Source organism: Caballeronia pedi, assembly GCF_001544915.2.
Lineage (GTDB): Bacteria > Pseudomonadota > Gammaproteobacteria > Burkholderiales > Burkholderiaceae > Caballeronia > Caballeronia pedi.
This window is the reverse complement of record NZ_FCOE02000040.1, coordinates 1-55,945: the sequence shown is the minus strand read 5'-3', so window position 1 is coordinate 55,945 and position 55,945 is coordinate 1. Positions and strand designations below refer to the sequence as shown.

52 protein-coding genes and 1 pseudogene (1 of these 53 cut by a window edge) are annotated in these 55,945 nt (G+C 63.9%); 30 read left to right on the top strand and 23 right to left on the bottom strand.

All coding sequences use genetic code 11. The features are described from left to right. Both serB and AWB80_RS35090 read right to left on the bottom strand, forming a co-directional pair. Nucleotides 1-143, bottom strand: partial view of a phosphoserine phosphatase SerB gene (gene serB, locus AWB80_RS35095; RefSeq protein WP_061179241.1) — the 5' portion only. 697 nt of this gene lie to the left of the window's left edge; 143 of the gene's 840 nt are visible here — the first part of the coding sequence; its start codon is at nt 141-143; its stop codon lies off the left edge, out of view. Nucleotides 144-189: 46 nt separating this feature from the next. Continuing rightward, nucleotides 190-1,146 carry a LysR family transcriptional regulator gene (locus AWB80_RS35090; RefSeq protein WP_061179240.1) on the bottom strand — a complete coding sequence of 319 codons (957 nt, stop codon included), beginning with the start codon at nt 1,144-1,146 and terminating at the stop codon, nt 190-192. 101 nt (nt 1,147-1,247) lie between these two features. Here AWB80_RS35090 and AWB80_RS35085 point away from each other — a divergent pair, with 101 nt between their 5' ends. The 11 genes from AWB80_RS35085 (at nt 1,248) to AWB80_RS35035 (ending at nt 13,919) form a co-directional block, all read left to right on the top strand. After that, nucleotides 1,248-2,264 carry a zinc-binding alcohol dehydrogenase family protein gene (locus AWB80_RS35085; RefSeq protein WP_061179239.1) on the top strand — a complete coding sequence of 339 codons (1,017 nt, stop codon included), beginning with the start codon at nt 1,248-1,250 and terminating at the stop codon, nt 2,262-2,264. Nucleotides 2,265-2,419: 155 nt separating this feature from the next. Beyond that, nucleotides 2,420-2,971 carry a DUF6013 family protein gene (locus AWB80_RS35080; RefSeq protein WP_061179238.1) on the top strand — a complete coding sequence of 184 codons (552 nt, stop codon included), beginning with the start codon at nt 2,420-2,422 and terminating at the stop codon, nt 2,969-2,971. Nucleotides 2,972-3,245: 274 nt separating this feature from the next. Further along, a complete protein-coding gene (gene ku, locus AWB80_RS35075; protein WP_061179261.1) occupies nt 3,246-4,142 on the top strand; it encodes a non-homologous end joining protein Ku in 897 nt (298 codons plus the stop codon). A 26-nt stretch (nt 4,143-4,168) separates the two neighbouring features. Then, the gene (gene ligD / locus AWB80_RS35070) at nt 4,169-6,865 is read left to right on the top strand and encodes a DNA ligase D (RefSeq protein ID WP_061179260.1); all 2,697 of its coding nucleotides are present in this window, start codon (nt 4,169-4,171) and stop codon (nt 6,863-6,865) included. A 40-nt stretch (nt 6,866-6,905) separates the two neighbouring features. Further along, the gene (locus tag AWB80_RS35065; RefSeq protein ID WP_061179237.1) at nt 6,906-7,157 is read left to right on the top strand and encodes a hypothetical protein; all 252 of its coding nucleotides are present in this window, start codon (nt 6,906-6,908) and stop codon (nt 7,155-7,157) included. 193 nt (nt 7,158-7,350) lie between these two features. Continuing rightward, a complete protein-coding gene (locus AWB80_RS35060) occupies nt 7,351-7,980 on the top strand; it encodes a biliverdin-producing heme oxygenase (protein ID WP_061179236.1) in 630 nt (209 codons plus the stop codon). After that, complete coding sequence (locus AWB80_RS35055; protein ID WP_061179235.1) at nt 7,977-10,334, top strand: ATP-binding protein; 2,358 nt, start codon at nt 7,977-7,979, stop codon at nt 10,332-10,334. Before AWB80_RS35060 ends, AWB80_RS35055 begins: the two co-directional genes overlap by 4 nt. After that, entirely contained in the window at nt 10,327-10,791 is a 465-nt protein-coding gene (locus AWB80_RS35050; RefSeq protein WP_061179234.1) for a response regulator, read from the top strand. The genes AWB80_RS35055 and AWB80_RS35050 overlap by 8 nt, the downstream gene beginning before the upstream one ends. Nucleotides 10,792-10,865: 74 nt before the next feature. Continuing rightward, nucleotides 10,866-12,803, top strand: a complete 1,938-nt coding sequence (locus AWB80_RS35045) for a hybrid sensor histidine kinase/response regulator (protein ID WP_061179233.1) — start codon at nt 10,866-10,868, stop codon at nt 12,801-12,803. Nucleotides 12,804-12,934: 131 nt separating this feature from the next. Then, complete coding sequence (locus AWB80_RS35040) at nt 12,935-13,405, top strand: VOC family protein (protein WP_061179232.1); 471 nt, start codon at nt 12,935-12,937, stop codon at nt 13,403-13,405. Between the two features lie 37 nt (nt 13,406-13,442). Beyond that, the gene (locus AWB80_RS35035) at nt 13,443-13,919 is read left to right on the top strand and encodes a VOC family protein (protein WP_061179231.1); all 477 of its coding nucleotides are present in this window, start codon (nt 13,443-13,445) and stop codon (nt 13,917-13,919) included. Nucleotides 13,920-13,929: 10 nt separating this feature from the next. On the opposite strand, the gene AWB80_RS35030 is transcribed toward AWB80_RS35035, so the two are convergent. Then, nucleotides 13,930-14,745, bottom strand: coding sequence for an ABC transporter permease (locus AWB80_RS35030; RefSeq protein ID WP_061179230.1), 816 nt, complete (start codon nt 14,743-14,745; stop codon nt 13,930-13,932). Beyond that, nucleotides 14,742-15,449 (bottom strand): ABC transporter ATP-binding protein, encoded by a 708-nt coding sequence (locus AWB80_RS35025; RefSeq protein ID WP_061179229.1) that lies wholly within the window; start codon nt 15,447-15,449, stop codon nt 14,742-14,744. The genes AWB80_RS35030 and AWB80_RS35025 overlap by 4 nt, the downstream gene beginning before the upstream one ends. A 109-nt stretch (nt 15,450-15,558) precedes the next feature. Here AWB80_RS35025 and AWB80_RS35020 point away from each other — a divergent pair, with 109 nt between their 5' ends. Next, the gene (locus tag AWB80_RS35020) at nt 15,559-17,919 is read left to right on the top strand and encodes an AsmA family protein (RefSeq protein WP_061179228.1); all 2,361 of its coding nucleotides are present in this window, start codon (nt 15,559-15,561) and stop codon (nt 17,917-17,919) included. Nucleotides 17,920-18,275: 356 nt separating this feature from the next. Here the strand turns inward: AWB80_RS35020 and AWB80_RS35015 are convergent, their stop codons facing one another. The 7 genes from AWB80_RS35015 to AWB80_RS34985 all read right to left on the bottom strand — a co-directional run bounded on the left by AWB80_RS35015 (nt 18,276) and on the right by AWB80_RS34985 (nt 24,549). Further along, nucleotides 18,276-18,740, bottom strand: a complete 465-nt coding sequence (locus AWB80_RS35015; RefSeq protein WP_061179227.1) for a hypothetical protein — start codon at nt 18,738-18,740, stop codon at nt 18,276-18,278. A 1-nt stretch (nt 18,741) separates the two neighbouring features. Continuing rightward, the gene (locus AWB80_RS35010; protein ID WP_143328193.1) at nt 18,742-19,818 is read right to left on the bottom strand and encodes a DUF6402 family protein; all 1,077 of its coding nucleotides are present in this window, start codon (nt 19,816-19,818) and stop codon (nt 18,742-18,744) included. A gap of 514 nt (nt 19,819-20,332) precedes the next feature. Then, nucleotides 20,333-20,575: a DUF2795 domain-containing protein gene (locus AWB80_RS35005; protein WP_061179225.1), complete on the bottom strand. Its 243-nt coding sequence runs from the start codon at nt 20,573-20,575 to the stop codon at nt 20,333-20,335. A gap of 31 nt (nt 20,576-20,606) precedes the next feature. Next, nucleotides 20,607-20,873, bottom strand: a complete 267-nt coding sequence (locus tag AWB80_RS35000; protein ID WP_061179224.1) for a hypothetical protein — start codon at nt 20,871-20,873, stop codon at nt 20,607-20,609. Nucleotides 20,874-21,102: 229 nt separating this feature from the next. Next, on the bottom strand, nt 21,103-22,839 hold the full coding sequence (locus AWB80_RS34995; protein ID WP_061179223.1) for a ClcB-like voltage-gated chloride channel protein: 1,737 nt from the start codon (nt 22,837-22,839) through the stop codon (nt 21,103-21,105). Nucleotides 22,840-22,982: 143 nt separating this feature from the next. After that, on the bottom strand, nt 22,983-23,786 hold the full coding sequence (locus tag AWB80_RS34990) for an aldo/keto reductase (RefSeq protein ID WP_061179222.1): 804 nt from the start codon (nt 23,784-23,786) through the stop codon (nt 22,983-22,985). A gap of 28 nt (nt 23,787-23,814) precedes the next feature. Beyond that, complete coding sequence (locus AWB80_RS34985; protein WP_061179259.1) at nt 23,815-24,549, bottom strand: glutathione S-transferase; 735 nt, start codon at nt 24,547-24,549, stop codon at nt 23,815-23,817. A gap of 166 nt (nt 24,550-24,715) precedes the next feature. Here AWB80_RS34985 and AWB80_RS34980 point away from each other — a divergent pair, with 166 nt between their 5' ends. After that, a complete protein-coding gene (locus AWB80_RS34980; RefSeq protein WP_061179221.1) occupies nt 24,716-25,957 on the top strand; it encodes a cystathionine gamma-synthase family protein in 1,242 nt (413 codons plus the stop codon). 3 nt (nt 25,958-25,960) lie between these two features. On the opposite strand, the gene AWB80_RS34975 is transcribed toward AWB80_RS34980, so the two are convergent. The 4 genes from AWB80_RS34975 to AWB80_RS34960 all read right to left on the bottom strand — a co-directional run bounded on the left by AWB80_RS34975 (nt 25,961) and on the right by AWB80_RS34960 (nt 31,725). Then, entirely contained in the window at nt 25,961-26,899 is a 939-nt protein-coding gene (locus tag AWB80_RS34975; RefSeq protein ID WP_061179220.1) for a dimethyl sulfoxide reductase anchor subunit family protein, read from the bottom strand. Nucleotides 26,900-26,918: 19 nt separating this feature from the next. Next, nucleotides 26,919-27,641 (bottom strand): 4Fe-4S dicluster domain-containing protein, encoded by a 723-nt coding sequence (locus AWB80_RS34970; RefSeq protein WP_061179219.1) that lies wholly within the window; start codon nt 27,639-27,641, stop codon nt 26,919-26,921. Nucleotides 27,642-27,653: 12 nt separating this feature from the next. Continuing rightward, complete coding sequence (locus AWB80_RS34965; protein ID WP_061179218.1) at nt 27,654-30,590, bottom strand: molybdopterin oxidoreductase family protein; 2,937 nt, start codon at nt 30,588-30,590, stop codon at nt 27,654-27,656. 70 nt (nt 30,591-30,660) lie between these two features. Beyond that, nucleotides 30,661-31,725 (bottom strand): YeiH family protein, encoded by a 1,065-nt coding sequence (locus AWB80_RS34960; RefSeq protein WP_061179217.1) that lies wholly within the window; start codon nt 31,723-31,725, stop codon nt 30,661-30,663. 116 nt (nt 31,726-31,841) lie between these two features. On the opposite strand from AWB80_RS34960, the gene AWB80_RS34955 reads away from it, so the two are divergent. The 8 genes from AWB80_RS34955 to AWB80_RS34920 all read left to right on the top strand — a co-directional run bounded on the left by AWB80_RS34955 (nt 31,842) and on the right by AWB80_RS34920 (nt 39,504). After that, on the top strand, nt 31,842-32,732 hold the full coding sequence (locus AWB80_RS34955; protein ID WP_061179216.1) for a LysR family transcriptional regulator: 891 nt from the start codon (nt 31,842-31,844) through the stop codon (nt 32,730-32,732). A gap of 132 nt (nt 32,733-32,864) precedes the next feature. After that, complete coding sequence (locus AWB80_RS34950) at nt 32,865-33,680, top strand: sugar phosphate isomerase/epimerase family protein (RefSeq protein ID WP_061179215.1); 816 nt, start codon at nt 32,865-32,867, stop codon at nt 33,678-33,680. Between the two features lie 55 nt (nt 33,681-33,735). After that, nucleotides 33,736-34,737: a sugar kinase gene (locus AWB80_RS34945; RefSeq protein ID WP_061179214.1), complete on the top strand. Its 1,002-nt coding sequence runs from the start codon at nt 33,736-33,738 to the stop codon at nt 34,735-34,737. Nucleotides 34,738-34,782: 45 nt separating this feature from the next. Beyond that, nucleotides 34,783-36,063, top strand: a complete 1,281-nt coding sequence (locus AWB80_RS34940; RefSeq protein WP_061179213.1) for an MFS transporter — start codon at nt 34,783-34,785, stop codon at nt 36,061-36,063. Between the two features lie 103 nt (nt 36,064-36,166). After that, entirely contained in the window at nt 36,167-37,135 is a 969-nt protein-coding gene (locus tag AWB80_RS34935; RefSeq protein WP_061179212.1) for a 2-hydroxyacid dehydrogenase, read from the top strand. Nucleotides 37,136-37,239: 104 nt separating this feature from the next. Next, complete coding sequence (locus AWB80_RS34930; protein WP_061179211.1) at nt 37,240-38,319, top strand: LacI family DNA-binding transcriptional regulator; 1,080 nt, start codon at nt 37,240-37,242, stop codon at nt 38,317-38,319. Further along, nucleotides 38,320-39,111, top strand: coding sequence for a YhfC family intramembrane metalloprotease (locus AWB80_RS34925; RefSeq protein ID WP_061179210.1), 792 nt, complete (start codon nt 38,320-38,322; stop codon nt 39,109-39,111). Between the two features lie 27 nt (nt 39,112-39,138). Continuing rightward, on the top strand, nt 39,139-39,504 hold the full coding sequence (locus AWB80_RS34920) for a DUF3022 domain-containing protein (protein ID WP_061179209.1): 366 nt from the start codon (nt 39,139-39,141) through the stop codon (nt 39,502-39,504). Between the two features lie 7 nt (nt 39,505-39,511). Here the strand turns inward: AWB80_RS34920 and AWB80_RS34915 are convergent, their stop codons facing one another. Together AWB80_RS34915 and AWB80_RS34910 are read right to left on the bottom strand one after the other, a co-directional pair. After that, the gene (locus AWB80_RS34915; protein ID WP_061179208.1) at nt 39,512-39,940 is read right to left on the bottom strand and encodes a PGDYG domain-containing protein; all 429 of its coding nucleotides are present in this window, start codon (nt 39,938-39,940) and stop codon (nt 39,512-39,514) included. Nucleotides 39,941-40,059: 119 nt separating this feature from the next. Continuing rightward, entirely contained in the window at nt 40,060-40,578 is a 519-nt protein-coding gene (locus tag AWB80_RS34910; protein ID WP_061179207.1) for a Spy/CpxP family protein refolding chaperone, read from the bottom strand. Between the two features lie 164 nt (nt 40,579-40,742). Between AWB80_RS34910 and AWB80_RS34905 the strand changes: the two genes are divergently transcribed. From AWB80_RS34905 to AWB80_RS34895, 3 genes are all read left to right on the top strand, one after another. Then, entirely contained in the window at nt 40,743-41,633 is an 891-nt protein-coding gene (locus AWB80_RS34905; RefSeq protein ID WP_061179206.1) for a LysR family transcriptional regulator, read from the top strand. Nucleotides 41,634-41,758: 125 nt separating this feature from the next. Next, nucleotides 41,759-42,214: an Lrp/AsnC family transcriptional regulator gene (locus AWB80_RS34900; RefSeq protein WP_061179205.1), complete on the top strand. Its 456-nt coding sequence runs from the start codon at nt 41,759-41,761 to the stop codon at nt 42,212-42,214. 157 nt (nt 42,215-42,371) lie between these two features. Continuing rightward, nucleotides 42,372-43,481 (top strand): saccharopine dehydrogenase family protein, encoded by a 1,110-nt coding sequence (locus tag AWB80_RS34895; protein ID WP_061179258.1) that lies wholly within the window; start codon nt 42,372-42,374, stop codon nt 43,479-43,481. Here AWB80_RS34895 and AWB80_RS34890 read toward each other — a convergent pair. Continuing rightward, nucleotides 43,478-44,083: a P-loop nucleotide/nucleoside kinase family protein gene (locus AWB80_RS34890; RefSeq protein ID WP_425266914.1), complete on the bottom strand. Its 606-nt coding sequence runs from the start codon at nt 44,081-44,083 to the stop codon at nt 43,478-43,480. The two genes, AWB80_RS34895 and AWB80_RS34890, sit on opposite strands and share 4 nt — an antisense overlap. Beyond that, the gene (locus AWB80_RS34885) at nt 44,080-45,393 is read right to left on the bottom strand and encodes a cation:proton antiporter (RefSeq protein WP_061179257.1); all 1,314 of its coding nucleotides are present in this window, start codon (nt 45,391-45,393) and stop codon (nt 44,080-44,082) included. The genes AWB80_RS34890 and AWB80_RS34885 overlap by 4 nt, the downstream gene beginning before the upstream one ends. A gap of 199 nt (nt 45,394-45,592) precedes the next feature. On the opposite strand from AWB80_RS34885, the gene AWB80_RS34880 reads away from it, so the two are divergent. Continuing rightward, nucleotides 45,593-46,975, top strand: a complete 1,383-nt coding sequence (locus AWB80_RS34880; RefSeq protein ID WP_061179203.1) for an FAD-containing oxidoreductase — start codon at nt 45,593-45,595, stop codon at nt 46,973-46,975. Nucleotides 46,976-47,639: 664 nt separating this feature from the next. Here AWB80_RS34880 and AWB80_RS34875 read toward each other — a convergent pair. The 3 genes from AWB80_RS34875 to AWB80_RS34865 all read right to left on the bottom strand — a co-directional run bounded on the left by AWB80_RS34875 (nt 47,640) and on the right by AWB80_RS34865 (nt 50,729). Continuing rightward, nucleotides 47,640-48,881, bottom strand: a complete 1,242-nt coding sequence (locus AWB80_RS34875) for an MFS transporter (RefSeq protein ID WP_061179202.1) — start codon at nt 48,879-48,881, stop codon at nt 47,640-47,642. Between the two features lie 31 nt (nt 48,882-48,912). Further along, on the bottom strand, nt 48,913-50,046 hold the full coding sequence (locus AWB80_RS34870) for a PRC-barrel domain-containing protein (protein ID WP_087131829.1): 1,134 nt from the start codon (nt 50,044-50,046) through the stop codon (nt 48,913-48,915). A gap of 146 nt (nt 50,047-50,192) precedes the next feature. Next, a complete protein-coding gene (locus AWB80_RS34865) occupies nt 50,193-50,729 on the bottom strand; it encodes an ankyrin repeat domain-containing protein (RefSeq protein ID WP_061179201.1) in 537 nt (178 codons plus the stop codon). Nucleotides 50,730-51,080: 351 nt separating this feature from the next. Here AWB80_RS34865 and AWB80_RS34855 point away from each other — a divergent pair, with 351 nt between their 5' ends. Further along, entirely contained in the window at nt 51,081-51,728 is a 648-nt protein-coding gene (locus AWB80_RS34855) for a DUF938 domain-containing protein (RefSeq protein WP_061179199.1), read from the top strand. Here the strand turns inward: AWB80_RS34855 and AWB80_RS34850 are convergent, their stop codons facing one another. Beyond that, nucleotides 51,729-52,658 carry a DMT family transporter gene (locus AWB80_RS34850; RefSeq protein ID WP_061179198.1) on the bottom strand — a complete coding sequence of 310 codons (930 nt, stop codon included), beginning with the start codon at nt 52,656-52,658 and terminating at the stop codon, nt 51,729-51,731. A gap of 96 nt (nt 52,659-52,754) precedes the next feature. Between AWB80_RS34850 and AWB80_RS34845 the strand changes: the two genes are divergently transcribed. The 4 genes and pseudogenes from AWB80_RS34845 to AWB80_RS45100 all read left to right on the top strand — a co-directional run. Beyond that, a complete protein-coding gene (locus tag AWB80_RS34845; RefSeq protein WP_061179255.1) occupies nt 52,755-53,675 on the top strand; it encodes a LysR family transcriptional regulator in 921 nt (306 codons plus the stop codon). A 112-nt stretch (nt 53,676-53,787) separates the two neighbouring features. Further along, nucleotides 53,788-54,945, top strand: a complete 1,158-nt coding sequence (locus tag AWB80_RS34840) for an aromatic ring-hydroxylating oxygenase subunit alpha (protein ID WP_061179254.1) — start codon at nt 53,788-53,790, stop codon at nt 54,943-54,945. Between the two features lie 98 nt (nt 54,946-55,043). Then, nucleotides 55,044-55,316: a hypothetical protein gene (locus tag AWB80_RS34835; protein WP_061152250.1), complete on the top strand. Its 273-nt coding sequence runs from the start codon at nt 55,044-55,046 to the stop codon at nt 55,314-55,316. A gap of 489 nt (nt 55,317-55,805) precedes the next feature. Beyond that, nucleotides 55,806-55,945 (top strand): annotated as a pseudogene (locus AWB80_RS45100) (porin); the annotation flags it as partial.

The following is a 55,945-nucleotide window of genomic DNA, read 5'->3' as shown; positions in this document are numbered from 1 at the left end:
TCGGGGCGCTGGAGCGGATCGGCGTCGAGCAGGCGCAGCAGCGTGTCGTCGGCGCGCCGGGTCTCGCGCGAGCGGGCGAGCGCAGCCAGCGGCCGCAGATGCGAATCGGAAATCGGGGCGAGACTTTGAATGACGAGGTTCATCGGAGGCGGCAGCGCGTGAAGGCGAAACCGCCATTGTAAAGAACCTTCAGCGCTGCACGCGCGCCGGATCGACGTCCCAGTAGGGCGGCTCGCCGAAGCGCGCGCTCAGAAAGTCGATGAACGCGAGCGTTTTCGGGGGCACGAACGCGCGGCTCGGATACACGGCCCAGATCGCCACGGTCTGCGCGAGCGGATAATCGTCGAGCACGGTGACGAGTTCGCCGCTCGCCAGCAGCGGCGCGACGCTCCAAGTCGATTTCAGCCCGATGCCGATGCCCGCCGCGAGCGCATCGCGGATCACTTCGCCGTTGTCCGTGACGAGCCGCCCCGACACGCGCACGTCGATCACGCCGGTCGGCGTCTCGAAACTCCAGTCGCGCTGATCGGCGAGGATCACGCACTCGTGCTCGACGAGATCGGCGGGATGGCGCGGCGTGCCGTGCGCGGCGAGATATTCGGGCGATGCGCACAGCACACGCCGGTTGCTCGCGAGTTTTCTGGCGATCAGCGTCGAGTCCTTCAGCGCGCCGATGCGGATCGCGAGGTCGATGCCTTCATCGACGAGATCGACGATCTGATCGGTCATGCGCAACTCCACGCTCACGCCGGGATACGCGCGCAAAAACGCGGGAATCAGCGGCGAAATGTGCTGGCGGCCGAGTGACGAGGGCATCGTCACGCGCAGGCGCCCATGCGGATGTTCGCGCGCACGCCCGACCGACGCCCGCGCGGCTTCCGCGGCATCGAGCAGTTCGCGCGCGTGCGCCGCGAAAATCTCGCCTTCCTGCGTGACGGACACGCGCCGCGTCGTGCGATGCAAAAGCCGCGTGCCGAGCATGCGCTCAAGCGCCGCGATGCGCGCGCTCGCCACCGCCGGCGACAACCCGAAATCGCGCGCCGCCGACGACAGATTCGCCAGCGCCGCCGCGCGCATGAAAAGTCCGACATCGAGCAGATCGAGCCGCTCGCGCGGTGCGCCTTCCGCCGAAAGATCGCTCGCCATTCGATGGAATTCCCGAAAAATGTTTCAGCGATTATGACGGTTTTCGAGAGGCCGGACGCGCATTAAGATCGAAGCAAATCCACCTTCGACGGAGCAAAAACATGAAAGCCATCGGTCTGACGCGCTATCTCCCGATTTCCCATCCCGAATCGCTCATCGACATCGAACTCGACAAACCCACGCCCACCGGCCGCGACCTGCTCGTGAAAATCGAGGCGATCGCCGTCAATCCCGTCGATACGAAAGTGCGCGCGCCGAAGGACAAGATCGAGGAAACCCCGCGCGTGCTCGGCTGGGACGCGGCGGGCGTGGTGGCTGCCGTCGGTCCCGAGGCGACGCTCTTCAAGGTCGGCGACCCGGTCTACTACGCGGGCGACATCACGCGGCAAGGCGCGAACAGCGAGTTCCATCTGATCGACGAACGGATCGTCGGCGCGAAGCCAAAAACGCTCGATTTCACCTGCGCGGCGGCGCTGCCGCTCACCACCATCACCGCGTGGGAAGCGTTATTCGACCGGCTGCGCGTGTCGGCGGAAGGCAAGGACGCGGGCAAGTCGGTGCTGATCATCGGCGGGGCGGGCGGGGTAGGTTCGATCGGCATTCAACTCGCCAAGCGCGTCGCGAAGCTCCAGGTGATCGCCACGGCGTCGCGGCCGGAGTCGGCGCAATGGGCCGAGGACCTCGGCGCGGATCACATCGTCAATCACTTCGAAGACATTCCGAAGCAGATGAAGGACATCGGCTTTCCGCAAGTCGATTACGTGCTGATCTTCAACGACACCGACAGGCATTTTCCCGCCGCCGCCGAAGTCGTCAAGCCGCAAGGCGGGATCGCGACGATCGTCGAGAACGCGAAGCCGATCGCGGTCGAATTGCTGAAATCGAAGAGCGCGGCGTTTCACTGGGAGTTCATGTTCACGCGCGCGATGTTCAAGACGCCCGACATGATCGAGCAGCACAAGCTGCTTTCCGAAGTGGCGCGGCTGATCGACGCAGGCACGATCCGCACGACGCTCGGCAAGAATCTCGGCAGGATCGATGCGGCGAATCTGCGCGAGGCGCATCGCCTGCTGGAAGAAGGGCGCACGGTCGGCAAGCTGGTGCTGACCGGTTTCTGAGCGCGCGTTGACGAACGTCATCGGGATCGCGCCGCACGCGGGTTTTCCACTAGGATGGCCCGGCATGCGGAGCGCTAGACTGGATCGGCCCTGCAGTACGCTGGCGCTTCGCCGCGCCGGCCTTTCCTAAAAGCGCTCGATACGGAGGTGGCGGCATGAATCGTCGTTTGATCGTTCGTCGCATCGTTTCCGTCGCCGCGCTCGCGATGTTCGCCGCGACCGCCCAGGCGACGCCAGGCATCAAGGTTCTCTCCGAAGCGCCCAATGACGGCCCCATCAAGTACACGGTCAAGATGGCGTCGAAGAATTTCGGCAACGAGCAGGAAACGCGCACCATACGCTCGGGCCAGACCGATGACTTCACCTGGCAGGGCACCGCCGCGAGCGGTGCGCAGGCGGTGCCGGACGGCTGTCCGCAGGCCGCGTCGGTGCCCAAGAGTGCGGACGGACAGGCGGTTCGGCAGGTGCAGATCCGCTTCGCGCCAATGGTCGGCGACAACGGTTCGGCGAACGTCCAGATCAGCTTTCGCGCCTATGCGCCGAAGGGCACCAGCAAGGTGACCGTGGGCGGAAAGAGCCTTCAGTGTCCAGTCGATAACCGCTTTAGTCAGATCGTCCGTTTCACGATGCCGACTTCGACCGGCTCGAAGAAAACCGTCACGCTCGACGACGGCACGCAACTGACCGTCACGGCGAATCGAAAATAAGCGTCAGAGACGCGCCGGTTTATTCCGGCGCGTTTTTTCGAAGCTTCGTTCGCAACTAACCGTCTTTTTTCGCGAGCGCCTTTAATTCGGCTACCGTGCCACGTCTCGTCAGTAAAGCTTACAGATGTGTGGCCACGTCTTGCCAGACATCCGCGCGTGTCTTCAGACGCGGCGCGCATGGCCACGTCCAATCACGCTTGGCACGCTTCGTGCGATTCCCTCCGATACCGCGCCGCAACCGCATGCGCGCAAACAACGCTTCGAAGGTGCCGCGATGCCGCACATGATCTGGAAAGGCGCGATCAGCTTCGGGCTGGTCCACGTGCCCGTGCAACTCTATCCGGCGACGCAGTCGGAGAAGGTCGGCTTCAATCTGCTCGACAAGCGCTCGATGGACCCGATCGGCTACAAGCAGATCAACAAGAGCACGGGCAAGGAGGTCACGCGCGAGAACATCGTGCGCGGCTTCGAATACGAGAAGGGCAAGTACGTGGTGATGTCCGACGCCGAGATTCGCGCGGCCAATCCCGAATCGACGCAGACGGTCGACATTCTCGCTTTCGTCGACGCGCCCGAAATCTCGTTCCTGTCGCTCGACACGCCTTATTACCTTGCGCCGGATCGCAAGGGCGAGAAGGTCTACGCGTTGTTGCGCGACGCGCTGAAGGATACGGGCAAGGTCGGCATTGCCAGCGTCGTGCTGCACAACAAGCAGCATCTGGCGGCGCTGATTCCCGTCGGTCCCGCGCTCGCGCTCAACACGTTGCGCTGGGGCGACGAAGTACGCGACTTCAGCGAATTCAAGTTTCCCGACGAGGACACCAAGAAGGCCGGCGTCACGCCGAAAGAGCTGGGAATGGCGAAGCGTCTCATCGAAGACATGAGCGACACCTGGGACCCCGCCAAATATCACGACACCTTCCGGGACGACATCATGGCGCTCGTCGAGAAGAAGGTGAAGGATGGCAAGGTCGCCGAAGTGACGAAGATCGAAGAAGGCGGCGAGCGCAAGCCGTCCGCCGAAATTCTCGATCTTTCGGAACTGCTCAAGCGCAGTCTGAAGACGGGCGGCACGGCGAAGCGCGCTGGCAAGGCCGCGCAGTCGAAGGAAGAGGACGAAGCGCCCGCGCGCCCGGCGCGCAAGGCGGCCGCACGCCGCAAGCGCGCATGAGCGTCTGACATCACGGCTATATGGCGATGGCTGAGAAACTCGAAACCTATCAGCGCAAACGCAGCTTCGACAAGACGCCGGAACCGTCCGGCGCTGCCGCGAAGCGCAGCGCGCGCGTGAAGAAGTCCGCGCAGCGCGCGTTGTCGTTCGTGATCCAGGAACACGACGCGCGCCGCCTGCATTACGACTTCCGTCTCGAACTCGATGGCACGCTCAAATCATGGGCGGTGCCGAAAGGCCCGAGCCTCGATCCATCGGTGAAGCGGCTTGCGGTTCATGTCGAGGATCATCCGCTGGATTACGGTTCGTTCGAGGGCGAGATTCCCGAAGGCAACTACGGCGCGGGCAGCGTCATCGTGTGGGATCGCGGGACGTGGGCGCCGCAGTCGGGCAGCGTCGACGAGGCCGCGCGCGAGTACGAGAAAGGCAAGCTCAAGTTCACGCTCGACGGCGAAAAGCTGCATGGCGGCTGGACGCTCGTGAAGAGCCACATGCGCGGCAGCGGCGACAAGGAGCAGTGGTTGCTCATCAAGGAACGCGACGACGACGCGCGGCCCGAGACCGAATACGACATCCTCTTGAAGAAACCGGGCAGCGTGCTGTCGACATCGCTCGGCGCGCGCGACAAGAGCGGTGCCGTGCGCGGGCGGACCGAGCGCAAGGCAAGCGCGAAAAAAGCGCCAGCGCGCAAGACGGTCAGCACGACAGGCAATGGACACGCGCATCCGGACATCGTCGCGAATCGGAGCGCCGAGTCGTTGCGCACCTTGTCGCATGAACCGGCGATCGAAGGCGCGCGCAAGGCGAAGCTGCCCGCGACGTTCGAGCCGCAGCTCGCGACGCTCGTCGATACCGCGCCGCCTGGCAACGACTGGGCCTACGAAATCAAGTTCGACGGGTATCGCGTGCTCGTGCGCATCGAAACGATCAAGGGCAAGCGCGCGATTCGCATTCTTACGCGCAACGGCAATGACTGGACCGCGAAGTTTTCGAAGCAGGTGAAGGCGCTGGAGCGGCTCGACATCGAAAGCGGCTGGCTCGACGGCGAAGCCGTGGTGCTCGACCATCGCGGCCTGCCCGATTTTCAGGCGCTGCAGAACGCATTCGACGCGGGACGGCCGCAGGACATCGTCGTGTATTTCTTCGACGTGCCGTATCTGAACGGCTACGACCTGCGCCATGTGCCGCTCGTGCAACGTCGCGCGATCCTGAAGGCGCTCATCGAACCCGTCGACGATCCGGTGCTGCGCTATTCGCAGGACTTCGCCTTTCACGCCGAGGCGTTGCTCAAGAGCGCCTGCGACATGGCGCTGGAAGGGATCATCGGCAAGCGTATCGACAGTACCTATGTGTCGGGGCGCAGCAAGGCGTGGATCAAGCTCAAGTGCAGGCGCCGCCAGGAGTTCGTGATCGGCGGCTATTCGGAGCCGGCGGGCAGCCGCGCGCAATTCGGCGCGCTGCTGCTCGGCGTCTACGACGCGCACGGCAAGCTGCAGTACGCGGGACGCGTGGGCAGTGGTTTCGACCACGCGACGCTCGTCGCGGTGAAGAAGGAACTCGACCGCCGTGAGACGCAACGCATGCCGTTTGCGAGCGAACCGCAGGAACGCAGCCGCACGCCCGTGCATTGGGTCAGGCCCGAACTCGTGGCCGAGTGCAATTTCGCGGAATGGACCAAGGAGCGCATCGTGCGACAAGCCTCGTTCGTCAGTCTGCGCGACGATAAACCCGCGCGTCAGATCGTGAAGGAAGTGCCGGCATCGGCGAAGAAGGTGGCGTCGAAGACCACGGCGAAGAAGGCGGCTGCGAAGAAGGCGGCTTCGGCGGAAGTCGAAGGCGTGAAGATCAGTCATCCTGAGCGTGTGGTCGACAAATCGTCAGGCTGCTCCAAACTCGATGTCGTCGAATATTACGCGTCGGTCGCAGAGTGGATGCTGCCGCATCTGAAAGACCGGCCGGTGTCGCTCGTGCGCGCGCCGGAAGATATCGGCGGCGAGCTGTTCTTTCAGAAGCACAGCGCGAAGCTCGCGATTCCGCACATCAAGCAGCATCCCGATATCGATCCGGGACATCCCGCGCTGCTGACGATCGAATCGGCGCAGGCGCTCGTCGGCACCGCGCAGATGGGCACGATCGAATTGCATACGTGGAACGCGGTGGCGTCGAACATCGAGAAGCCGGATCGCATGGTGTTCGATCTCGATCCGGGCGAGGGCGTCGGCTGGGAACGCATGCTCGAAGCGGCGAAGCTCACGAAGGAACTGCTCGCCGAACTGGGCCTCACGTCGTTCTGCAAGACGAGCGGCGGCAAGGGCTTTCATGTGGTCGTGCCGCTCGCGAAGCAGGCGGGTTGGGACGACATGAAGGACTTCTCGCAGGCGGTCGCGCAGCACATGGCGAGCACGCTGCCCAAGCTCTTCTCCGCAAAGATGGGCATGCAGAACCGCAAGGGCAAGATCTTCGTCGACTATCTGCGCAACAACCGCGGGTCGAGCACGGTTGCGGCGTTTTCGCTGCGTGCGCGTCCGGGGCTCGGCGCATCGATGCCGATCTCGTGGGACGAACTCGACGACGTGAAAAGCGGCGATCAATGGCATATCGGCAACGTGGGCGAGCGGCTCGACGCATTGAAGCGCGATCCGTGGACGGGCTACGACAAGGCGCGTCAACGGCTCACGGCGGCGATGAAGAAGCGGCTCGGCATGAACGGCTCGCGCAAGTGAGCGGTCACACAGGTCACGCAATTCACACAGGGAGACGATCATGAAGCAGGCCAGCACCAGTCCGAAGAGCGCGCCCGAGCGCGCGGGAAAGCAGCACGACGATGCCTCGAACGCGCCGCTGCCGCACGAGGCGGATCAGAACGTCGAATCGCAGCGGGAACATGAAGCGCGCGATGTCGGCAAGCAGGCGCATGAGGATATCGAGCGCGGTCTCGTGGATACCGACAAGCCGTTACGAGGATTTCCTCCGGGGCAAGGCGAAGGCGACGACGCTGAACCGGTGAAGCGGTGAACCGAACGGTGAAAATAGCAGCGCGCGGGCCGCTTGCGTAGAATGAGTCGTTGATTCATGAGCGGTCCGGGGATCAACGTTTGCCGCGTTTTTTCTACCGATGCACGCGCTGCACGACGCACGCGAACCGGTAAGCGCTTCCGATGCCCGCGTCCTTTGCCCGCCTCGCGGCCCGAAGCCAATACAACGGAACATGCCACTCGACCTTCTGTCGCGTTTGAAGAATGAAACCGCCGCGTGTCACGCGCGGCTGGAGAATGCGCTCGACCTGATGCGCGACGATCTGCAGCGCGACGAGTACATCGCGCTGCTCGAACGCTTTCAAGGCTACGTCGCGCCCTGGGAAGACGCGGCGGGCGCGTGCATGCCCGCAGCACTGAAAGGCTTCTTCGATGCGCGCCGCAAGGCGCCGCTCCTCGCCGCCGATCTCGCCGCGCTGACTGGCGAACAGCGGACGGGCGATTGCGTGCAGCAGGCCGATCCGCGCAACGACCTGCCGCGCATGCATAACGTCGCCGAAGCGTTCGGCTCGATGTACGTGATGGAAGGCAGCACGCTCGGCGGACGCTTCATCGCGCCGCACGTGGCGCAGCGTCTCGATCTGACGCCCGGTATCGGCAATGCCTATTTCGATGGTTATGGCCCGCGCACGGGCAGCATGTGGAACGCGTTTCGCGAGACCGCGGCGGCATCGGTGCCGCCGCTTCATCATGACGATGCGGTGAAAGCAGCCATCGCGACGTTCGAAAGCCTGCACGCGTGGCTGTGCCCTGAAGCCGCCGATCTCGCGACATCGCAACCGGTGCAGGGAGCGGCTACATGAGCGAATCCGCGAGCCAGCCACCCATCGGCGCGCGGGCTTTGCACGAAGCATCGCAAGGTCCGCCCGATGCCGAAGCGCGCCGGCGCACGCTCAGCTCGGGCGTCGCGAGCAAGGACTGCGACGCCGAGCCGATCCACGTTCCCGGCGGCATCCAGCCGCATGGCTTTCTCCTCGTGCTCGACGACCATCTTCGCATCGTGCAGGCGAGCGAAAACCTGGCGTCGCTGACCAATTCGAGCGTCGAAGCGTTGCTCGGCGCCTCGCTCGATGCCGTGCTCGGCGAAGCGGGCGCGCAACGCATCGCGCAGGCGGCGGCCACGTCCGCGCTCGAAGACGCGCCGCTCTACATCGGCGCGGTCGAGGTCGCGCCGGCGACGCGCTTCGACGTCACGCTGCATCGTCATGACGGCATGCTGATCGTGGAGATGGAAGGCGCGGCCGCGACGGGCGACGCGTTCGCATCGATGTATCCGCTCGTGCGCACGTTCGCGCGCGGGCTTCAGGACGCGGCGAGCGTGCAGGCGCTCGCGGAACTCGCGGTGCGCGAAGTGCGCGCGATCACGGGCTTCGGCCGCGTGATGCTCTACAGCTTCGACGAAGAAGGGCGCAGTCATGTGCTCGCGGAAGACCGCGATGAAGGTTACGCGTCGTTCCTGCATCAGTTCTTTCCCGCGTCCGACATTCCGCGCCAGGCGCGCGCGCTGTATCTGAAGAACCGTATCCGTCTCGTCGCCGATGTGAACTACCGGCCCGCGCGTCTCGTGCCGAACCTGAACCCCGCGACGAACCGTCCGACCGATCTCACCTACGCGACGCTGCGCAGCTTCTCGCCCGTGCATCTGGAATACATGCGCAACATGGGCACGCATGCGTCGATGTCGGTGTCGATCATCGTACGCGGCAAGCTGTGGGGACTCGTGTCCTGCCACGATCACGACGCGCGCATCGTGCCGTTCAGCACGCGCGTGGCGGTCGAGCATCTCGGACACATGCTGTCCTTGCAGATCGAGGCGAAGGAAGAGCGCGAGGAAGGCGAGTATCTGGCGGCGCTGCGCCGCACGATGGGACGCCTGATCTCGGCGATGGGCGAGCACGACAACTTCGTCGGCGGCTTGCAGTCGGTGCCGAAGGACGTATTGAGCTTCGCGCGTTCGGCGGGCGCGGCGATCGTGTTCGACGACCGGGTCACGCTGCTCGGCTCGACGCCCGACGAGGACACCGTGCGCGCGCTCACGCACTGGCTCGCGGAGCACACCTCCGGCGTGTGGGCCACAGACTCGCTCGCGCGCGACTGGCCGCCCGCGCAGGCGCACCAGGACAAGGCCTGCGGCGTGCTCGCGGTGCCGGTCTCGCAGATCTTTCGCAACTACCTGCTCTGGTTCCGGCCCGAACTGATGCAGACGATCAAATGGGCGGGCGAGCCGGTCAAGATCGAAGACGCCGATGGCGCGAGCGCGCCGCGCACGAACTTTTCGCCGTGGCTCGAAACGGTGCGCGGACATTCCGCGATGTGGCGTCAGGGCGAACTCGAAATCGCCAGCGAATTGCGTGGCGCGTTGCTCAACATCGTGCTGCGCCGTGCCGAAGAACGCGCTGAACTCGCAACCGAACTCACGCGCGCGAACAAGGAACTGGAAGCGTTCTCTTATTCGGTATCGCATGACCTGCGCGCGCCGCTGCGCCATATCGCGGGTTATGGCGATCTGCTGCGCGAGCAGGAAGGCGAGCGCATGTCGGACAAGAGCCGGCGCTTTCTGAACAACATGCTGGATTCGGCGCGCTTCGCGGGCACGCTCGTCGATGATCTGCTGACCTTCTCGCAGATGGGCCGCGCGGCGCTCAGGCCCGCGCCGGTGGATCTCGGCCAGCTCGTGCGCGGCGTCGTGCAGGAGTTCGAGGCGGAAGGCTCGGAGCGGCGCATCGAATGGGTGATCGGCGAGTTGCCGCGCGTGACCGGCGACGCCACGTTCCTGCAACTCGCGCTGCGCAACCTCGTTTCGAATGCGGTGAAATATACGAGAACGCGGGAATCGGCGAAAATCGAGATATTCGCTACCCGAAGCGCCGATGAATACGTGATCGGCGTGCGCGACAACGGCGTCGGCTTCGACATGAAATATGGCGCGAAGCTGTTCGGCGTGTTTCAACGGCTGCATCGTGCGGAAGAGTTCGAAGGCACCGGCATCGGACTCGCCAACGTGCGGCGCATCGTCGAGCGTCACGATGGACGCACGTGGGCGGAAGGGCGGCTGGGAGAGGGCGCGGTATTCTATTTTTCCCTGCCGGTCGTGTTCCGCAGCGCCAGCGTCACGCCGGGGGCGTCAGCCACAAAGCCAAAAAGAGACCATGCTTAAACCGATACTGCTCGTCGAAGACAATCCGAACGACCTCGAACTCACGCTTGTCGCGCTCGGCAAGAGCCAGCTTGCGAACGAAGTGATCGTGGCGCGCGACGGTCAGGAAGCCATCGACTATCTCACTTGCGAAGGCGAATGGAAGGAGCGCGCGCCCGGCAATCCGGCCGTGATCCTGCTCGACCTGAAACTGCCGAAGATCGACGGTCTCGAAGTCCTCGACATGATCCGCTCGAATGCATCGTTGAAGAGTGTTCCGGTGGTCATGCTCACGTCCTCGCGCGAAGAACAGGATCTCGTGCGCAGCTATGAACTCGGCGTCAACGCCTACGTGGTGAAGCCGGTGGAATTCGCGGAGTTCGTCGAGGCGATCAGCGATCTCGGCGTGTTCTGGGCCGTGCTCAACGAACCGCCGCCAGGCTCGACGCGTTTTCGTCGCCCGCCGCCCGCGCAATGACCGCTGCGCCCATGTTCGCGAACTCGCCCAGTCCGATGCCCGCCCAAGCGTCCTTCGAAGAGGACGCCTAGATCATGCAGCCCCTGCATCTGCTTCTCGTCGAAGACAACGCACTCGATGCGGAGCTGACCATCGCCCAACTCGAGCGCGCGGATTACGCGGTCGATGCCGCGATCGTGTACGACGCCGCGACCTTCATCGCCGAGCTGGAGAAAAAGCGTTTCGACGTGATCCTCGCCGACTTCGTGATGCCGACGTTTTCGGGCATCGAGGCGCTCACGATCGCGAGCGAGCGCGCGCCGGACACGCCGTTCATCTTCGTGTCGGGCCTGCTCGGCGAAGAGCACGCCGTCGACATGCTCAAGCGCGGCGCGACCGACTACGTGCTGAAGCAGCGTTTGCAACGCCTGCCCGCCGTCGTGCGCCGCGCGATGCGCGAGAGCGCGGAGCGCGCGCAGCGCATCGCGGTCGAGCGGGCGTTGCGCGAGACGGAGACGCACTTCCGCCTGCTCATCGATGCGCTGAAGGACTACGCCGTCATCACGCTCGACCCGGAAGGGCGCATCCGCACATGGAACGCGGCGTCCGAGCGGATTCTCGGTTTTCCGGCGCAGGACGTGCTGGGCCAGTCCGCCAGCATCTTCTATGCGCAGGAAGACCGCGAAGCGGGCGTGTTCGAGGCCGAACTCGCGACGGCGCGGCGCGAAGGCAGCGCGAGCGACGACCGCTGGCTCTGGCGCAAGGACGGCCATTCGTTTTTCGCCTCGGGCGTGACCACCGCGATCCGCAGCGAGCACGACGAGCTGATCGGCTTTTCGAAGATCGTGCGCGACGCAACCGATGCCCACATGGCCGCCGACGCGCTGCGCCTCGCCAAGGATCAGGCGGAATCGGCGAACCGCGCGAAGGACCATTTTCTGGCGGTGCTGTCGCATGAATTGCGCACGCCGCTCACGCCCATTCTCGCGGCCGTGCGTTTGCTGGAGATGAAGCACTCGCTGCCGCGCGAGGCGCATCCGACGCTCGATCTCATCCGCCGCAACGTCGAGCTCGAAGCGCGGCTGATCGACGATCTGCTCGACCTCACGAGCATCGCGCGCGGCAAGCTGTCGCTCAATTTCGCGAGTGTCGCGCTCGATACCTTGCTGACGAGCGCACTCGACATGTCCGAGGCCGATCTGCGCGCGAAGGGCCTGACGCTCGACACGCGTTTCGACGCGGCGCAATTCGTCGTGCTCGGCGATGCCGCTCGCCTGCAGCAGATCGTCTGGAACCTGATGAAGAACGCGGTGAAGTTCACGCCGGCGGGCGGGCGCATCGACGTGCGGACGTGGAACCCGGACCCGATGACGATCGCCGTGTCGGTGACGGACAGCGGCATCGGCATCAGTGTGGAAGCGCTGCCGCGCATTTTCTCGGCGTTCGAACAGGCCGACGATTCCATCACGCGCTCGTTCGGCGGCCTGGGCCTCGGCCTCGCGATCGCCAGCACGCTGGCGCAGAAACATGGCGGCACGCTCTCGGCCCATAGCGAGGGCCGCGATATGGGCGCGCGTTTTACGCTCACGCTGCCGCTCGCGAGATTGCAGCCCGCGCACGCGGATGAGCCACGCGTCGAGGCCGCGCGCGCGGAGCAGGGATGCGCGCTGAAAGTGCTGCTGGTGGAGGACAACGAGCAGACTTCGTCGGCGATGGCCGAAGTGCTCGAAATGCTCGGCCACGACGTGACGGTTGCCGTAACGGTCGGAGAAGCGCTGGAGCGCGCCAAGGACGGGCCGTTCGATCTGCTCGTGAGCGATATCGGCCTGCCGGACGGCAGTGGGCTGGATATTGCGCGGGCGTGGCAGACCTTGCAGCCCGACAAGCCTTCGGTCGCGATCACGGGTTACGGCATGGACGAGGACATTCGCCGTTGCCGCGAAGCAGGATTTCGCGATCATCTGACCAAGCCGGTGAATTTCTCGCGGCTCGAAGCGCTGATTCAATCGCTCGCGGAACAGCCTTCGAAATAAGCTATCGCACGCGCTCGTCCAAAAAATTTGACAGTTGCGTGCGTAGTCTTGTCGATTGACCGGCTGCCTGTTCGTTGTAGGGTAGAGAGCCGCGCCAGACCGGCGCGCCTCATTTACTACATGGAGCCGATATGTCCACTTCCGCCGTCAAGCCGATTCCCGAAGGCATGCATACGCTGACCCCGCACCTCGTCTGCGCGGGCGCCGCCGATGCGATCGAGTTCTACAAGCGCGCGTTCGGCGCCGTCGAACTGGGCCGCCTGCCCGGACCGGACGGCAAGCTCATGCACGCGATGGTGAAGATCGGCGATTCGACCCTGATGCTCGTCGATGAATTTCCGCAATTTGGCTCGGTCGGTCCGAAGGAACTGAAGGGATCGCCGGTCACGATCCACCTGTATGTCGAAGACGTCGACGCCACCGTGAAGCAGGCCGAAAGCGCCGGTGCGAAAGTGACGATGCCCGTCGCCGACATGTTCTGGGGCGACCGCTACGGGCGCCTGGAAGACCCGTTCGGCCATCAATGGTCGGTCGCGACGCACGTGCGCGACGTTGCGCCGGAAGAAATGAAGCAGGCGATGGGACAACAGCCGTGCGCGTGACGCGCGATTCCACGATTCCACGAACGGAGACCCGCACATGAACAAGATTTCCCCTTGTCTATGGTTCGCCGACGCCAACGCCGAGGAGGCGGTGAACTACTATGTCGGCATATTCAGGAGCGCGCGCATCACGGAGATCATGCGCCATACCGAATCGAGCCCCGGCCCGGTCGGCAGCGTGCTCGCCATTCTGTTCGAACTCGAAGGCGAGGCGTTCCTGGCGCTGAACGGCAACACGGATTTCAAATTCTCGCCGGCATTGTCGATGTTCATCAAGTGCGAAACGCAAGAAGAAATCGACCATTACTGGGACAAGCTGCTGGACGGCGGCCAGTCGCTGGCGTGCGGCTGGCTCACCGATCGCTACGGCGTGACGTGGCAGATCGCGCCGAGGCGTCTGCTCGCGATGCTGCAGGACCCCGATCCGGCAAAGGCCGATCGCACGATGCACGCGATGCGGCAGATGATCAAGCTGGATATCGTGGAGCTGGACCGGGCGTACAACGGCGCGTGATGCGCTTGCGCTAGGCGGCGCGCTTGCGGGGTTTGCGCTCCACCAGCTTCGCCGCCATGAACCGGTGATCGCGCGAGAACAGCCGCCGATACGTCATCAGAACGGCCCCGACCACGCCGAGCCCGGAAGCCGCCGCGATCAGAAACATGATGACGATCTGATAGCGCACCGCCTGCAACGGCGACTGCCCGGCGAGCACCTGGCCGGTCATCATGCCGGGCAGGCTGACGAGGCCGACCACGGTCATCTGATTCAAGGTGGGAATCATGCCCGCGCGCACGGCCTGGCGCGCGGGTCCCTGCGCCGCTTCCCAGCGCGATGCGCCGAGCGCGAGCGACATCTCGACCGCCGCGCGCCCGGCGGTCAGTTCCTCCGTCATGCGCTCGATGCCGAGCGACACCCCCGTCAGCGTGTTGCCGAGGATCATGCCGAGAATCGGAATCGCATATTGCGGTTCGTACCACGGATGAATCCGGATCACGACGAACAGCCCGAACGCGCCGATCAGCCACGAACTGGCCCAGATCGACACGATGCTGTCCGCGCGCTGTCCCGCGTAGGTGCGCCGTCCGCGATCCGAAGCCGCAAAGCCGGCGATGACCGTCATCAACGCCATCAGCGGCAGCACGACATACCAGCGATTGAACGCGAACACCCAGCCGAGCACATAGCCGACCAAAAGCAGCTGCACGATGGTCCTGATCGCGGCGACCAGCAGCTTGCGCTCGAGCCCGAGATTGAGCGCAACCGACAGCGCGCCATTCACGACGATCAGCGCCGCCGCCAGACCGATGTCGACGAGACCGAGGTCCTGATAACCGTTCATCGTGTGCCCTCGCCGAGTACGCCCGCGTTCATCGTCAGATGACGCGTGGCGACGCGTTCCGCCTGCGCCGGATCATGCGATACCCAGATGCAAGCGCGTTCGGGATCTGCGTCGAACCATGCGCAGACGAGCGCTTCGATCGAGCGCGCCGAAGCCGGATCGAGCGATGCGGTCGGTTCGTCGAGCAGCAATACATCGGGTGCGAGTTGCAGCACGCGCACGAGCGCGGCGATCTGCGCCTCGCCGCCGGAAAGATCGCCGGCGAGCTTGTCGAGGAAGTCGGCGCCGCGTCCGGCGGATTGTGCCAGCCGCGTCGCGGTGTCGCGATCGAAGTGTGCATCGCAATACGTCTTGAGCGTGAACGGATAGCGCAGATTGTCCTCGACGGTTCCGTCGAGCATCGCGGGCCGCTGCGCGATATACGCGACGCGCCTTCGATAAGCCGGTATCCGCGCCCGCGCGATGCGCTCGCCGCGCCATGAGACGTATCCGGCGTCGCTCGCATCGAGCAGCGCGAGCGTGCGCAGGAAGACGCTCTTGCCCGAGCCGGACGGCCCGGTGATCGACGCGCGCTGGCCCGCGTAGAGCGCGAAGTCCGTCGGGTGCAGAAGCGTCGTGGCGCGCACGGCGTCACGGCGCACGATGCCGTGCGCCGCGACCAGTTCGATCGAAGGCGTGAAAGCAGGCGATGTCGCGTCGGGCATCGTTCTCGTGGGGCTGGTTTTTATAAGCGGACATCTTACGGACATTCGGCGCTCGGCGGGCACACTATGTGCTGCCGCACCCATAATCAGTAAAACGGATGGAGCCGTCATGGTGCAGGCCCGCACGACCGGAAAAATCGGAAGGATCGTCGCATGGTTTTTTGCCGTTCTGGCGGTTCTGATCGCAATACTGGTGGTCATCTTCCTGACCTTCGACTGGAACCGGCTGAGGCCTTGGGTGGATGACAAAGTGTCGGAGGCGATCGGACGGCGCTTCGAAATTACCGGCGATCTGAAAGTCGGCTGGCATCGTCCGCCGAACGAGACGGGCTGGAAGCGCTGGGTGCCGTGGCCGCGTTTTTCCGCCGAAAAGATCACCATCGCGAATCCGGACTGGACGCGCGAAAAATTCTTCGCGACGCTCGATGAGATCGACTTTCAGGTAGCCGTGCTGCCGCTGCTCGCCCATGACATCGTGATTCCGGCGATCAACCTCGTGAATCCGTCGATCGACATCGAGCGGCTCGAGGACAATCGCAACAACTGGACTTTCAAGTTCAAGCAGTCGACCGAGCCGTCGACGTGGAATCTGAAGCTCGGCGACATCTCGCTCGCGAAGGGCACGATCAGCATTTCCGATCAGGTGACGAAGGCCGAGATGCAGGTCGTCGTCGATACGCTCGGCCAGCCCGTGCCGATCGGCGATGTGATGAAGCAGCAGGAGGCGGCGTCGGCGAAATCGTCGGCGGAGATGGTCGGCAAGAGCGGCGCGGCAAAGCTCAACAAGCAGGCCGACGCGGCCGCGGCCTCCGAAGCGTCGGCGGCATCGGCTGCGTCGGCGGCTGCGGCGGCGAATGCATCGGCGCCGAATCCGGCGAGCGTGTCGGCGAACGCCAGCATCACGACCAAGGAAGGGCCGAAGCCGCCCATTCCTCCTTACGCGTTCGGCTGGACCGTGAAGGGCACCTACAACGGCGGCAAGGTTTCGGGCGACGGCAAGCTCGGCGGCGTGCTCGCCGTGCAGGACGCGCAGCGGCCGTTCCCCGTGCAGGCCGACGTGCGTCTCGGCGATACGCATATCGCGTTCGTCGGCACGGTGACCGATCCCGCGCATCTCGCCGCGCTCGATCTGCGGCTGTGGATTCAGGCTGTGAGCATGGCGCATCTCTATCCGTTCACCGGCGTAACGCTGCCTGAAACGCCGCCGTTCGCGACCGAAGGGCGCCTGACCGGCCAGTTCCGCGAGGACGGCAACGTGTTCCACTACGAGAACTTCACGGGACGCGTGGGCGGCAGTGACATCAATGGTTCGCTCGTCTATGCGGGCAGGAAGCCGCGTCCGCTGCTCAAGGGCGAACTGGTATCGCATCTGTTGCAGTTCAAGGATCTCGCGCCGATCATCGGTGCCGATTCGAACGCGAGCAAAGCCAAGCGCGGTGAGAAGGAAAAGCAACCGTCGTCGAAGGCGCTGCCGACCGAGGAGTTCAAGACCGATCGCTGGAAGTCCATCGACGCCGATGTGAAGTTCACCGGCCAACGCATCATCAAGGACCCGGACCTGCCGATCACCGACCTGTACACGCACGTCCTGATGACCGACGGCGTGCTGTCGTTCGAGCCGCTCAAGTTCGGCGTGGCGGGCGGGTCGATTGCAACCAACATTCATCTCGATGGCAGCGCGGCGCCGCTGAAAGGACGCGTATCGGCGCAGGCACGGCATCTCAAGCTGAAGCAGCTGTTCCCGACCGTGAAGACGATGCAATCGGCGCTCGGCGAGGTCAATGGCGACGCCGCGCTTTCCGCGACCGGCAATTCGCCTGCGGCGCTCGCGGCGTCATCGAATGGCGAGGTGAAGGCGCTGATCACGGAGGGCACGGTAAGCCGGCTCTATATGGAGGCGGCTGGGTTGAACGTGGCGAACGTCGTGTACGAGAAGCTCTTCGGCAAACGCGACGTGAACATCAACTGCGCGGCGGCGGATTTCGTCGTGACCGATGGCGTGCTCGATTCGCGCGTCTTCGCGCTCGATACGGACGATGCGGTCATCAACGTCGACGGCACCATCAACATGAAGACCGAGGATATGGATCTGGGCATTCATCCGCATACGAAGGGCTTCCGCGTGTTTTCACTGCGCTCGCCGCTGTATGTGAAGGGCACGTTGAAGGATCCGAAGGTTGGGGTGAGCGTCGGGGCGCTCGCGGTGCGTGGTGGCGCGATGGTCGGGCTGGGGCTCATCAATCCGTTCGCGGCGCTGATTCCGCTGATCGCGCCGAGCAACAACAAGCCGCTGCCTTGCCAGCAGATGCTCGCCGACATGAGCAAGGCGCCGAGCGCGCCGCCGGCGGGGCAGAAGGAAAAGGCGAAGGCGGCGCCGGCTTATATGTCGTCGGGCGCGGCGGCGGCCAAGGGAGCAACGAAGCCGGTCGCGCCCGCTCCGGCGAGCGCTGCGCAGTATCGGGGCAGTTGAGCTAGTTGTCCCCAGCAATTGGGGAGCACCCTGTTGAAAACGTGCCGGGAAGTGGGCTCAGTGTTTGACGTGGAAGGGATAGTTGCCGGCGCTAGATGATGCGCCACTCCTTGCATGACTTATCCCCAGTGCAAGGGGACAGGGCTGTGGAAAACCGCTTGGCGACTTAATTAGTTTCTTGATTTGACTCGAAAAACCCGGCGTGATGCGGATCGCGCCGGGTTTCTGCTCGCGCGAGGCGGCTGGAGGGACGCGTGATTCCTGGCGGTGGTTCTTCGCCAATGCTGCTCTGAGGGCGGACGAACAACTGGTCCTGGATTGTCTTTCTCGCTGACTGCGTAAATCGATGATAAGTTCTACGGTAATTTGGCGAGTAACCGATCGATGTATGACGGTGGCAGACTGATTGCACCGAAAGCTTCCGAATCACCATCCTGATATAAGAACTTTTGATTTTCCCAAAGAGTCACGGGTAACTCGCCGAAATCAATCACGGTTCGTTCGGCTACCAATTGCTTCGTTACCAAATCATTCAGTCGGATCGTATAGTGTCGGCCAGAAAGACACAGATGTGCGACGTATCGATTGTCAGGTGAATGCTCGGCGGTACAACGCGTTTCATCGATGAGGCTTCTTAGCATGGCTTTATGGCGGTAGTTCCATCCGGCACCAGCGATAACGATGAGAACCATGGCGGCGGCTGAGTGCTTGACTGCTGCGCGCCAGCCCCTGGGTAACGAACAGAGAGCTACGACAAGTACGACAAAAAGGGCCAACAGGATTAGGTAGAACACGCCCAACGTGCGAGTGAAGTCAGCCATATCAGAGCGTTACCTCCAGTGGGGGATCAAAATTTACGACTCTCAAGTCCGAGAAAATGACGAAATCGCCGCCACGGTGGTGTTTATTTTGCCAGTCTCGGAATGAACTATTTCGAATCGGGTAGTAAACGTTTCCTGCCTTCCGCGCGTTGCCTATCGATACAGCCGATTCGAACCAGTCGTCGTCGATAGGCAGGGAAATCGAAGGGATGTTAAGCGCGGTAAGCACATTATCCCGAGGTACTAGAATGACACCTTTCTTGCTCCAATGACCGAGATATTGCGAAACCTCCCCGGTGGCGTCGGTAAAAGTATAGTTATCCTTTACATAGATAAATACGCTGTATATGAACGCTGTTGGTGGGCCGATTTTTCGAATGTGGAATTCCCGTGGTGCGGCATAGAAATTAAATGAACCCAGCGCCCCAGTCAGGTCGTCAGGAAAAGACTCGTCCTTGTGAAAGAGTGCTTTCGCCGATTTGAGCTTGTCGATCCATGTCCCTTCCACTGCGCTGAATTGGAATTGGAACTGTTGGTGCAATTTGAGCATGTCTTCTTTGCATATCTCATTGGTTATAACTGAGAATGAACTTTGAAAAGGAGCTATTTTCTTACGAAAAACACGCATCGCAGCGGGCGAGGTTAGAACTTCCCTTGAACAAAGTATGTTAAATGCTTCCCTTGCACGTGCGAACTTAAGTAACCAATTTAGGGTAATGGTTGTAGTGTCGAACATACTGGCAGGATATGGTTGCCCGTCCTGATTGATAAGGACGCGTTCATCGTCCTGCGTAGGCGAATAATTCAACTGGCCTGCGAACCACCGCTCCATGAGCTTGGCCGATACAGGCATATTGGCTAAACGCATCGCGGCGGGGATTTCCTGGATATCAAAGGGCGGCAACGGTTCTTCCTGAACTTCTTTCCTTTTGGAGGAATCGTCACCGAACTCGCACACTGGCGGCTCTTGATTATGTGAAACGGAAACGTCATAGACTGGATTGCATCCTTCTCGTTGTTTCCAGTCAAGAAAGGAATTCGTTTTCCAATATGAAAGCTCGCATGTACCTATACGCATGTAGATGACTCTGTTACACGGGGAAACGTCACGAAAAAACCCCGCGTGAAGCGGGGCAAATACTTTTATCAACAGTGCAGGCCGTCGCTAGTTCGACGGGCCTACCCGATTAGCTTGAAGGCGCCTTCCAGGAAAAGGAATACGGCTTTTCCTAACTTGTTTGCCCCGACTTCACGAGCTGTCCGCGAGGGTCTTGCCCGCGTCGTCGGCGCTTAGATTTGTTATTTGTAGTTCGATGAGTTGCATGGTCTGTTGTTCGCTGAAAGACCCCTTATGGGGTGATTGCGGGAACAACTATGGGGACATTGCGGGCCGTATACAACCTGTCTGAAACGCCGAAATTTCAACAACTTAGTTGTTCTACTACAAGGTAGGGAGGTGCTGCACAACAACAGAAATCTGTCCACAGTTTCTGTGGACATTCGTGTCGAAAAGCCTCGCGCAATCACGCTAAGTGTTTGGTGAATAACGATTTGTCAGACCTGCGAAAATCCGCGCGACGCAACCGCCACCACTAGATCGAAATCCCCGGTCCACCATTGCTGCCCAGCAACTGCTCGACCGAATCCGCGTCCTCGTAATCCTGTTCCGGCAAGCCATCGAACACGGTAATCACATCGTTCGATACCCCCGCTTCGCGCGCCGCATCGACGATCGCGTCCTTGTTCGCGGGATACTTCACCAGGCGCAGCACCTGCGCAATCTCATCGTCGATCGGCTCGTCGTTCAAGGCGTGTTTTGCGTTCGCGTCGGTCATTGCGAGATCCAAAAATTGAAAGAAGGGCTCGTCAGGTCTGCACCTGGATCGGCTGGCTCGCCATGCCATGACTCGGCGTGCGCGACTTCGGCAGCGGCACGTGACGCCAGCGCGCATGATCGAGATCCTGCGCCGCGACTTCCGGCGCGGGCGGCGAGACAGGCGCGGCATTCACACGCAACGCGGCGCGCGTCGCGGCAGCGGTGGCCGTGGCGTCATCCGTCGAACTCGTGTGCAGCGGCGCGGCATAGCACGAGACCGAAACCAGGGCCATCGACAACAACGTTGAGGTCTTCATCGGGCAACCCCTCCTCACGGAAGCAGCGACAAGCACCAAGCAAAGCCTATGCCGATGCATCGTTACGCTGCTCGCCGTGCGCGCCGGTCCATCCGGACGATACGCGCACGGGCGCGACGAGTGGGCGTCGCGCGGACGTATTTCGAGTGAAATGTGAAGTTGATCCGGCTCGCGCAAGACACGCGCGCACGCGTCGTTGCGCGCCGCGAAATTGCACGGCTGCGCAGTTTCAGCGCGACGTCGGGTTCAAACGGAAGTATGCGTCCAGAAGCGAGGTTTTGTACACGACGCCGAGCAGCAGCGGCTGGGTCTTTTTCTCGATCACCGGCAACCGCTCGCCCTGAAACGCGAGGAAGTGTTGCAGCGCCTCGCCGAGCGACATGTCAGGCGTGAGCACGTCGAATTGCGGCTGAAGGTAGTCCGCGGCGGTCTTGGTTTTGGTGTCGTGCTCGTCGAGCAAGTCGGAGGTGATGTCCTTCAGCGCGACCACGCCGCGAAAGCGCTCGCCTTCATCGACCACGTAGAGATACTTCACAGGATATTCGAGGAACACGCGCGTCATGTCCTTGATGTTCGCGGATAGCGGCACGACGGTATCGGCGGGTTTGACGAGTTCGCGCATCTGCGTCGCGGCGAGACGCACACGCTCTTTCTCCTCACGATTGCGGCGCAGCGTGACTTCGTACATCGAGGTCTGCTCGGACGTGCGCGCGATGAAGTATGCAATCACGCACGAGAGCATCAGCGGCAGCATCACCTGGTACGAGAGCGTCATCTCGAAAATCATCAGGATCGCCATGAGCGGCGCGTGCGTGGCGGCGGCGAGAAACGCGCCCATGCCGACCATCGCGTAGGCGAAGGGCGCGGACGTGTGATCCGGCCAGATCGCGTGAACGCCGATGCCGTAAAGGCAGCCGAGCACCGCGCCGACGAAGAGCGTCGGCGTGAAAATACCGCCCACCGCGCCCGAACCCGCCGTGGCCGCCGTCGCGATGAGCTTGAAGACGAGCACGGTCAAGAGCGCGCCCCATGTCCACGGCTCGTGCAGCAGCGAATTCACGACTTCGTAACCGTTGCCCCAGACCTCAGGCCACCAGATCGAGATCACGCCGACGATCAGTCCGCCCAGCGCGAGGCGCACGGGCAGGGGCAAGGGAAGCGTCGAGAAGCGTTTTTTCGATGCCGAGAGCAACCTCAGGAAGTACGGCGCGAGCACGCCGCACAGCAGCCCGAGCACGACAAACAGCAGCACTTCGACACCCGTGATAGCCGGGAACACCGGCATCTCGTACGGCGGATGATAGCCGGCGAATTCGCGCATCGTGATATTGGCGACGACCGACGAGACGACGATCGGCCCGAAGCTTTCCATGGCCATCGAGCCGAGCACGAGTTCGGTGACGAAGAACGCGCCGGCGATGGGCGCGTTGTACGCCGACGTGATGCCGGCCGCCGCGCCGCACGCGACGAGCAGCCGCAGGCGCGGCGGATCGAAGTGCACCCAGCGGCCGATGAGCGACGAGACGAGCGCGGCGAGCTGGACCATCGAGCCTTCGCGGCCGATGGAGCCGCCGCTCGAAATCGTGATGAGCGAGGACAGGCTGCGCCACAGGCTCTGCCACACGGGCACCACGCCGTCGCCGATCGTGACGGCTTCCATGTAGTCCGTCGTGGCGTTCTTGCTGGCGCGCTTGCGGGCGATCAGCAGACAGAAGCCCGCGATCAGCCCGCCCGCCGCCGGCAGCAGGATGCGTACAGGCCAGGGCAACTCGCGCGCGAGTGCGACGAGCCCTTCGGAATGATTGCCCAGAAGATGCTGCAAGAGCTGAATGCCTTCGCGAAAGACGGAAGTCGCGAAGGCGCCCGCCACGCCGACGACGACCGCCCAGACGAGCATCGTATGCGAGTCCGAGAGACGGAAGAGCCGTTGCGCGCGTGTACGGAGCTTGAGCAGGAATGAGAGCACTTTTGCGAAATCGTGGAAAGCTTAGAAGGAAACGGAATAAGGGAGTCGCAAGGATAGCATTGCGCCGTCGCGCTGCGGCGCGCGTGCGGCGGGCGCAAAAAAGCCCGGCGCGCGCGGCCGGGCTGCATTCGTTGCGCCGGACGTCACCACTTCGGCGCGAACGGCGGATTCGCGTGGCGTTTGCCTTCGTCGAGCGCATCGATTTTCGCGATGTCGTCGGCGTCGAGCTTGAGCGTCTGCGCGTCCCAGTTGGCCTGCTGATGCGCCGGATTCGTCGATGCCGAGAGCACCACGATATTCCGCGACAACAGCCATGCGAACGTGACCTGCGCGGGCGTCGCGCCGTGCTTTTCCGCAATGGCTTTGAGCGTCGCGTCCGTATGCGCGCGGCCTTCGCCGAGCGGCATGTACGCGGTCACCTTCACGCCGAGCTGCTGCGTCGCATCGACGAGCTTGCGGTTCGCGAGAAACGGGCTCACTTCGAACTGGTTCGTGACGATGTCCTTGCCGCCCGGCGCGTTCAGCGCTTCTTCGAGCAGCGGCGCGGTGAAGTTCGACACGCCGTAATGACGGATCAGGCCGAGCTTCTGCGCTTCCTGCATTGCCGCCAGCGTTTCGGCGATCGGCACCGCGCCGTCGGGCGACGGCCAGTGCACGAGCGCGAGATCGATCGTGCCGATATCGAGCTTCGCGTGACTGTCCTTCAGGCTCGCGACGAGCGCATCGCGCGAAAGCCGCTCCCACCAGACTTTCGTCGTGACCCAGATGTCGTCGCGCGGCACGCCCGAGTCGCGCACGCCCTGGCCGACGGCGGCCTCGTTGTTGTAGTACTGCGCGGTGTCGATATGCCGATAGCCGATCTGCAACGCGCTTTTCACGGCGTTCGTGGTCTTCGCGGCATCGACGCGGAACGTGCCGAGACCGAAGGAAGGAATCGTTTCTACCATGCTGGCTCCTGGGTTTGCGTTTGGGGTTTCAAGCGTCCTGATCGAGTTCGGGATAGTGCCTGAAAATGCCCGATTCGTTGAACGGGATGCGCCGTTCCGAATCGACATACGCCGCGATGTTCGGTCTTTGCAGCACCGCGTCGTGAATCGCCGCGACGCGCGGATACTGCGTGCCGAACTTCTTCATCGCACGCGGGAAGGCGTAGTGCAGTCCATCGACGATCTGGAAGATCGAAAGATCGACGTAAGTCGTGGTATCGCCGATCATTTGCGTGTCGCCGTGCGGATTCTGTTTCAGCACGCGCTCGAAGTAGTTCATGAACTTGGGCACGCGCTTGTCGAGAAAGCTCTGCGTGCGGATTTTCGCAGCGTCCTTCTGATCTTCGTAATAGAGATCGGTGGCAAGCGGATGATGCGTGTCGTGCACTTCGGTCACGAAATCGGCGATCGTCAGTTGCAGACCATGCGCGACATAGCGCAGGCCTTCGTCTTTCGGCGCGAGTTCGAGCCTGGGCCCGAGATACAGGAGAATGTTGGCGACGTGCGGCACGATCAGCTCGCCGTCCTTCAGGAACGGCGGCGCGAACGGGATATGCGGCTCGGTCTTGCTGTTCAGGACTTTCATCATCGCGTCGGTGCCGTAGCCGCTCTTTTTCGATGCGCGCGCGACATCGATGTACTGTGCGCCGGCATCTTCCAGCGCGAGCCGCACGAATTCGCCGCGGCCCTGCAAACGGTCCCAGTAATGAAGTTCGTAAGCCATGAGAAAGGGCTCCTGGTTGGGGCATGCCGCGTTCGCGGCGACATGCGAGTGTGCGCTTTTTCGATGAAGCGGCGAGCAACACACGTTCCCGTCGTGCGATAACGCCATGAATCGCCGCAGATCGTGCAAAATCGATGTTTTGCGTTTTCGACGTAGCGGAGAAGGGATGGACAAGCAAGGCTTCACCACAGGCATCGTTCACGGCGACAGAACCGTCGGCGTCGAGCACGGCGGCGTGCGCCAGCCGATCCACACCTCGGTCCAGTACGGATTCGAGCGCGTGGAGGATCTGATCGGCGTGTTCCAGGGCACGAAGAAGGGCGGCTTCAATTACGCGCGTCAGGGCACGCCCACTACCGCCGCGCTCGAACGCAAGATCACGGGTCTCGAAGAAGGCGTCGGGTCGATCTGCTTCAGCACCGGCATGGCGGGGCTGACTGCCGTGTTCCTCACGTTGCTGCGCGCGGGCGATCATCTCGTGTCGAGCCGCTACGTGTTCGGCAACACCAACAGCCTTTTCGGCACGCTGCGAACGCTCGGCATCGAAGTGACGATGGTCGACGCCACCTCCGCCGAAAACGTCGCGAACGCGATCAAGCCGAACACGCGCATGGTGTTCGTCGAAACCATCGCGAATCCGGGCACGCAGATTCCCGATCTGAAGGGCATCGGCGAGCTGTGCGGCGAGCGCGGGCTCGCATATGTCGTCGACAACACGATCACGTCGCCCGCGCTGTTCAGGCCGAAAACGGTCGGCGCGAGTCTCGTCGTCAATTCGCTCACGAAGACCATCGCCGGGCATGGCGCGGCGCTCGGCGGCGCGGTGACGGACACGGGCCTGTTCGACTGGAGCGCGTATCCGAACATCGCCGATGAATATCGCCGCTCGCCGTCGAAGGAGCAAGGGCTTCTGCAGATTCGCAAGAAGGGCCTGCGCGACATGGGCGCGTCGCTGTCGTCGGAGCAGGCGCATTCGATCGCGATGGGCGCGGAAACGCTCGCGCTGCGCGTCGCGAAGTGCAGCGAGAACGCGCTCGCCCTCGCGCAGTTTCTGGAACGGCACGAGGCCATCGGGCGCGTGTTCTATCCGGGGCTGAAGAGTCATCCGCAGTATGAGATCGCGCAGACGCTGTTCAAGGGCGCGTCGTGGCTGCTGTCGTTCGAGCTGCGCAATGCGGAGCGCATGATCGACGTGGTCAATGCGCTGCAACTGCCGGTCAAGGCGACCGGTCTGGGCGATACGCGCACGCTGATCATCCCCGTCGCGCCGACGATCTTCTTCGAGGCCGGCCCGGAAGTGCGCAAGTCGATGGGCATTTCGGACGGCATGCTGCGGCTGTCCGCCGGCATCGAGGATATCGACGACCTCATCGCCGATTTCGATCAGGCGCTGAAGCTCGCGGCGTGAGCCTCACGAAGCGCGCGCGTAGTAGATATTCTGCGGATGCCGCGCTTCGGCGAAGAAGAACCATCGCTCGGCGACGAGCCCGAGATACTGCGTGACCGACGCAAGGCAGAACAGCGCGACGGACTGCGTGCTGATGCCGAGCAGCATCAGCACGAATGGCACGCCGAACGCGCCGACCAGAAACGTCCACTTGATGCGCGCAATCGCTTCGGGCGATCGTCCATGAAAGAACTCGCGCAGATTGAACGCGCCCGCCGTGAAGCCGCGCGATTTCTGCACGACGTTCGACCCCTTGATGCCCGTCGCGCTCTGCACGGTCGACTTCGGCCGCAGACGCGCGTTGCGCTTCAACGCAGCGACGCGCGTCGCGCAGCCCGCGAGCGTCAACGTACATGCGCAAGCCGCAAGCCCCGCTGCGAGCGACGGTGCCAGCCACGCGGCGCATGCCGTCGCGAGCGTGAATCCTGACGCGCAGCCGAGCAGCACGAAGTTGACCATCGTGAGCGGCGTCGCCCATTCCTGCAGGAAGCGCAGGCACGCGTAGATCATCGCGGTGCAGACGAACAGCGCCGCCGACGCAATCACGCCGATCACGCCGATCGCAAGCGACCACGGCGCCCCCAGCCAGTGCGCGATGCCATACAGCGCGGCGCACCCGAGAAACGCGGGCAGACACAGACATTCGCGCGACAGCCACGACGTGCGCCACATCGCGATGGCGCGCCACGCGCGCTCGGGATGCCCGAGGTGAAAGAACGAAGCGATCAGCCCAAGCACGCCGAGCACGACCGACAAGGCCGCGCCGACGACAAAGAACATCTGCGCGGGCGCTCCGGTCAAACCGAGCTTCGCGAACGCTTCGACGCCGACGAGCGCGATCAGCAAGCCCTGCGCGGCGCCACTCAAGGTCGTGAGAAACACGACGGAAAACGCGGGTTTCATGTTTGACTCCGATGAAAGATCAGACGCGCACGGCCATCGACGCGAGATTCAGGTCGCCGTGCGCTTCGAGCGCTTCGGTGTTTTCCTGACTGTGGCAACCGCACGATCCGCCGCTGCCACACGCGTTCACCGGACGTCGCGGCAAATAATGGTTCGCGGGCTTCGTCTCCCATTCGGGCATCAACTGATAGCCGCCGCGTTCCTCGATCGCTTTCGAGACGACCGACTCGGGATCGTGGATATCGCCGAACAGCCGCGCCGATGTGGGACACGCGAGCACGCACGCCGGTTTGCGGTCGCGTTCGGGCAGCGCCTCGTTGTAGATGCGATCCGCGCACAGCGTGCACTTCGTCATCTCCTTGCGCTCTTCGTCGAGTTCGCGCGCGCCGTAGGGACACGCCCACGCGCAGTACTTGCAGCCGATGCACTTGTCGAAGTCCACGAGCACGAGTCCGTCTTCCTTGCGCTTGTAGCTCGCGCCGGTCGGACAGACGGGCACGCACGGCGGGTCCTCGCAGTGCAGGCACGACTTCGGAAAATGAATCGTGTCGGCGAGCGGAAACTCGCCCGCTTCGTAGGTCTGAACGCGATTGAAGAACGTGCCGGAGGGATCGGCGTCGTAAGGGCGCTGATCGGCGAGACTGCCCGCTTCACCGGACGTGTTCCACTCCTTGCAACTCGTCACGCACGCGTGGCATCCGACGCAGACGTTCAAATCGATCACCAGGGCCATTTGAGTCATGATGGTCTCCTTTCAGTTCTGGTTGCTCGTGTTTCGCTTGAGGACGTTGCGCAAGCGCGCCGCGAACTCGCCGCGTCCGGCGAAATAGGTCTGCACGACGCGTTGCACCGCTCCCGTCATGCCGGGCGCTGCCTGCATCGGCGCGAATTGCGGGAGCGTGTGGCGCGCATCGGCCTCGGCGGGATAGACGCGCACGCGCACGTCGTACCACGCCGCCTGTCCCGTGATCGGGTCCGAATTGGAGAAGCGCATGCCTTCGCGCTCCGACGCCGGAAGCTCGTCCGTGATGAGGTGATTGAGCAGGAAGCCACGTTGCGATTCGTTGGCGTCGGGACCGAGGCTCCACGCGCCCGACGCCTTGCCGATCGCGTTCCACGTCCACACCGTGCCCGGCTCGACCGCTTCGCTGTAACGCGCCATGCAGCGCACCTTGCCCCATTGCGATTCGACGTAAATCCAGCCGCCATCCTCGATGCCGTTCGCCTTCGCCATGCGCGGGTTCATGAACAGCATGTTCTCGCCGTGGATCTGCCGCAGCCACGCGTTCTGCGAATCCCACGAGTGATACATCGCCATCGGGCGCTGCGTGACGGCCGCGAGCGGGTATCGATCCAGATTCGTCGTATCGAGTTCGAGCGGCGCGTACCAGAACGGCAGCGGATCGAAATACTGCTCGATGCGCGCGCGCAGATGATCGGGCGGCTGCCTGCCTTGCGTGCGGCCCTGCGCGGCGAGGCGGAACTTCTGCATCACGTCGGAATAGAGCTGGATCAGGATCGGCTCGCCGAACTTGCGAAAACCCTTGTCGACGGCGAATTGCAGATACGGCCCGTTGCAGTTGCGCATGTATTGCAGCGACTCGGGCAGGGTGTAGTGATAAACGCAATCGTGCTTCGCGTACTCTTCCCACTGGTTCGGATTCGGCTCGCCGACGAGCGCGTCCTTGCCGTCCTTGCCGCGCCAGCCGATCAGAAAGCCAACGCCCGACCCCGGCGCGGTCTGATGATTGACGATGAAATCCGGATAGTCGCGATACTTGCGCGCGCCTTCGGGCGTCGTGAAGGCGGGTAGCTTGAGCCGGCTGCCGAGTTCGACCAGCACTTCCTGAAACGGCCGGCATTCGCCCGTGCGCGGCACGACCGGCACGCGCACCGAATCGACGGGACCGTCGAACTCGGAGATCGGGCGATCGAGCATCGACATCGCATCATGGCGTTCGAGGTAGGTCGTGTCGGGCAGGATGAGATCGGCGAACGCGGTCATCTCCGACTGGAACGCATCGCACACGACAATGAACGGAATCCTGTACTCGCCGTTGTCGTTCCTGTCGGCGAGCATCTTGCGCACTTCCATCGTGTTCATCGACGAGTTCCAGGCCATGTTGGCCATGAAGATCATCAATGTGTCGATGGGATAAGGATCGCCGCGCCACGCGTTCGTGATGACGCTGTGCATCACGCCGTGCACCGCGAGCGGATATTCCCACGAGAACGCCTTGTCGATGCGTACGGGCGTGCCGTCGTCGTGAATGAACAGATCCTCGGGCGCGGCGGGCCAGCCGAGCGGGCCGCTCGCGAGCGGCGTATTCGGTTTGACCTGATCGGGATGATTCGGCGGTTTCGCCGATGGCGGCACCGCGCGCGGAAACGGCGACTTGTGCCGGAAGCCGCCCGGGCGGTCGATCGTGCCGAGCAGCGACATCAGCACCGCCAGCGCGCGGATCGACTGGAAGCCGTTCGAGTGCGCGGCAAGCCCGCGCATCGCGTGGAAGGCGATGGGGTTGCCGGTCACGGTGTCGTGCTTCTTGCCCCACGAATCGGTCCATTCGATCGGCAGCGTGATCTTGTGATCGCGGCTCGTCTGGATCATTTCGGCGGCGAGACGCTTGATCGTCGCGGCGGGAATGCCGGTGATGTCAGCGGCCCATTCGGGCGTGCACGATGCCACTTGCTCGCGCAGCAGCGCGAAGGAGGGCGTGACGGGCGTGCCGTCGTCGAGCGTATAGCGGCCGTCGAGCGCGGGTTCGGCGTCTTCGGCGTGATGCGGGACCGCGCGATTCGTCTTCGTGTCCCACCACAGATGATTCTGCGGAAAGAGCGCGTTGGATTCGGGCGCGTCGCCGTTTTTCACGAAGAGGCCGAACTTGTCGCTCGTTTCGTTCGTGTCGAGCAGCTCGGCCGCGTTGGTGTAGCGCGTGACGAACTCGTGATCCCAGGCGTCGGCGGCGATCAGTTCGTGAATCAGCGCCATGAAGAGCGCGCCATCGGTGCCGGGGCGAATCGGCACCCATTCGTCGGCGATGGCCGCGTAGCCCGTGCGCACCGGATTGATCGCGATGAAGCGGCCGCCCGCGCGCTTGAACTTCGACAGGGCGATCTTGAGCGGATTCGAATGATGATCTTCCGCCGTGCCGATCATGAAGAAGAGCTTCGCGCGATCGAGATCGGGGCCGCCGAATTCCCAGAACGAGCCGCCGATCGTGTAGATCATGCCGGCCGCCATGTTGGCCGAGCAGAAGCCGCCGTGCGCCGCGTAATTGGGCGTGCCGAAATTTTTCGCGAAGAGGCCGGTGAGCGCCTGCATCTGGTCGCGGCCCGTGAACAGAGCGAATTTTTTCGGATCGGTGGCGCGCAGATGCGCGAGACGTTTTTCGAGCGTGTCGAGCGCGACCTCCCAGGAGACGGGCTCGAACTGCGCCTCGCCGCGCAGTGCGCCGGGTTTTCGCATCAGCGGCTGCGTGAGGCGCGCGGGCGAGTACTGCTTCATGATGCCCGACGCGCCTTTCGCGCAGATCACGCCTTGATTGAGCGGATGGTTCGGATTGCCGTCGATGTAGCGGACTTCGCCGTCGCGCAGATGCACGCGGATGCCGCAGCGGCATGCGCACATGTAGCACGTCGTGGTCTTGACATCGAGCTTCTCGTTCTGGGTGCGAGCGCCGTGTTCCATGAGTGCTCCTTCAAAAACGATTTCGCGCGAGAGGGGACGTCTCGCGCGATTTGCTACTTCAAGGCATCGGTCAGCCGAACAGCTTTTCGACGCCGAGTGTGATCGCCAGGCCGCCGCCGATCAGCCACACATACAGGATCGCGCCAGTGGCAAGAGCACGCGGGCCGGCTTCGCGAATCTGCGCGATGCGCGTTTCCATGCCGAGCGCGGTCATGGCCATCGTGAGGGCGAAGGTGTCGAGCATGTTGATCGTGCTCGTTGCGGTATCGGGCAGCACGTGCAGCGAATTCACGATGACGAGCGCGAGAAAGCCGAGCGCGAACCAGGGCACCGCGATCTTGCCTTTGCCTTGCGCCGCATCGCCGGCACGCGAACGGTTGATCCAGAAGCCGATCACGAGCAGCACCGGAACCAGCAGCATCACGCGCGTCATCTTGACGATGGTAGCGATGTGCGTCGCCTCCGGGCTCACATTGCTCGCCGCGCCGACGACCTGCGCCACTTCGTGGATGGTGCCGCCGAAAAACAGGCCCGCGCCGAGCGTATCGAGATGCAGCCAGCCGGCGTTGAGCGCGAGCGGGTAGAGGAACATCGAGAGCGTGCCGAACAGCACGACGCTGCCGACGGCCATCGCGCTCTTGTGCGGCTTCGATTGCAAGGTCGATTCGAAGGCGAGCACCGCGGCCGCGCCGCAGATCGCGCTGCCGGCCGCCGTGAGGAGCGCCGTGTCGCGATCGAGCTTCATGAGTTTCATGCCGGCCCACGTGCCGATCACGAGCGTGCTGACAACCACCAGCACCGACACCGTGAAACCCGACACGCCGACTTGCGCAATTTCCTGCAGACTCACCCGCAGTCCGAAGAACGCAACCGCGATGCGCAGGAGTTTGCGCGCGGAGAAGTTGACGCCGGCGGCCCAGCTATCGGGCATGCCGTGGCGCAGCGCGTTACCGTAGATCGCACCCGCGACGATGCCGACGATCAGCGGACTGATCCCCAGTCCGGCGATGGCGGGCAGGGAGGCGAGCCGCGTGACCGCTGCGGCGAACAACGCGACGAAAAGAATGCCGTTGAGCTGTCCTCGCGTGGAGGACGCGGCTGGCGCGAGAGGGCGGGCGGACTGAAGCGTGGACATGAGGGAACCCGTTGGTAAGTTGGATACGTCGATGGGCTAATCCTATTCTCGATATATGAATATGAAAAATCGTGATTTAGAATGTCATGTATCGGCTAAAGTGATACTTACGACAGATGACCCCGGAACAACTGATAACTTTCGCAACAGTCGCGGAGCACGGCAACATCAGCCGGGCTGCGGTGGCGCTGCATCTGTCGCAGCCAGCCGTGTCGGGCCAGTTGCGGCTGCTGCAGGAGGAATTCGGCGAGCCGCTATATCAGCGCGACGGCCGCGGCGTGCGTCTGACCGCCGCCGGTGAACAGTTGCTCGGCCATGCGGAGCGACTGCGCGAAACCTTCCGCGCGGCGCATGCGCTGCGGGATGCATTGCGCGGACTGGAGCGCGGCACGCTGCGGATCGGCGCGAGCACGACGCCCGCGAGCTATCTGCTGCCATATCTGATCGCGGCGTTTCACAAGCGTTTTCCGGAAGTCGTCGTGACGACCATCGACGGCAATACGGCCGATATCGTCGCGGCGCTCGGTTCGCTGGATATCGCGCTGGTCGAAGGCTCGCCCGGCGGCGATCTGCCGCTCGGCACGACGGTTACGTCATGGCGCGAGGACGAGATCGTCGCAATCCTGCCGAACGGCCACCCGCTCGCGGGCAGCGGCGATTCGGTCACGTTGGAAGCGTTGAGCGAGCATCCCCTCGTGCTGCGCGAGCCGGGCTCGGGCGTGCGGCAGATCATCGAGCGCGCGTTCGCCGAGAGCGACGCGCCCATGCGCGTCGCGATCGAAATCGCGGGCGTGGAGGGCGTGAAGGAAGCGGTGCGCGCGGGCATGGGCATCGGCTTCGTTTCGGCGATGTCGATCCGGCACGAGGACAGCGCGTTGCAGCGCATGCGCATCGCGCCGCAGCCCCTCACGCGACGGTTTTCGATCCTGCTGCCGCACGCGGCGACACCTTCGCGCGTTGCGGCGCGTTTCCTCGAATTGTGCGAAGAGCCGGGTTTGCTCGGCTAGGGAATTCCACTATGGCGCGTCGATAGCGGTCTGACGCACCATTCGTTCTCAACACGGGCGCTGCGGCGTCCTTTTTGAAAAACATTTATGGAACCGGTTCCAAGGCGATTTTGGGACCGAAACTGATACCCGATGCAAGCAAACCCGATTTCCGAGATCGATCAGAAGGGCGCCGAAGTCGTGATCGTCGCGAGCGCGTTCGGCGCGGATGCGATCCGGCGCGATGGCCACGCCGTATGGGCTGCCGCTGCGGCGCGCGCGGGCGCGGATGGCTTCGAGGTGCGCCGCGAGTTGTTCGCAAGCGATGCCGATGCAGACCTGGAAGCGTTGGCGCAACTAGGCGAACGTATCCGCGCGCAGGGCTTGTGGGCCGTGTATTCGACGCCCGCCGCGCTGTTCCGCGACGACGGCGCGCTCGATGCCGACGCGCTTCGGCTCGCCATCGACGAAGCAGCGGCGCTCGGCGCGCGCATCGTGAAGCTGCAATTGGGTGGCACTGCGAGCAGCGTCACGACCGATCCGGCCACGCTCGATCGCCTGATGACGGCAATCGCGGCGTCGAAGGCACGCGTCGTCGTGGAAAACGGGCAACCGAAGGCGGGCGGCTCCATCGGCGCGTTCGACGCGCTTTTCGCCGCGCTGCCGGCAGGAAGCGGCCTCGCGATGACGTTCGACACCGGCAACTGGCACTGGGCCGAACAGGACCCGCTCGACGCCGCGAAGCGCCTCGCGCCGCATGTGGCCTATGTGCATTGCAAGGCGGTGATGGGCGAGGGCGCGCGCCGTTTCGCCGCCGCGCCCGCGAACGGCGACGCGCGTTTCGCGACGCTGCTTGCGCATTTGCCGGGCGATGTGCCGCGCGGCATCGAATATCCGTTCATCCCCGCCGCCGATGTCTCGCTCGACGCCGACGCCGCACGCCAGGTCGCGCGCATCTCGGCATTTTGAGCGGCATTTTGAATTAAGCATTTTGCATTCAGCATTCATCTGCAAAGGACCCGACATGCAAGCCAAGCCTGAAGCTCTCGACGTCGTCACCTACGGCGAAGCGATGACGATGTTCGTCGCGGCCGTCACCGGCGATCTCGCGAAGGCCGGTCAATTCACCAAGCGCGTCGCGGGCGCGGACCTGAACGTCGCGATCGGCCTGTCGCGGCTCGGCTTCAAGGTGGGCTGGATGAGCCGCGTCGGCAACGATTCATTCGGGCGTTACGTGCTGGACGTGCTCGCCGCCGAGGGCATCGACGCGCGCCGCGTCACGATCGACGAGCGTTTTCCGACCGGCTTTCAGCTCAAGGGCAAGTGCGAGGACGGCAGCGATCCGGCGGTCGAATACTTCCGCAAGGGTTCGGCCGCGAGCCACCTTTCGCTCGACGATTACGCCGCCGACTACGTGCTCGGCGCGCGTCATCTGCATCTGACGGGCGTCGCGCCCGCGATTTCCGCGACCTCGCGCGAACTCGCGTTTCACATGGCCCGCGAAATGCGTGCCGCAGGTAAGACCATCTCGTTCGATCCGAACCTGCGCCCGACGCTCTGGCCGTCGCGCGAGGCGATGGCCGAAGCGCTCAACGCGCTCGCCGCGCTCGCCGACTGGGTGTTGCCGGGCGTGTCCGAGGGCCTGACGCTCACGGGCTACGCGAAGCCGGAAGATATCGCCGCGTTCTACCTCGACCGGGGCGCGAAGGGCGTCGTCGTGAAGCTGGGCGCGCACGGCGCGTACTTCCGCACGGCGGACGGCGATGCGGGCATCGTGCCGGGCGTGCCGGTCGTCGATGTCGTCGATACGGTCGGCGCGGGTGATGGCTTCGCGGTCGGCGTCGTCAGCGCGCTGCTCGAAGGGCGCGACGTGCGCCATGCGATCGCGCGTGGCAACCGCATCGGCGCGCTGGCGATTCAGGTGATCGGCGACAGCGAAGGACTGCCGACGCGCGCCGCGCTCGACCTGCTCGAAGTACAGGATTCCAACGACAAGACGGCCAAAGCCGCGTTCGATCTGGCCTGAAGCCAGCAACCGAAAGACTCAACCGAATTGCGTTCGGAGACAACCATGCAATCCACGACTCCCAAGCTTGCGGCGCGCCGCTGGTGGGCGATCATGCCGATCGTTTTCATCACGTACAGCCTCGCGTATCTCGACCGCGCCAACTACGGCTTTGCCGCGGCCGCGGGCATCAATCACGATCTCGGCATCGGCAAGGGGCTGTCGTCGCTGATCGGCGCGCTGTTCTTCCTCGGCTACTTCTTCTTCCAGATTCCGGGCGCGATCTATGCCGAGCGCCGCAGCGTGAAGAAGCTCGTGTTCTGGAGCCTGATCCTGTGGGGCGGATGCGCGACGCTCACGGGCATGGTGAGCAACATTCCGTCGCTGATGGCGATCCGCTTCGTGCTCGGCGTCGTCGAGGCCGCGGTGATGCCGGCGATGCTCGTCTTCATCGCGAACTGGTTCACGAAATCCGAGCGATCGCGCGCGAACACGTTCCTGATTCTCGGCAATCCGGTGACGGTGCTGTGGATGTCGGTCGTGTCGGGCTATCTGGTGAATTCGTTCGGCTGGCGCCACATGTTCATTGCGGAAGGGTTGCCGGCGGTCGTGTGGGCGGTGATCTGGTGGTTCATCGTGAAGGACAAGCCGGCGCAGGTGAAGTGGCTGACGGACCAGGAGAAGAACGATCTCGATGCGACCCTGCGCGCCGAACAGGCCGCGATCAAGCCGGTGAAGAACTATCGCGAGGCGTTCAAGTCGCCGGCGGTGATCAAGCTGTGCGCGCAGTATTTCTGCTGGAGCATCGGCGTGTATGGTTTCGTGCTGTGGCTGCCGTCGATTCTGAAGAACGGTTCGACGCTCGGAATGGTCGAGACGGGCTGGCTGTCGGCGGTGCCGTATCTCGCCGCCACCATCGCGATGCTGCTGGCGTCGTGGGCGTCGGACAAGCTGCAGGCGCGCAAGGCATTCGTATGGCCGTTTCTGCTGATCGGCGCGGTGGCGTTCGCGGGATCGTATCTGCTCGGCTCGACCAACTTCTGGGCTTCCTATACGCTGCTCGTCATTGCGGGGGCGGCGATGTATGCGCCGTATGGGCCGTTCTTTGCGATCGTGCCGGAGCTTTTGCCGAAGAACGTCGCGGGTGGAGCGATGGCGCTCATCAACAGCATGGGGGCGTTGGGGTCGTTCGTCGGGTCGTATTTCGTTGGCTATCTGAATGGGGCGACGGGGTCGCCGTCGGCCTCTTACGTGTTCATGAGCGTGGCTTTGTTGCTTGCTGTGTGGCTTACTTTGGCGGTTCGGCCGCAGGCTGCGGTGGGGGCTGGCGTGGTCGTGAGGTCTTGATTTTTTTCGCCGGATCCCGTTAGGGTGTTGGTTTGTTAGCGTTGCCCCTGTGCTGATAGACCAACACGAACTCAGGATTCCACAGAAGCCCAAGCAAACCAAAATGACCCACAAAATCGTAGCCTACAAGATGTTACCCCCCGACGTGGAAGCATACCTGCGCGAGCATGCAGAAGTACTGAACGTCGATCCAAGAGATGAAGCAACCTTCATCGAAGCACTGAAGGAAGCCAACGGAGCCATCGGCGCGAGCATAAGAATCACCCCCGCCATGATCGAAGGCGCAAAAAACCTGAAAGCCCTCTCGACGATCTCAGTCGGCTTCGACCAGTTCGACGTAGAAGACCTCACGCGCCGCGGCATCATCCTGACCCACACTCCCGATGTCCTCACCGAATCCACCGCCGACACTGTCTTCGCACTGATCCTCGCCAGCGCGCGCCGCGTCGTCGAACTTGCCGAATGGGTGAAGCAAGGCAACTGGAACGCGAGCATCGGCGAGGCGCAATTTGGCGTCGACGTGCAAGGCAAGACGCTCGGCATCGTCGGGCTGGGGCGCATCGGCGGGGCGGTCGCGCGCCGTGCGGCGCTCGGCTTTCGCATGAACGTGCTCTACACGAACCGCAGTCCGAACGAGCAGGCGGAAAAAGAATACGGCGCGAAGCGCGTCGAACTGGATGAACTCCTCGCGCAATCCGACTTCGTGTGCCTGCAAGTGCCGCTGACGCCCGAAACGCACGGCCTCATCGGCGCGAATGAGCTGAAGAAGATGAAGCGAAGCGCGATCCTGATCAACGCATCGCGCGGACCGACCGTCGATGAAGCCGCGCTCATCGAAGCGCTGAAGAACGGCACGATTCGCGGCGCCGGCCTCGACGTGTTCGAACAGGAACCGCTGCCCGCCGATTCGCCGCTGCTCGCGATGAACAACGTCGTCGCGCTGCCGCACATCGGCTCGGCCACGCACGAAACGCGTCACGCAATGGCGCGCAACGCCGCGGAAAATCTCGTCGGCGCACTGGACGGCACGCTCACGCAAAACATCGTCAATCGCGAAGTCCTGAAGCGCTGAAAACGCGGGGTCGTGCGGGCATGCGCTAACATGCGCGATGCGAGGAGAACGATAATGACAGCATCGCGCGGCGCTTTTCTGCGCAACGCGAACCCACGACCACTATGTCCGACGATCCCACACTGACGAACCGCCCGGCCACGTTCGGCGCGCGCCGCGCAACCATCACCGATGTCGCGCGCGAAGCCGGCACCGGCAAGACGAGCATCTCGCGCTATCTGAACGGCGAGATGAGCGTGCTCTCGCCCGACCTGCGCGAGCGCATCGAAGCGGCCATCGCCAAGCTCGACTATCGGCCGAATCAGATGGCGCGCGGCCTCAAGCGCGGCCGCAACCGCCTGATCGGCATGCTGCTCGCCGATCTCACGAATCCGTATTCCGTCGAAGTGCTGCAAGGCGTCGAAGCCGCGTGCCACGCGCTCGGCTACATGCCGCTCATCTGCCACGCGGCCAACGAGATCGACATGGAGCGGCGCTACCTGCAACTGCTGACGACGTATCGCGTCGAAGGCGTGATCGTCAACGCGCTCGGTGTGAAGGAAGAACTGCTGCAAGGCTTCGCGCAAGGCGGCATTCCGGTCGTGCTGGTGGATCGTTCGGTCGAAGGCTTCATCACCGATATGGTCGGGCTCGATAACCCCGCCGCCGTACAACTCGCCACGCGTCATCTCGTCGCCGAAGGCTTCGACGAGCTGCTTTTCATCGTTCAGCCCGTCACGCACGTCAGTTCGCGGCGCCTGCGCGAGGCCGCGTTTCGCGAGACCGTCGCGGCGCTCGACGCCAGGGGCTCGACGCTCGTGATCGATCTCGCCGATGCTGCAAGCGCGCTCGCCGAACTCGATACGCGCGTCGCGGCCGCGAAAGCGAAGGGCCGGCGCGTCGCGCTTTTCGCGGCGAACGGGCCGGTCGCGCTGCGCGTCGCGGTGCATCTGAAGGAACGTCATGGCGTGGACTGGCAGGCGAGCGTCGCGCTGATGTCGATCGACGATTCGGAATGGGCGCAACTCGCCGGCATGACGACGGTGCGCCAGCCGACCTACGATATCGGCCGGCGCGCGGTCGAATTTCTCCACGAACGGCTCGGTGGCGCAGCGATGCCCGCGCGCGAATGCCTGCTGCCGGGCGAACTCGTCGTGCGCGCCTCCACGACACGCGCGACTCAACCCGCATCACAAGGAATCTGAATGGTCAGTGTTTCGACGTTGCTGAGCCTCGCGCTCGCGACGCTCATCATCGCAGCGATGCCCATCGTGCTGTACAAGAAGCTGCGCCCGCGTTTTTCCATCGTGCCGCGCGAGGCGATTCTCGGCATCGCGGTATTCGCGCTCTTCGCGATGGTCATCGAACGCGCGCTGCACGGCTTCATGCTGAGCAATCCGCTCACGTCGGCGTGGCTCATGAATCCCGCGGTGTTCGTCATCTATGGCGCGCTCGCGGCCGGTCTGTGCGAAGAGGTCGGTCGTTTTCTGGCGATGAAATGGCTCATCTCGCGTGAGCCGGGCGCGCTCGATCGTCATGGGCCCGCGCTTGGCTACGGCATCGGGCACGGCGGCGCGGAAGCGTGGATCGTCGGCGTGCTCGTGCAGGTGCAATGGATCGTCTATGCGGTGCTCGCCAATCGCGGCACGCTCGACGCGCACTTCGAAAGCGCGCCGCTCGAAGCGCTCGCGCGCATTCATCTGGTGTTGATGAGTCTGTCGCCCGTGTCGGCGGGCATCTTTCTCGTCGAGCGTGCCAGCGCGTTCGTGCTGCAGATCGGCTTTTCCGCGCTGATGTGGCAGATGCTGCGCGAGCGTTCACGGCATGCGCTCGCGTTTCTCGTCGCCGCGCATGCGCTCGTCGGCTTGCCCGCCGCGCTCTTTCAGGCGCGGCTCGTGCCGCTCATCGCCGCGGATGCCGTGTATCTCGTGCTCGGCATGATCGTCGCGGTGGCGCTCGTGCGCTACTATCGGCGTGCTGCCGCACAGGGCGCGTGAAGCGCATCAATCGAATATCGACATCGAATGGACGACTATCAATACGACTGCCCGAGCGCGGACATCGACATGCTCGCGCGCGTGATCAGCGATCTCTTTCCCGAGCAGACGCAGTTCGCCGAGCGACGCGACGACGCGGGCCGCACGTCGCTCGCGATTCACTACGTGGCGATGCGCTTCGGTTCGACCGCGCGGCGCATCACCATCGACGTGCGCTTCGAACCTGCGGCGCTCGCGCGTTATCGGGCGCTGCCGCCGCGCCTGCATGCGCGCAGTTACGCGGTGCTGCGCGCGTATGTGGAAGCGACGCTCGGCTCGCTCGAAGAGGCGTACGCGAACGGCGAGACCGTGCCGCGCGAAGTGGACATCGAAATGGGCGAAGACTTCGCCTGATGCTTCTTCAGGCGTCGCGGTAGACCTTCGCGAAGCGCGCGGCCTTCACGACGCCGTAATCGCCCGGCGCATATTGCATGACCCAGTCGCCCGCGTCGCCGGTGAGGATGTCGCCGGCCGCGGATCGCGCGATGGAGAACGGCGCGTGCATCTCCTTCGCGAGCACGACGCTCGGCCGGTTGCGATACGTGCCTGCTTCGCCGTGCGCGATGCCGCCTTCGGGCACGTACTTCGCATCGAAGCGTTCGCGCGACACGACCCAGCGCTCGCCGCCGCTGCCGGTGACGATCGCATCGCCGCGCGCGTAGCGGTTCGGGCCTTCGAGGCTCATCAACTCGCCCGCAACGGCGGCGAATTCGACGGCGACGGCTTCGTCCTTCACGACGCGGCGCGTGGCGGGATCGGTGGACAGATCGAGCTGGGACAGAGGGAGCATGGTGCGATCCGGTATGGCAGTGACGGTGCGGGATCGTAACGGCATTCGCGCCATTTTGCACCCGGCGGACGAAAAAAAGCCCGCATCGCGCGATGCGGGCTGTTCGGCCCTGCGCTCGTTCAGGGCTTCGTCGTCGAAGCGGCCTCCGCACCTGCCGCATGCGGGCGGCGATGCGCGCGATTCTGGCGCGACTTGCCATGCTCGTCGCGGAAGCTCGTATCGGCCAGCTTCTTCTGCTCGGGCGAAAGGCTCGCGTAAAGCGGTTCGAACGCTTCGACGAGGCGCTTCGTGCCGTCTGCGTTGGCTTGCGTGATCTGCTCGTATTGCTTCATGTCGTCGAGCGCGGACATGGTCTTGCGCTGCGCGATGCGCTGGCGGTACAGATCGGCCATCGTGCGGCCGTTGTCGCGCATCACGTCGGCGAACTTCGACCACTGGTCTTCCTGCTGCGGCGTGATCTTGAGGCTCGAATGCAGTTCCGCGATACGCTCCTCGACGCGCGCCTCGCGCTTGCTGGCGGCCGGTGCGGATGCCGTGGGCTGCACGGCCGGCGCCGATGCCGCCACGGGCGCCGACGATTGCGCGAATACCGGGCTCAATGCGCAGAATGCGGCCAATGCAACGAGTGTTCTTTTCATTCGGGTTACCTTCGATCGATATGGAAAGCGGCGTGCTTCGTAAGCTGCATGAAAAGGCAGCGCGACAGACACGCCATCGGCGGATATTAGTATCACGATTGCATGCGGATTCGGCCGCATTGCCACAACTGCTTACATTCGATACGTCTCTGGAAAATTACGCAGTGGATACCTTGTTGAGCATGCGGGTCTTCGTCGCCATCGTGGAGGCGGGCAGCCTGAGCGCCGCCGCCGAGCGTTTTTCCATCTCCGCGCCGATGGCCGGCAAGCATCTTCAGGCGCTGGAAGCGCGGGTCGACGCGCGGCTCATGGTGCGCACGACGCGCCGTCAAAGCCTGACCGAGATCGGCCGCGAATACTACGCGCGCTGCCGCCGCATTCTCGCGGAGGTCGATGCGGCCGATTCTCTCGCCGAGTCCATGAGCGCGACGCCGCGCGGCGTATTGCGCGTGACCGTGCCGCTCACGTATGGCGTGCAGTTCGTCACACCCGCCGTGACTGAGTTTCTCGCGGCGTTCGCGCAGATCACGGTCGAACTCGATCTTACGAATCGCATGGTCGACATCGTGGAGGAAGGCTTCGATGCGGCCGTGCGTATCGGCACGCTCGCCGATTCGAGCTTCGTCGCGCGCCCGCTCAAGCCGTATGCGATGACCGTCTGTGGATCGCCCGCGTATCTCGCGCGCGTGGGCACGCCCGCGACGCCCGCCGATCTCGCGCGCCACGAGTGCCTCGGCTTCGTGCACCAGGGCCGCGAGGCGGGCTGGCGGCTCGAAGGCGAGGATGAGGCGATGCACGCGCGCCGCACGCAGTCGTCGCGCTTTCGAACGAACAACGGCCAGGCGCTCAGAAAGGCCGCGCTCGCGGGTTTCGGTCTCGTGCTTCAGCCGCATGCGCTGGTCGAGGACGAACTGAAGAGCGGCGCGCTCGTCGCCGTGCTGGAAGACTTCCTGCCGAAGCCTTCGCCCGTGCATCTGGTCTATCCACGCGATACGCGCGCGACGCCCAAGCTCGCGAGCTTCGTCGATTTCATGGTGGTGAAACTCGGCGTGTGATGGCCATCGATCGGCGTTCGATTCGCGCCGTCGTCTCGGCCATAATGCAAAACACAAAGCACCGGATGCCCGATGGCATTCAAAACGCATAACGCAAAACACAAAATGCCAAGGACGACGCACTCATGAGACCGCCGCGCCTCGATCAGCTCGACGACATCGATCGCAATCTGGTCGCGCTCCTGCAGATGGACGCGCGGGAGAGCGTCGCGAATCTTGCGCGGCAACTGGGCGTCGCGCGCACGACGGTGATCGCGCGCATCGCCCGGCTGGAAAAGAACAACGTGATCGCGGGCTACGGCGTGCGGCTCGGGCAGGACGTGCTCGATGCGAGCATTCAGGCGTATGTCGGCATCAAGCTCACGCCGAAGTACGGTCGCGATCTGCAAAAACGCTTCGCGCGCATGCCGGAGATTCAGTTGCTCTGCGCGGTGAGCGGCGAGTTCGATTACGTCGCCTGGCTGCGCGCCGATTCCCCCGACCGTCTGAACGATCTGCTCGACCAGATCGGCGCGCTGGAAGGTGTCGAGCGCACCACGACGTCGATCATCCTCGCGCGCAAGATCGACCGCGTCGGGTAGTCGAACGATACGAATCGTCGAATCATCTCGTCATAATGACGAAAAACCTCGTCGAAGCGCATCATTTTGCGTCTGTGATCAATATTCGCCCGCTCCTAAACTGTGTGAAGAAGCGCATTGGCCAAACTCGCCAAACTCACACACCAAGGAGATGAATATGAAAGTGGCCCTCGTCGGCGCCGGACTGATCGGTCAGAGCATTGCCCATTTGCTGCGTGAAACGGGGGACTTCGAAGTCGTCGCGTTCGATCGCGACGAGCACGCGCTCGCGCTGCTCGATGCGCAGGGCATCCCGACACGCCGCGTCGATTCCGCCGATACGCCCGCGTTGCGCCAGGCGCTGATCGGCTTCGATGCGCTCGTCAACGCGCTGCCTTATTACCTCGCGATCAACGTCGCATCAGCGGCTAAAGCGGCGGGCGTCCACTATTTCGACCTGACCGAAGACGTGCGCGCGACGCACGCGATCCGCGCCATCGCCGACGATTCCGAGCTCGCGTTCATGCCGCAATGCGGTCTCGCGCCGGGCTTCATCGGCATCGTCGCGCACGATCTGGCGAAGCGCCTCGACGACGTGCGCGAAGTGAAGATGCGCGTCGGCGCGCTGCCCGAATTTCCGACCAACGCGCTGAAGTACAACCTCACATGGAGTATCGACGGCCTCATCAACGAGTATTGCCAGCCGTGCGAGGCGATCCGCGAAGGCCGCACGCAGTGGGTGCAACCGCTCGAAGGCGTCGAGCATTTTTCGCTCGACGGCATCGAGTATGAAGCGTTCAACACGTCGGGCGGCCTCGGCACCTTGTGCGAGACGCTCGCGGGCAAGGTCGAGACGCTCGATTACAAGTCGGTGCGCTATCCCGGCCATCGCGACCTGATGAAGTTCCTGCTCGACGATCTGCGCATGTCCACCGACCGCGACGGCCTCAAGACGATGCTCAAGCGCGCGGTGCCGGCGACGGCGCAGGATGTCGTATTGATCTTCGTCACGGTGACGGGCATGCGCCGCGGGCAACTCGTGCAGGACGTGTTCACGCGCAAGATTTTCGCGAAGGACGTATGCGGCGTGCCGATGAGCGCGATCCAGATCACGACCGCGGGCGCGATCTGCGCCGAGCTCGATCTCTTCCGCGAAGGCGTGCTGCCGCAAAGCGGCTTCGTGCGTCAGGAGCAGGTGCCGCTCGAAGCGTTCCTCGACAACCGTTTCGGCAAGCTGTACGAAGGCGCGAACGCGGTGGCGACGGCGCGGCGACTGGCCGCGGCTTAACGGATCAGGCGCGCGAGCAGCGCCTCGCGCGCGTCGTCGTCGGCTTCGGTATTGTCGAACATGACGAGCGTCTGCGCGAGCGCCGCGTCCGGCACGAAAAGCCGCTGACGATATTCCTCCCAATGCGCGAGCTTGTACGCATCGTTCGGATCGCCGCGCGCGACGATGCGCTCGCGCGCCACATCCTCATCCACATGCACCCAGACGACGCGAACGGCCACATCCTCGCCGATGCCGAGCAATGCGCGATCGAACAGCCGTGAAGCGCGCACTTCACGCGTGAGCGGCGCGACCACGGCGACGCTCACGCCGAGCGCGAGATTTTCGGCGGCGGTATCGATGAGACAGCGATATTCCGGATCGCGGAAATGTGCGATGAAAAGCGGGCTGTCGCGATCGTGCGGATTGCCCGTGAGCGCGCCAATTGCCGCCGCGCTATACGCGCCGTAGAGCGTGTCTTTGTCGAGCAGGCAGAAAGGCTCGCCCGTCGCCTGCATGAGCGGCGCGAACAGGCGTTTGGCGAGCGTCGTCTTGCCGGTGCCTGCATGGCCGCAGAAGAAAATCAGATGCTTCACGCCTGATGGACCTCGATAAAAGATCATGCGTCTTTGCGCGCTCGCTGATAGCGGTTCATGAGCGGCGTCGCGGTGATGCCGTGCACGATGACCGAAGCCGCGATCGTCGCGACGACGAGCGGCACGAGCGGTGCGGCTACATCATGCGGCGCATGTTCCAGCGCGTACAGCAGATAGTAGAACGAGCCGACGCCGCGTATGCCGAACCAGCTCATCAGCCGTCTTTGCGGCCCCGCCGCGTCCGAGCCGATGAGCGATGCCTCGACCGCCGCGGGCCGCAGCACGAAAAACAGCGCGACGATCAGCGCGCCTGCCTGCCAGGTGAAGAGGTCGCGCCACATCGTCGCGAGCACGGCGCCGACGATCAGCATGATCGCCACTTCGGCGATGCGCTCCAGCTCGATCGTGAAGCCGTGCACGCGCTCGGCCATGAACGCGTGCGCGCGCGCGGGATCGGCTGCAGCGGCGCCGACATCGTCCGCATCGATCTTGCCGACCGTTTCGCGCGCGGACTTGCCGCCGCTGGTTTTCTGCTCGACACGACGCATCGCGAGGCCAGCCGCGAACACCGCGAGAAAGGCGTACGTGTGCAGCAACTCCGCAACACCATAAGACAGCGCGATCAGCCCGAGCGCATAAAAGCCCTCCGGCCCCAGCGCTTCGCCGTGACGCGTGCGCAGATACGCGACGAGCCGCACCGACAGCGCGCCCAGCAGCCAGCCGCTCGCCAGCGCGCCCGCGATGCCCCACACGGCGAGCAACGCAAAGTTCCAGTGCAGCGCCTCGCCCGGCGTCGTCTCGAACCGGCATATCGCGATGCCCAGCAGCGCGAAGGGCAGCGCGATGCCGTCGTTCAGGCCGCCTTCGCCGGTCAGCGAAAAGCGCAGCAGGTCGATGTCGCCGGGCGCTTCCACCTGCACGTCGTGCGCGAGGACGGGATCGGTCGGCGCGAGCATCGCGGCGAGCAGCAACGCGGGACCCCAACTCAGCCCGAGCGCATAAACGGAGAAAAGTGTGAGCGCGGCGACGGTGAGCATCATCGCGACGAGCCCGAGGCGGACAGGCAGAAACCAGAGGCGATCGGTGGGCGGCACGCGCAATCGCAGGCCGATTGCGAACAGCGACACCAGCATCGCGACTTCGGTGATGCGCCGCAGGACCGTCGCATCGGCAGTGAGATCGAGCGTCAGCAGATTGGCCGCGTCGGGGCCCATCGCGAAGCCGATCGCGAGATAGCACATCGCGGTGCTGATCGGCAGGCGCTTGAATGTCGAACTGGCGAGGCCCATGAAAATGAGCACGCCGCCGACGACGAGAAACCAGATCGTCTCGATCATGAATGCCTTTTTGCTTCGTGTGCCGTAGATCGACAGCACGAGCCATGCCCGTGCCCGATGGACGTGCGTCGGGCAGGGCCTCTGACCGCGCGTCGGCATGCGCGTAAGATGCAATTCGGTTGCGGCGTCTTCATTCGTCATCCGCTTCATTCGCACGGCCGGTTGCGTCGGCGGCGCATACGGCCGGGGGAGAACCAGCATGTCACAGCATTTCGATGCGGTGGTCATCGGCACGGGGCAGGGCGGCTCGCCGCTTGCCGTGCGGCTCGCGCAAAGCGGCAGGCGCACGGCGGTGATCGAGCGGCATCTGTTCGGCGGCACTTGCGTGAACGTCGGCTGCACGCCGACCAAGACGTATGTCGCGAGCGCGCGGGCTGCGCACGTTGCGCGCACGGCGGCGCAATACGGCGTGATGATTGGCGGCGATATCACCATCGACATGGCGCGCGTGAAGGCGCGCAAGGACGAGGTGATCGGCGGCTCGCGCACGGGTATCGAGAAGTGGCTGCGCGGCACGGATAACCTCACGGTGTTCAAGGGACATGGACGTTTCATCGGGCCGCATGCGCTTTCGATCGAAGCGGGCGATGGCTCGACACAGGACATCGATGCCGATCTCGTGTTCATCAACACGGGCACGCGCGCGGTGGTGCCGGAGATCGACGGCCTCGCGCGCGTGCCGTATCTGACCAATTCGACGATCCTGGAACTGACCGAAGTGCCGGAGCATCTGGTGATTGTCGGGGCGAGCTATATCGCGCTCGAATTCGGGCAGATGTTCAGGCGCTTCGGCAGTCGCGTGACCTTGCTCGTGCGGGGCGATCGCATTCTGACGCGCGAGGACGAGGACGTCGCGCGCGCGATGCAGGATGTGTTCGTGCGCGAGGGCATCGAGTTCCACTTCGGGGCGCAGATAGAACGCGTGGAGCCGTCGGCGGGGGGCGTGCGCATATCGAGCGGCGATGACAGGATCGACGCATCGCATCTGCTGTTCGCGACGGGCCGCACGCCGAACACCGATGATCTGGGTCTGGAGCGTGCGGGCATCGCGGTGAACAGGCACGGCATGATCGATGTGGACGGGCAGTTGCGCACTCGCGTTGAAGGCGTCTATGCGCTCGGCGATGTGAACGGGCGCGGTGCGTTCACGCATACATCGTGGAACGATTACGAGATCATCGCTTCGAATTTGCTCGATGGGGAATCGCGCAGCGCCGATACGCGCATCATGGCTTATGCGGTGTTCGTCGATCCGCCGTTTGCGCGGGTGGGCATGAGCGAGGAAGAGGTGCGCAAGGATGGACGCGATGCGCTCATCGCCACGATGCCGATGACGCGCGTGGGGCGCGCACGCGAGCGCGGCGAGACGGATGGCTTTATGAAGGCGCTCGTCGATGCGCGAACGAAGCGGTTTTTAGGGGCGGCGATTTATGGCATCGAAGGGGATGAGGTGATTCATACTTTCATCGATATCATGAATGCGGATGCGCCGTTTTCTACGCTGCAGCGGGCTATGCATATTCATCCCACGGTGAGCGAGTTGATTCCGACTTTATTGGAGGGGTTGGGGCCCTTGGAATGAGTTTGTTGTTGTCTTTCGCCGGTCCCGTTTTCGTGTTGGTTTATTAGCGTTGCCCCTGTGCGGGGCGGCAGTCACTTTCTTTGCTGCTGCAAAGAAAGTAACCAAAGAAACAGCTTGTCCCAGCCGGAACGCTTCATACCGGCCGCGGCACAGGCGCACATTTAGGGCACAGCAGTAGCGAGTGCCCTCGTAGGCCTAACCGGGCTTGGACCGCGCACGGTCTGAAACGCTAGGACGTTTAGCGCGCTGGTTCAGCACGAAAGAGTTCCGGCACAGCGCTACGCGCTGCCGTAGGGTACGCAAGGGAAACCGACGAGAAAAGAGAAACGCAGAAACACACGCAGACCCGATGTACCCATCGGCCGCGAAGCGGGCCGGAGCTATTTTGTGCTGAACCAGTTTGTTCTGTGGTGCGATGTGGCAGACCGTGCGCGGTCCACGCCCGAGGTGGCCTATGAGGGGCACTCACTACCGCTGTGCCCTAGCCGCTCGCCTGTGCCGCGGCCGGTGTGAAGCGTTCCGGATGGGGAAAGCTGCTTTCTTTGGTTACTTTCTTTGCAGCAGCAAAGAAAGTGACTGCCGCCCCGCACAGGGGCAACGCTAATAGACCAACACGAAAACAGGATTCTACGTAACCCTAATCAAACCAGAATTCCAGGAAATTTCAAGCCTCCACCGGCGGCTTGGCCGGTTCCTCCTTCACCCCATGCGCCCCCCGCGTCTCCGGCATCGCAAGCCACACCATCAACACCGCAAGCGCTCCCGCCCCGGCGAGGCCGAAAAAGCTCATCGCAGTGCCAAAGCGGTCCGCGGCAAAGCCCGCCGCCGCTGTGGAAAGCGTAGCCCCCACCCCCGCAGCAAGTCCAAAAAACCCGATCGTCAGGTTGTAATGCCCACGGCCGCCGGCGACATCCGCCGCGATGAGCGGCAGCATCACACCGAACACCGCCGCGCTGATGCCATCGAGCATCTGCACCGGCACGAGCAGATACGGGCTGCTCACGCCCGCAAAAAGAATCGCGCGTACCGGCAGCGCACAAAAACCAAGGATCAGCACCGGCCTGCGCCCCCACTTCTGCGCCTGCCGCCCGACCCACGGTGACATCGCTGCAACGATGAACTGCGGCACGATGATGCACGCCGCAATCACGAGTTGAACGTTGTCGCCCATGTGCGCAGTCACTTCGCCCGCGGCGAGATTGAGCATCGCCGCATTCGAAAGGTGGAAGAGCACCACGCACGCCGCAAAGATCAGCAGCCGTCTGTCCTTCAGCAACTCGCGCAAGGATTCGCGCTCTTCACCCTCGGGCGTCAACTTCGACTTGCCCGGTGACTGTCGCGGCACGACGGGCGGCATGTCGTAATGAATCATGCGCAGCGCGACGATCGCCGGCAACGCGAGCGCGGCCGTCAGGAAGAACACCGAACGCAGCGACAGATACTCGCCGAACGCGCCCATCAGCGCCGCTGTCAGCGCGCTGCCGATCGACGCCCAGCGCGCGTTGCGGCCGAGCCGGTCGCCGAGATCCGCGCGTGAGACGAGGGCGAGCGAGATGGCCGCCATCGCGGGGACGAGCATGCAGCTCGCGAAGCCGTGCAGCACTTCGGCGGCGAACACCGGGACGAAGGTCGGGCTCGCGGCGAGCAACAGCGCGCTCACGATGATCGCGATGATCGCGGAGAGCGCGGCGAACTTCTTGTTGCGCATCGCATCGACGAGCGCGCCTGCCGGCAACTGGCTCGCCATCGCGCTGATCGTGCCGACGGAAAGCATCAGGCCGATCTCGCCCTGCGTCCACTTGTTGGCCGCGAGGTACGAAGCAATGAAAGGGCCGAAGCCGGTCTGCACGTTGGCGACGAAGAAGTTCAGCCAGTCGAGCGCGCGCAGACTGCGTGCAATTACCATGTTGTGAATCGGTTCTCGATCTCGTTATCCGTTATCTGGCCGGGCGGGCACCCGAAGCCGGCGCTTGCGCCGACACGGAGCCGGAAGTCGTCGCGCTCGCCGTGGCCGATCCAGCCGGCGCCGATGCGGCGCTCGCGGTCGAAGCCGGCGCGGGGGGCGGCACGATCGGCGACACGATCTTGATCGGCTGCTCGGGCGCGTAAGTGGGCGCGGCCTTGAGTTGCGCGTCGTTGAAATCCATCTGAAGTTGCCATTGTTTGTTGCGCGACAGCACGTGCAGGTCGCCCCAGTTCGCGGCCACGTGCCGCTTGTCGCCCGCGAGCGAACTGGATAGATCGAGCACGAGCGCCTGCGGCTGAGCCTGCGAATCGACGAGCACATCCACCACCCGCCCGATGCGCGCGCCACTCTTTTGCGTCACCGTCGAATCGACGAGTTGCAGGAGGCTCGCCGGCGCCTCGGCGACGGGCTGCGGCTTCGGCGCCGGTTCGGCCGGCTTGCCCTTCGCGGCCGGCGCGGGCGGCACGAAGGTGATCGGCGCGGTCTTCGAATTCGGCGTGAAGCGGAAGGCCGACCACGGAAAATTCACCTTGCGGTCGCCGACGCCCAGGAAGCCAGACAAATTCACCATCAGGAGCTTGGGCTTCGCGGCGGCATCGACGTACATGTCCACCGCGCGGCCGACGACCTTGCCGTCGGCGCGCTGCACCTCGGCGTCGAGCAGGCCGTGGAGCTGCTCGTGCTGCATGATGCGCGTCGAGATGATCTGCGGCGGAGGCGGCGGTTCCGGCGGCTCGGGCGCCGGGACGACGGCAGGCTCCGGCGGTTTGGGCCTGACGACGCGGCGCTTCGGCTTCGGCGCGGGGGCGGGCTTCACGGCGGACGCCGGTTCCGGCGCCTGCACGGCGGGCAAAGGCTCTTCGGGCTCGCCGGAGCCGGTCTCGTCGGGCGCCGGGATGTAGGAATGCTCGACGATCGGCGCGGGCGTCTGCTGAGGTATGAGTCCGCAAGCGGAGAGCGCGAACGCGGCGGCGATCGAAAGGCTCGTGGTCAGACGCAGCGCGCGCAACGCGCGTCCGATCGCGATGATCAGCGCTGCCGTACGCAGAATCAGGCGTGCGGCGGCATCGACACTGTCACTCCGATGCGAGAAACCGCCTGTCATCGCAAAAGCTCCATGGTTCCGGGTCACCTGCTTGTCTGGTTCGTTATTGGATCGGTGCGGGTCAGAACGCTTCGACGCACATGCGGCGTCGTTCGTTCAGCGGATTGCATCATGCATGCAAAGAACATCGCGTACGGAAGACGGCTTCAAGCGTTCGCAAGTCGCGCGGCCGTGTCGGGCGCGCCCATCTTCTCGGCGGCGTCGCGCGCGGAAAATCCGCCGGCGTCGCGCGCATCGGGCTTCGCGCCGCGCGCGATCAGCAACTCGACGATCGCCACGCGATTGAACATCGCCGCGATCATCAACGCAGTGCGGCCATCGGGCGACGCGCCTTCGACATCCGCGCCGTGATCCAGCAGCGTTTCGATCACATCCGTGAAACCCTTGAACGCGGCGCCCGCGATCGGCGTCTGGCCATTGTCGTTGCGCAGGTTCGGGTCCGCCTCATGACCGAGCAGCACGCGCACGGCTTCGGCGTGGCCGTGATAGCTCGCGAGCATCACGAGGCTGTCGCCCTTGTCGTTGCGCAGGTTGGGCGGCACGCCCTTGCTTAGAAGGGCATCGAGCATTGCGGCGTCGCCACGGCGCGCGACATCGAACACTTCGCTCGCGAACGCGATCATGTCGTCGTCGGGGCCATCGTTCGATTGCGTTGCCGGGTTGCGGTTCGGGTCGTGCTGCATGATTCACTCCGTTTCGATCGCACCGCGTGCGCGGTTCTCGGTTCGTCGGGATGCACTCGGCGCGCCCGGTGTCATGTCGCGCTGGCATTCTGAATGCGTTTCCAATGTATTCAAACTGGCATTCGGTATGCAATGCGCATGCATGCAAAATGCAAGGGCAGACGCGGGATCAACCGGGAGCATACACAGGTTTGCTCGTGCGCCACGCTTTCCGCGCGGCGATGCAGCAGGAATCGCGCCAACCCGACGAGCTTTTGGGTTCGGGCGAACGTGGAGCTTGACGCTTCGTCGCGTGGACCATTAGGCTCGATGCGACTTTCGCTCCCTCTGCGCGCACGCGCTCGAACGCACATGAATCCAGCTTCATCCGGTTCCGACGACACCCCGAATCCCGATGTTTCCGTGCGCCGCCGCGCGCCCGCCGCCGAGCGCAATCGCGATGCGATTCTATCGGTCCTCGCGCGCGTCCTGCCGTCGAGCGGCATCGTGCTGGAGATCGCGAGCGGCACCGGGCAGCACGCCGCGCACTGTGCGGCGGCGCTGCCGGGCATCGTATGGCAGCCGAGCGATCCCGACGCGAACGCACGCACTTCCATTGCCGCATGGCGCGCTCATGCGGGTCTCGCGAACCTGAACGCGCCGCTCGCGCTGGACGTGCTCGATGACGACTGGGGCATCGCGAACGTGGCGGCCATCGTGTGCATCAACATGATTCACATCGCGCCGTGGGAAGCCGCCGAGGCGCTCTTTCGCGGCGCGGGCACGCGCCTGAGCGCGGGGGGCGTACTGTACCTGTATGGCCCCTATCGGCGCAACGGTGCGCACACCGCGCCGAGCAACGAAGCCTTCGATCAGCAGTTGCGCGCGAACGATCCGCGCTGGGGCGTGCGCGACATGGAGGCAGTCGAGACGCTGGGCGAGAAGGCCGGCTTCACGCTCGTGGAGACGGTCGCGATGCCGGCCAATAACTTCAGCGTGGTGTTCGAGAAGCGCGCATAGCTAAGCTTCACTCGGACGCGCCGCGAACATCCCGCGCCAGGGCACCGTCGCCATCAGCGAGGCCGCGACGATCATCCCGCCGCCGATCCAGCCCGCCATCGACACATGCTCGCCGAGCCACACGCTCGCGAAGAGCGCGCCGAACGCGGGCTCGCTGCCCATCAACAGAGAGACGCGCGTCGGACTGCTGCGGCCGATCGCGTAGTTCTGCGCGAAGAAGGCGAACAGCGTGCACGCGCATACGAGATACAGCACCGAGCCCCAGAACATGCCGTGACCGGCGAGCGCGGGCAACGGCTGCCATTGCGACGGCGCGAAGATCAACGCGATCGCCGCGCTTCCCGAAGCGACGACGCCCGCCTGCACCGCCGTCACGGTGAGCGCGGGAAGGGGCGCCGCGCGCAGCACGCGCTTGGTCACGCAGACCGACAGCGCGCGCAGCACGGCAGCGGCGAGGATGAGGCCATCGCCGAGATTGAAGTCGAAGGACAGCGCGCCGTCGCTCGCGAGCAGCCACGCACCCGCGCACGACACGCCGACCGCGAGCCACTCCGCCGCGGCGGGACGCCGCCGAAGCAGCGCCCATTCGACGAGCGGCGTCAACACGACGCACAGGCTGATCAGAAACGCGGCGTTCGCGGCGCGCGTGTGCAGCACGCCGAAAGTCTCGGCGAGAAAAATCGACAGCAGCAGAAGGCCGAGGACGAGCACGCCGCGCAGCGTCGCGGCGCTCGCCTGCCGCAGATGCCGCAAGTGCACGGCAAGCAGACAGAACGTGATGCCGAAGCGCAGCGCGAGCAGCGCCAGCACGGGATAAAACACCAGCGCGTTCTTGACGATGCCGTAGCTGCTGCCCCACACCATCGCAACGGCGAACAGCAGCAGATCGGATAGCGGAAGCAGGCGTCGGGCGGGTGGATCGATGGTCATGCGGCGGCTCCGATGAGGGGAGCGATCATTGTCCAATGATGCAGTCGAGGCGATAATCGGGTTCCGATGCATAGCTTTCTTGTCGCGAACGCACAAATGAACTCAGCCGATCTCTTCGATCTGATGCCCGACATGGCGGTGTTCGCGCGCGTTGTCGACGCGGGCAATTTCTCGGTCGCGGCACGGCAACTGGGCATCACGCCATCGACCGTCAGCCGTCAGATCAAGCGTCTCGAAGAGGCGCTCGCCACGCGCCTGCTCGAACGCTCGACGCGCAAGGTCCGCGTGACCGAATCGGGCTATCACGTCTACCGGCATTGCCGCGACATGGCGGCGGCCGCATCCGGCGCGGTCGATGCCGCGGGTCAGTTATCGGGCAAGCCGCAGGGGCGCGTCGCGCTATCGGCGCCGACGGCTTACGCGAAATCCGTGATTCATCCGCTCGTGGCGGGGTTTCTCGCCGCTTATCCGGATGTCGATCTGCAACTCGTTTTCACCGATCACGACATCGATCCGCTCGCGAGCGACATCGATCTCGTGATCCGCGCGACGAGTCATCCGCCGCAAGGACTCGCCGCGCGGCAACTGGGGCGCGTGCGCTGGCTGCTGTGCGCATCGGCGGGTTATGTGCGCGAGCGCGGCGCGCCGGCGCATCCACGCGAACTTGCCGGTCACGATTGCATCCATCTCGGTGAAACCGCCGACGACCACCGCTGGCGCTTCACGAAGAGCGGCGAGACGGTGACGATCGCAGTGCGCGGGCGCTATATCGCCAATCACGCGGGCGCGCGGCTGGAAGCGGCCGAAGCCGGCCTCGGCATCGCGGCGCTGCCGGAATTTGCCGCCCGCGACGCGCTCGCCGTGGGCCGGGTGCAAACCGTGCTCGCCGATTGGGAAATGCAGGCGCGCGCGTATCAGGGTCCGGTGTGGCTGCTCTATCCGCCCAACCGTTTTCTGCCGCCGAAGGTGCGCGCGCTGATCGATCATCTGCATGCGCATCTCGGCGAGCCGGCGTAAAGCCCGCGCGCGCCGAAACGATCGGCGCCGTGTAGACTGCGAATGGTCGTTCATTGCTCCGCAGGTGATCGCGGCGCTCCATCCGATCTCCTTTTCACCGGAGGCGTTGTACATGCACGCAGCGTTGCCCCAGGGCGAGCAGGAAGCCGGTTCCATCGATACACCGACGCGCCCGCCGCGCGATCTGCGCCGTGTCGACATTCACCCCGATCATTGGTATCCGCTTGCGTGGTCGCGCGAGGTGAAGGCCGGCCGTGCGCACGGCGTGCGCTTCGCGGGCGACCCGATCGTGCTCGTGCGCACCGCATCGGGCAAGGTGTTCGCGCTCGAGGACCGCTGCGCGCATCGGCAGGTGCCGTTGTCGGCGGGCGTCGTCGACGGTGAATCGATCCGCTGCTGCTATCACGGCTGGACCTACGACTGCACCGGCCGCTGCACCGACGTTCCCTATCTCGGCCGCGAGCGTTTGCCCAACGGCGTGCGGGCGTATCCGTGCCGCGAGGCGGGCGGACTGGTGTTCGTGTTCCCGGGCGATCCGTCACTCGCCGAAGCCGCGAAATTCCCCGACCTCGTCTCCGCCACCGATCGCGCATACAAGACGCGCCGTTTTGGGCGCGCGGTGAATTGCCACTATTCCTTCATGCACGAGAACCTGATGGACATGAACCATCAGTTCCTGCATCGCCGGCAGATGGGCAGCATGCGCGCGCGCTCGCTCGGCAGACGGCGCGGCGAGGACTGGATCGAAGTCGACTACACCTTCGCGCGCGAGGCGGGCAAGCAGCCGATCGGCGAGGCGCTCGTGTTCGGACAGAAGCGCGGCGCGAAACCCGCCGACGGCCAGAAGGACGTGATGACGGTGCGCACCGAATACCCGTATCAGACGCTCAAGATCCGCACCAAGGACGACACCATGGTCATGGACCTGTGGATCGCCTATGTGCCGCTCGACGCCGAGCAGCGCACGAACCGCACCTTCGGCCTGCTGTCGATCCGCCGCCCGAAGGTGCCGGTCCTGCTCGACGCCGCCTGGCCGTTGCTCGTATGGTTTACCGAGCGCATCTTCAAGGAGGATCGCTGGATCGTCGAACGCGAGCAGGAAGCGCATGACCGGCAGGGCGCGGATCACAATCACGAGGTCTTTCCGGTCATCAACGAATTGCGCGCGCTGCTGATGGAACGCGGCGTGCCGCATGGCGCCGGCAGGAGCATGGGCGACACGCGCCGGGTCCATTTCATCCAGCAAGTGCAGGATCTGCCCGCTTCCTGACGCGCGCGACGGTGCGACGATAACCCTCTTCGAACCCGATTGCGCCGTTCGCGCGGTGGCGCTATACAGAAAGCAGACCACTACGGAGGACCATCATCATGAACAGCGATCCGACCAAACCGCGCGACGACGCCCCGGAGATCGGAGAAGCGCATCCCGAAGTCGAGCAGTTCGATGCGGCCATTTCGCACGTCGACGAATCCTACGCGGCGGGCAAGATGGCGGCGGGCGCGGCCAAGGGCATCCTCTACAGCATCATCGAAACGCTCGGCACGCTCGTCGGCGATCCGGATCTGCCTTCACACGCGCGCTCAGGCTACGAAGGGCTGCTCGAAACCGCGCGCGAGTTGCGGGCGAAGATCGAGCACTGACGGTTTTGCACGGGCGCATCGCAGGGTAGCTTGCAGGATTCTTTCGACGCGCCGGCGACGCCGGCCGTCTTTCTGGCGCCGAAACTTCCTCGGCGCCGTCTCTCTGGTCCGTTCGGACCGGTCTCTTTTCGAACCCCAATAAACGTCTGAGCGTCTTGCGGCGCAAGGTTCGTCACGGCCTTGTACAGCGGGCCGGACGGCGAACGTGCGCTCTTTGGAGGCTGTCCGGAACGCTCCGATCGACGCCATGTTTCCGTCAGCTTTCTGTCAGTTTGGTGCCGGATTGCCCAATATCTGCGTGCCGGAAAATACTGGTTAACCAGACAGTGAAAAAAAACGACACAAACGCGCGTGTTTCTTTCGCATTCTGTCTGTAAGCCATACACTTGCCTCCGATAAAAGTTACGAGTTGAAACATATCAACGCCGTTACGGCGGCACCGGTTCCAGACTCGCACGGAAGTATCTGCCCAACGCTTGAGGAGAAAAAATGAAGGGTTTCACGATGACCAAGTGCGCACTCGTCGCAGCCACGGCGTTCGCAGCCGCTGCGCCGGCATTCGCGCAAAGCAGCGTCACGCTGTACGGTATCGTCGACGATTCGATCGTCTATCAAAGCAGCCAGACGAA

What these genes read in the sequence shown, in the direction of transcription:
- AWB80_RS35090 (WP_061179240.1), bottom strand. Translation starts at nt 1,146, where the DNA reads ATGGCGAGCGATCTTTCGGCGGAAGGCGCACCGCGCGAGCGGCTCGAT.
- AWB80_RS35085 (WP_061179239.1), top strand. Translation starts at nt 1,248, where the DNA reads ATGAAAGCCATCGGTCTGACGCGCTATCTCCCGATTTCCCATCCCGAA.
- AWB80_RS35080 (WP_061179238.1), top strand. Translation starts at nt 2,420, where the DNA reads ATGAATCGTCGTTTGATCGTTCGTCGCATCGTTTCCGTCGCCGCGCTC.
- ku (WP_061179261.1), top strand. Translation starts at nt 3,246, where the DNA reads ATGCCGCACATGATCTGGAAAGGCGCGATCAGCTTCGGGCTGGTCCAC.
- ligD (WP_061179260.1), top strand. Translation starts at nt 4,169, where the DNA reads ATGGCTGAGAAACTCGAAACCTATCAGCGCAAACGCAGCTTCGACAAG.
- AWB80_RS35065 (WP_061179237.1), top strand. Translation starts at nt 6,906, where the DNA reads ATGAAGCAGGCCAGCACCAGTCCGAAGAGCGCGCCCGAGCGCGCGGGA.
- AWB80_RS35060 (WP_061179236.1), top strand. Translation starts at nt 7,351, where the DNA reads ATGCCACTCGACCTTCTGTCGCGTTTGAAGAATGAAACCGCCGCGTGT.
- AWB80_RS35055 (WP_061179235.1), top strand. Translation starts at nt 7,977, where the DNA reads ATGAGCGAATCCGCGAGCCAGCCACCCATCGGCGCGCGGGCTTTGCAC.
- AWB80_RS35050 (WP_061179234.1), top strand. Translation starts at nt 10,327, where the DNA reads ATGCTTAAACCGATACTGCTCGTCGAAGACAATCCGAACGACCTCGAA.
- AWB80_RS35045 (WP_061179233.1), top strand. Translation starts at nt 10,866, where the DNA reads ATGCAGCCCCTGCATCTGCTTCTCGTCGAAGACAACGCACTCGATGCG.
- AWB80_RS35040 (WP_061179232.1), top strand. Translation starts at nt 12,935, where the DNA reads ATGTCCACTTCCGCCGTCAAGCCGATTCCCGAAGGCATGCATACGCTG.
- AWB80_RS35035 (WP_061179231.1), top strand. Translation starts at nt 13,443, where the DNA reads ATGAACAAGATTTCCCCTTGTCTATGGTTCGCCGACGCCAACGCCGAG.
- AWB80_RS35030 (WP_061179230.1), bottom strand. Translation starts at nt 14,745, where the DNA reads ATGAACGGTTATCAGGACCTCGGTCTCGTCGACATCGGTCTGGCGGCG.
- AWB80_RS35025 (WP_061179229.1), bottom strand. Translation starts at nt 15,449, where the DNA reads ATGCCCGACGCGACATCGCCTGCTTTCACGCCTTCGATCGAACTGGTC.
- AWB80_RS35020 (WP_061179228.1), top strand. Translation starts at nt 15,559, where the DNA reads ATGGTGCAGGCCCGCACGACCGGAAAAATCGGAAGGATCGTCGCATGG.
- AWB80_RS35015 (WP_061179227.1), bottom strand. Translation starts at nt 18,740, where the DNA reads ATGGCTGACTTCACTCGCACGTTGGGCGTGTTCTACCTAATCCTGTTG.
- AWB80_RS35010 (WP_143328193.1), bottom strand. Translation starts at nt 19,818, where the DNA reads ATGCGTATAGGTACATGCGAGCTTTCATATTGGAAAACGAATTCCTTT.
- AWB80_RS35005 (WP_061179225.1), bottom strand. Translation starts at nt 20,575, where the DNA reads ATGACCGACGCGAACGCAAAACACGCCTTGAACGACGAGCCGATCGAC.
- AWB80_RS35000 (WP_061179224.1), bottom strand. Translation starts at nt 20,873, where the DNA reads ATGAAGACCTCAACGTTGTTGTCGATGGCCCTGGTTTCGGTCTCGTGC.
- AWB80_RS34990 (WP_061179222.1), bottom strand. Translation starts at nt 23,786, where the DNA reads ATGGTAGAAACGATTCCTTCCTTCGGTCTCGGCACGTTCCGCGTCGAT.
- AWB80_RS34985 (WP_061179259.1), bottom strand. Translation starts at nt 24,549, where the DNA reads ATGGCTTACGAACTTCATTACTGGGACCGTTTGCAGGGCCGCGGCGAA.
- AWB80_RS34980 (WP_061179221.1), top strand. Translation starts at nt 24,716, where the DNA reads ATGGACAAGCAAGGCTTCACCACAGGCATCGTTCACGGCGACAGAACC.
- AWB80_RS34975 (WP_061179220.1), bottom strand. Translation starts at nt 26,899, where the DNA reads ATGAAACCCGCGTTTTCCGTCGTGTTTCTCACGACCTTGAGTGGCGCC.
- AWB80_RS34970 (WP_061179219.1), bottom strand. Translation starts at nt 27,641, where the DNA reads ATGACTCAAATGGCCCTGGTGATCGATTTGAACGTCTGCGTCGGATGC.
- AWB80_RS34965 (WP_061179218.1), bottom strand. Translation starts at nt 30,590, where the DNA reads ATGGAACACGGCGCTCGCACCCAGAACGAGAAGCTCGATGTCAAGACC.
- AWB80_RS34960 (WP_061179217.1), bottom strand. Translation starts at nt 31,725, where the DNA reads ATGTCCACGCTTCAGTCCGCCCGCCCTCTCGCGCCAGCCGCGTCCTCC.
- AWB80_RS34955 (WP_061179216.1), top strand. Translation starts at nt 31,842, where the DNA reads ATGACCCCGGAACAACTGATAACTTTCGCAACAGTCGCGGAGCACGGC.
- AWB80_RS34950 (WP_061179215.1), top strand. Translation starts at nt 32,865, where the DNA reads ATGCAAGCAAACCCGATTTCCGAGATCGATCAGAAGGGCGCCGAAGTC.
- AWB80_RS34945 (WP_061179214.1), top strand. Translation starts at nt 33,736, where the DNA reads ATGCAAGCCAAGCCTGAAGCTCTCGACGTCGTCACCTACGGCGAAGCG.
- AWB80_RS34940 (WP_061179213.1), top strand. Translation starts at nt 34,783, where the DNA reads ATGCAATCCACGACTCCCAAGCTTGCGGCGCGCCGCTGGTGGGCGATC.
- AWB80_RS34935 (WP_061179212.1), top strand. Translation starts at nt 36,167, where the DNA reads ATGACCCACAAAATCGTAGCCTACAAGATGTTACCCCCCGACGTGGAA.
- AWB80_RS34930 (WP_061179211.1), top strand. Translation starts at nt 37,240, where the DNA reads ATGTCCGACGATCCCACACTGACGAACCGCCCGGCCACGTTCGGCGCG.
- AWB80_RS34925 (WP_061179210.1), top strand. Translation starts at nt 38,320, where the DNA reads ATGGTCAGTGTTTCGACGTTGCTGAGCCTCGCGCTCGCGACGCTCATC.
- AWB80_RS34920 (WP_061179209.1), top strand. Translation starts at nt 39,139, where the DNA reads ATGGACGACTATCAATACGACTGCCCGAGCGCGGACATCGACATGCTC.
- AWB80_RS34915 (WP_061179208.1), bottom strand. Translation starts at nt 39,940, where the DNA reads ATGCTCCCTCTGTCCCAGCTCGATCTGTCCACCGATCCCGCCACGCGC.
- AWB80_RS34910 (WP_061179207.1), bottom strand. Translation starts at nt 40,578, where the DNA reads ATGAAAAGAACACTCGTTGCATTGGCCGCATTCTGCGCATTGAGCCCG.
- AWB80_RS34900 (WP_061179205.1), top strand. Translation starts at nt 41,759, where the DNA reads ATGAGACCGCCGCGCCTCGATCAGCTCGACGACATCGATCGCAATCTG.
- AWB80_RS34895 (WP_061179258.1), top strand. Translation starts at nt 42,372, where the DNA reads ATGAAAGTGGCCCTCGTCGGCGCCGGACTGATCGGTCAGAGCATTGCC.
- AWB80_RS34890 (WP_425266914.1), bottom strand. Translation starts at nt 44,083, where the DNA reads ATGATCTTTTATCGAGGTCCATCAGGCGTGAAGCATCTGATTTTCTTC.
- AWB80_RS34885 (WP_061179257.1), bottom strand. Translation starts at nt 45,393, where the DNA reads ATGATCGAGACGATCTGGTTTCTCGTCGTCGGCGGCGTGCTCATTTTC.
- AWB80_RS34880 (WP_061179203.1), top strand. Translation starts at nt 45,593, where the DNA reads ATGTCACAGCATTTCGATGCGGTGGTCATCGGCACGGGGCAGGGCGGC.
- AWB80_RS34875 (WP_061179202.1), bottom strand. Translation starts at nt 48,881, where the DNA reads ATGGTAATTGCACGCAGTCTGCGCGCGCTCGACTGGCTGAACTTCTTC.
- AWB80_RS34870 (WP_087131829.1), bottom strand. Translation starts at nt 50,046, where the DNA reads ATGACAGGCGGTTTCTCGCATCGGAGTGACAGTGTCGATGCCGCCGCA.
- AWB80_RS34865 (WP_061179201.1), bottom strand. Translation starts at nt 50,729, where the DNA reads ATGCAGCACGACCCGAACCGCAACCCGGCAACGCAATCGAACGATGGC.
- AWB80_RS34855 (WP_061179199.1), top strand. Translation starts at nt 51,081, where the DNA reads ATGAATCCAGCTTCATCCGGTTCCGACGACACCCCGAATCCCGATGTT.
- AWB80_RS34850 (WP_061179198.1), bottom strand. Translation starts at nt 52,658, where the DNA reads ATGACCATCGATCCACCCGCCCGACGCCTGCTTCCGCTATCCGATCTG.
- AWB80_RS34845 (WP_061179255.1), top strand. Translation starts at nt 52,755, where the DNA reads ATGAACTCAGCCGATCTCTTCGATCTGATGCCCGACATGGCGGTGTTC.
- AWB80_RS34840 (WP_061179254.1), top strand. Translation starts at nt 53,788, where the DNA reads ATGCACGCAGCGTTGCCCCAGGGCGAGCAGGAAGCCGGTTCCATCGAT.
- AWB80_RS34835 (WP_061152250.1), top strand. Translation starts at nt 55,044, where the DNA reads ATGAACAGCGATCCGACCAAACCGCGCGACGACGCCCCGGAGATCGGA.